The sequence below is a fragment of the Bombella sp. ESL0380 genome (assembly GCF_009725805.1).
GTDB lineage: Bacteria > Pseudomonadota > Alphaproteobacteria > Acetobacterales > Acetobacteraceae > Bombella > Bombella apis.
The window spans coordinates 115,343-173,013 of sequence record NZ_WNIH01000002.1 but is presented as its reverse complement, the minus strand read 5'-3'; the positions used below and the strand labels follow the sequence as shown (position 1 = coordinate 173,013).

Annotated in this window: 48 protein-coding genes and 1 tRNA gene (2 of these 49 running past the window's edge); 23 read left to right on the top strand and 26 right to left on the bottom strand. The window is 61.2% G+C overall.

What is annotated here, in order from left to right; all coding sequences use genetic code 11:
* Together GM608_RS01050 and GM608_RS01045 are read left to right on the top strand one after the other, a co-directional pair.
* A protein-coding gene (locus GM608_RS01050; protein ID WP_227449758.1) for a hypothetical protein crosses the window boundary here: on the top strand, window positions 1-112 show its 3' end. It extends 236 nt beyond the left edge of the window; 112 of the gene's 348 nt are visible here — the last part of the coding sequence; its start codon lies beyond the left edge, outside the window; the stop codon is at window positions 110-112.
* Window positions 109-909 carry an SIMPL domain-containing protein gene (locus GM608_RS01045; protein WP_156878796.1) on the top strand — a complete coding sequence of 267 codons (801 nt, stop codon included), beginning with the start codon at window positions 109-111 and terminating at the stop codon, window positions 907-909. Before GM608_RS01050 ends, GM608_RS01045 begins: the two co-directional genes overlap by 4 nt.
* 17 nt (window positions 910-926) lie before the next feature.
* On the opposite strand, the gene GM608_RS01040 is transcribed toward GM608_RS01045, so the two are convergent.
* Window positions 927-2,210: a S1C family serine protease gene (locus GM608_RS01040; protein WP_227656456.1), complete on the bottom strand. Its 1,284-nt coding sequence runs from the start codon at window positions 2,208-2,210 to the stop codon at window positions 927-929.
* A 345-nt stretch (window positions 2,211-2,555) separates the two neighbouring features.
* Here GM608_RS01040 and GM608_RS01035 point away from each other — a divergent pair, with 345 nt between their 5' ends.
* Window positions 2,556-3,623 (top strand): glycosyltransferase family 32 protein, encoded by a 1,068-nt coding sequence (locus tag GM608_RS01035; protein WP_249109204.1) that lies wholly within the window; start codon window positions 2,556-2,558, stop codon window positions 3,621-3,623.
* Window positions 3,624-3,691: 68 nt separating this feature from the next.
* On the opposite strand, the gene hrpB is transcribed toward GM608_RS01035, so the two are convergent.
* From hrpB to GM608_RS01010, 5 genes are all read right to left on the bottom strand, one after another.
* A complete protein-coding gene (gene hrpB, locus GM608_RS01030; RefSeq protein ID WP_333644840.1) occupies window positions 3,692-6,178 on the bottom strand; it encodes an ATP-dependent helicase HrpB in 2,487 nt (828 codons plus the stop codon).
* 30 nt (window positions 6,179-6,208) lie between these two features.
* Window positions 6,209-6,748, bottom strand: coding sequence for an adenine phosphoribosyltransferase (locus tag GM608_RS01025; protein WP_043558665.1), 540 nt, complete (start codon window positions 6,746-6,748; stop codon window positions 6,209-6,211).
* Window positions 6,749-6,843: 95 nt separating this feature from the next.
* Window positions 6,844-8,106, bottom strand: coding sequence for a multidrug effflux MFS transporter (locus GM608_RS01020; protein ID WP_081847659.1), 1,263 nt, complete (start codon window positions 8,104-8,106; stop codon window positions 6,844-6,846).
* Window positions 8,103-8,756 (bottom strand): TVP38/TMEM64 family protein, encoded by a 654-nt coding sequence (locus tag GM608_RS01015; RefSeq protein ID WP_086441433.1) that lies wholly within the window; start codon window positions 8,754-8,756, stop codon window positions 8,103-8,105. Before GM608_RS01015 ends, GM608_RS01020 begins: the two co-directional genes overlap by 4 nt.
* 14 nt (window positions 8,757-8,770) lie before the next feature.
* The gene (locus GM608_RS01010) at window positions 8,771-9,349 is read right to left on the bottom strand and encodes an NUDIX hydrolase (RefSeq protein ID WP_043558668.1); all 579 of its coding nucleotides are present in this window, start codon (window positions 9,347-9,349) and stop codon (window positions 8,771-8,773) included.
* Between the two features lie 274 nt (window positions 9,350-9,623).
* Here GM608_RS01010 and GM608_RS01005 point away from each other — a divergent pair, with 274 nt between their 5' ends.
* Together GM608_RS01005 and GM608_RS01000 are read left to right on the top strand one after the other, a co-directional pair.
* On the top strand, window positions 9,624-10,865 hold the full coding sequence (locus tag GM608_RS01005) for an MFS transporter (protein WP_154980919.1): 1,242 nt from the start codon (window positions 9,624-9,626) through the stop codon (window positions 10,863-10,865).
* A 122-nt stretch (window positions 10,866-10,987) separates the two neighbouring features.
* On the top strand, window positions 10,988-11,542 hold the full coding sequence (locus tag GM608_RS01000) for a TIGR00730 family Rossman fold protein (RefSeq protein WP_043558779.1): 555 nt from the start codon (window positions 10,988-10,990) through the stop codon (window positions 11,540-11,542).
* Here GM608_RS01000 and murA read toward each other — a convergent pair.
* The 6 genes from murA to GM608_RS00970 form a co-directional block, all read right to left on the bottom strand.
* Entirely contained in the window at window positions 11,508-12,782 is a 1,275-nt protein-coding gene (gene murA / locus GM608_RS00995; protein ID WP_043558672.1) for a UDP-N-acetylglucosamine 1-carboxyvinyltransferase, read from the bottom strand. The two genes, GM608_RS01000 and murA, sit on opposite strands and share 35 nt — an antisense overlap.
* Window positions 12,783-12,853: 71 nt before the next feature.
* Complete coding sequence (gene dcd, locus GM608_RS00990) at window positions 12,854-13,405, bottom strand: dCTP deaminase (RefSeq protein WP_043558674.1); 552 nt, start codon at window positions 13,403-13,405, stop codon at window positions 12,854-12,856.
* A gap of 159 nt (window positions 13,406-13,564) precedes the next feature.
* Window positions 13,565-14,554, bottom strand: coding sequence for a DMT family transporter (locus GM608_RS00985; protein ID WP_227431401.1), 990 nt, complete (start codon window positions 14,552-14,554; stop codon window positions 13,565-13,567).
* Window positions 14,555-14,731, bottom strand: a complete 177-nt coding sequence (locus GM608_RS00980; protein WP_166651588.1) for a hypothetical protein — start codon at window positions 14,729-14,731, stop codon at window positions 14,555-14,557.
* Window positions 14,728-15,927: a glycosyltransferase family 4 protein gene (locus GM608_RS00975; protein ID WP_081847666.1), complete on the bottom strand. Its 1,200-nt coding sequence runs from the start codon at window positions 15,925-15,927 to the stop codon at window positions 14,728-14,730. The genes GM608_RS00980 and GM608_RS00975 overlap by 4 nt, the downstream gene beginning before the upstream one ends.
* Before the next feature lie 40 nt (window positions 15,928-15,967).
* The gene (locus tag GM608_RS00970) at window positions 15,968-16,993 is read right to left on the bottom strand and encodes a hypothetical protein (RefSeq protein ID WP_043558785.1); all 1,026 of its coding nucleotides are present in this window, start codon (window positions 16,991-16,993) and stop codon (window positions 15,968-15,970) included.
* 484 nt (window positions 16,994-17,477) lie between these two features.
* Between GM608_RS00970 and dnaK the strand changes: the two genes are divergently transcribed.
* The 3 genes from dnaK to dapB all read left to right on the top strand — a co-directional run bounded on the left by dnaK (window position 17,478) and on the right by dapB (window position 21,477).
* Window positions 17,478-19,376, top strand: coding sequence for a molecular chaperone DnaK (gene dnaK / locus GM608_RS00965; protein WP_043558677.1), 1,899 nt, complete (start codon window positions 17,478-17,480; stop codon window positions 19,374-19,376).
* Between the two features lie 190 nt (window positions 19,377-19,566).
* The gene (gene dnaJ / locus GM608_RS00960) at window positions 19,567-20,712 is read left to right on the top strand and encodes a molecular chaperone DnaJ (protein WP_081562488.1); all 1,146 of its coding nucleotides are present in this window, start codon (window positions 19,567-19,569) and stop codon (window positions 20,710-20,712) included.
* Between the two features lie 12 nt (window positions 20,713-20,724).
* Window positions 20,725-21,477: a 4-hydroxy-tetrahydrodipicolinate reductase gene (gene dapB, locus GM608_RS00955; protein ID WP_043558682.1), complete on the top strand. Its 753-nt coding sequence runs from the start codon at window positions 20,725-20,727 to the stop codon at window positions 21,475-21,477.
* Window positions 21,478-21,550: 73 nt separating this feature from the next.
* Here the strand turns inward: dapB and GM608_RS00950 are convergent, their stop codons facing one another.
* On the bottom strand, window positions 21,551-22,678 hold the full coding sequence (locus tag GM608_RS00950; protein ID WP_219811872.1) for a DNA adenine methylase: 1,128 nt from the start codon (window positions 22,676-22,678) through the stop codon (window positions 21,551-21,553).
* 187 nt (window positions 22,679-22,865) lie between these two features.
* Here GM608_RS00950 and metK point away from each other — a divergent pair, with 187 nt between their 5' ends.
* The 7 genes from metK to GM608_RS00915 all read left to right on the top strand — a co-directional run bounded on the left by metK (window position 22,866) and on the right by GM608_RS00915 (window position 29,220).
* Window positions 22,866-24,050, top strand: a complete 1,185-nt coding sequence (gene metK, locus GM608_RS00945) for a methionine adenosyltransferase (protein ID WP_081562489.1) — start codon at window positions 22,866-22,868, stop codon at window positions 24,048-24,050.
* Between the two features lie 60 nt (window positions 24,051-24,110).
* Window positions 24,111-24,863: a tRNA (guanosine(46)-N(7))-methyltransferase TrmB gene (locus tag GM608_RS00940; protein WP_081562490.1), complete on the top strand. Its 753-nt coding sequence runs from the start codon at window positions 24,111-24,113 to the stop codon at window positions 24,861-24,863.
* 51 nt (window positions 24,864-24,914) lie between these two features.
* On the top strand, window positions 24,915-26,564 hold the full coding sequence (locus GM608_RS00935; protein ID WP_248630830.1) for an electron transfer flavoprotein-ubiquinone oxidoreductase: 1,650 nt from the start codon (window positions 24,915-24,917) through the stop codon (window positions 26,562-26,564).
* A gap of 69 nt (window positions 26,565-26,633) precedes the next feature.
* On the top strand, window positions 26,634-27,383 hold the full coding sequence (locus GM608_RS00930) for an electron transfer flavoprotein subunit beta/FixA family protein (RefSeq protein ID WP_043558796.1): 750 nt from the start codon (window positions 26,634-26,636) through the stop codon (window positions 27,381-27,383).
* Entirely contained in the window at window positions 27,383-28,297 is a 915-nt protein-coding gene (locus tag GM608_RS00925; protein WP_086431715.1) for an electron transfer flavoprotein subunit alpha/FixB family protein, read from the top strand. Before GM608_RS00930 ends, GM608_RS00925 begins: the two co-directional genes overlap by 1 nt.
* Window positions 28,298-28,487: 190 nt before the next feature.
* Window positions 28,488-28,564 (top strand) — tRNA-Pro (locus GM608_RS00920).
* A gap of 290 nt (window positions 28,565-28,854) precedes the next feature.
* Window positions 28,855-29,220 (top strand): hypothetical protein, encoded by a 366-nt coding sequence (locus GM608_RS00915; RefSeq protein ID WP_043558800.1) that lies wholly within the window; start codon window positions 28,855-28,857, stop codon window positions 29,218-29,220.
* A gap of 86 nt (window positions 29,221-29,306) precedes the next feature.
* Here the strand turns inward: GM608_RS00915 and hemH are convergent, their stop codons facing one another.
* From hemH to GM608_RS00900, 3 genes are all read right to left on the bottom strand, one after another.
* Complete coding sequence (gene hemH / locus GM608_RS00910) at window positions 29,307-30,338, bottom strand: ferrochelatase (protein ID WP_043558690.1); 1,032 nt, start codon at window positions 30,336-30,338, stop codon at window positions 29,307-29,309.
* A 125-nt stretch (window positions 30,339-30,463) separates the two neighbouring features.
* Window positions 30,464-31,528 carry an aspartate-semialdehyde dehydrogenase gene (locus GM608_RS00905; protein WP_043558693.1) on the bottom strand — a complete coding sequence of 355 codons (1,065 nt, stop codon included), beginning with the start codon at window positions 31,526-31,528 and terminating at the stop codon, window positions 30,464-30,466.
* An 82-nt stretch (window positions 31,529-31,610) separates the two neighbouring features.
* Window positions 31,611-32,249, bottom strand: coding sequence for a 2OG-Fe(II) oxygenase (locus GM608_RS00900; protein WP_081563348.1), 639 nt, complete (start codon window positions 32,247-32,249; stop codon window positions 31,611-31,613).
* Window positions 32,250-32,391: 142 nt separating this feature from the next.
* On the opposite strand from GM608_RS00900, the gene GM608_RS00895 reads away from it, so the two are divergent.
* From GM608_RS00895 to trpA, 3 genes are read left to right on the top strand one after another with little or no spacing between them, the layout of a single operon-like run.
* On the top strand, window positions 32,392-35,094 hold the full coding sequence (locus GM608_RS00895) for a 2-oxoglutarate dehydrogenase E1 component (protein ID WP_276825269.1): 2,703 nt from the start codon (window positions 32,392-32,394) through the stop codon (window positions 35,092-35,094).
* Window positions 35,095-35,124: 30 nt separating this feature from the next.
* Entirely contained in the window at window positions 35,125-36,357 is a 1,233-nt protein-coding gene (trpB, locus tag GM608_RS00890; RefSeq protein WP_081562493.1) for a tryptophan synthase subunit beta, read from the top strand.
* Window positions 36,358-36,368: 11 nt separating this feature from the next.
* Window positions 36,369-37,184, top strand: a complete 816-nt coding sequence (gene trpA, locus GM608_RS00885) for a tryptophan synthase subunit alpha (protein WP_333644830.1) — start codon at window positions 36,369-36,371, stop codon at window positions 37,182-37,184.
* 78 nt (window positions 37,185-37,262) lie between these two features.
* On the opposite strand, the gene GM608_RS00880 is transcribed toward trpA, so the two are convergent.
* A complete protein-coding gene (locus GM608_RS00880) occupies window positions 37,263-37,505 on the bottom strand; it encodes a hypothetical protein (RefSeq protein WP_043558707.1) in 243 nt (80 codons plus the stop codon).
* A 280-nt stretch (window positions 37,506-37,785) separates the two neighbouring features.
* Between GM608_RS00880 and GM608_RS00875 the strand changes: the two genes are divergently transcribed.
* On the top strand, window positions 37,786-40,260 hold the full coding sequence (locus GM608_RS00875; protein ID WP_333644829.1) for a heavy metal translocating P-type ATPase: 2,475 nt from the start codon (window positions 37,786-37,788) through the stop codon (window positions 40,258-40,260).
* 49 nt (window positions 40,261-40,309) lie between these two features.
* Here the strand turns inward: GM608_RS00875 and GM608_RS00870 are convergent, their stop codons facing one another.
* Together GM608_RS00870 and GM608_RS00865 are read right to left on the bottom strand one after the other, a co-directional pair.
* On the bottom strand, window positions 40,310-41,512 hold the full coding sequence (locus GM608_RS00870; protein WP_248630826.1) for an amino acid aminotransferase: 1,203 nt from the start codon (window positions 41,510-41,512) through the stop codon (window positions 40,310-40,312).
* Window positions 41,513-41,520: 8 nt separating this feature from the next.
* Window positions 41,521-43,224, bottom strand: coding sequence for a thiamine pyrophosphate-binding protein (locus GM608_RS00865; RefSeq protein ID WP_333644828.1), 1,704 nt, complete (start codon window positions 43,222-43,224; stop codon window positions 41,521-41,523).
* Between the two features lie 157 nt (window positions 43,225-43,381).
* Here GM608_RS00865 and GM608_RS00860 point away from each other — a divergent pair, with 157 nt between their 5' ends.
* The 4 genes from GM608_RS00860 to GM608_RS00845 all read left to right on the top strand — a co-directional run bounded on the left by GM608_RS00860 (window position 43,382) and on the right by GM608_RS00845 (window position 47,984).
* Window positions 43,382-43,858, top strand: a complete 477-nt coding sequence (locus GM608_RS00860; RefSeq protein ID WP_227431405.1) for an Lrp/AsnC family transcriptional regulator — start codon at window positions 43,382-43,384, stop codon at window positions 43,856-43,858.
* 208 nt (window positions 43,859-44,066) lie between these two features.
* Window positions 44,067-44,945 carry an acetyl-CoA carboxylase, carboxyltransferase subunit beta gene (accD, locus tag GM608_RS00855; protein ID WP_081563350.1) on the top strand — a complete coding sequence of 293 codons (879 nt, stop codon included), beginning with the start codon at window positions 44,067-44,069 and terminating at the stop codon, window positions 44,943-44,945.
* Window positions 44,946-45,039: 94 nt separating this feature from the next.
* Window positions 45,040-46,377, top strand: coding sequence for a folylpolyglutamate synthase/dihydrofolate synthase family protein (locus GM608_RS00850; protein ID WP_103765754.1), 1,338 nt, complete (start codon window positions 45,040-45,042; stop codon window positions 46,375-46,377).
* A 149-nt stretch (window positions 46,378-46,526) separates the two neighbouring features.
* On the top strand, window positions 46,527-47,984 hold the full coding sequence (locus GM608_RS00845; protein WP_227431429.1) for a replicative DNA helicase: 1,458 nt from the start codon (window positions 46,527-46,529) through the stop codon (window positions 47,982-47,984).
* Between the two features lie 39 nt (window positions 47,985-48,023).
* Here GM608_RS00845 and GM608_RS00840 read toward each other — a convergent pair whose 3' ends face one another.
* The 7 genes from GM608_RS00840 to GM608_RS00810 all read right to left on the bottom strand — a co-directional run.
* Window positions 48,024-49,001 carry a DMT family transporter gene (locus GM608_RS00840; protein ID WP_052348948.1) on the bottom strand — a complete coding sequence of 326 codons (978 nt, stop codon included), beginning with the start codon at window positions 48,999-49,001 and terminating at the stop codon, window positions 48,024-48,026.
* 124 nt (window positions 49,002-49,125) lie between these two features.
* The gene (locus GM608_RS00835; RefSeq protein WP_193699489.1) at window positions 49,126-51,375 is read right to left on the bottom strand and encodes a TonB-dependent receptor domain-containing protein; all 2,250 of its coding nucleotides are present in this window, start codon (window positions 51,373-51,375) and stop codon (window positions 49,126-49,128) included.
* Between the two features lie 131 nt (window positions 51,376-51,506).
* Window positions 51,507-52,271: a sulfite exporter TauE/SafE family protein gene (locus GM608_RS00830; protein ID WP_043558721.1), complete on the bottom strand. Its 765-nt coding sequence runs from the start codon at window positions 52,269-52,271 to the stop codon at window positions 51,507-51,509.
* A 160-nt stretch (window positions 52,272-52,431) separates the two neighbouring features.
* Complete coding sequence (gene cysC, locus GM608_RS00825) at window positions 52,432-54,303, bottom strand: adenylyl-sulfate kinase (protein WP_043558723.1); 1,872 nt, start codon at window positions 54,301-54,303, stop codon at window positions 52,432-52,434.
* A gap of 13 nt (window positions 54,304-54,316) precedes the next feature.
* On the bottom strand, window positions 54,317-55,111 hold the full coding sequence (gene cysD / locus GM608_RS00820) for a sulfate adenylyltransferase subunit CysD (RefSeq protein WP_043558821.1): 795 nt from the start codon (window positions 55,109-55,111) through the stop codon (window positions 54,317-54,319).
* A 65-nt stretch (window positions 55,112-55,176) separates the two neighbouring features.
* On the bottom strand, window positions 55,177-55,950 hold the full coding sequence (locus tag GM608_RS00815) for a phosphoadenylyl-sulfate reductase (protein ID WP_081847662.1): 774 nt from the start codon (window positions 55,948-55,950) through the stop codon (window positions 55,177-55,179).
* 223 nt (window positions 55,951-56,173) lie between these two features.
* Window positions 56,174-57,671: the 3' portion of an alginate export family protein gene (locus tag GM608_RS00810; RefSeq protein WP_333644827.1), read on the bottom strand. Its footprint extends 122 nt past the window's final position; only the last 1,498 of its 1,620 coding nucleotides appear in the window; its start codon lies off the right edge, out of view; the stop codon is at window positions 56,174-56,176.

Genomic DNA, 57,671 nt, shown 5'->3' with positions numbered 1-57,671 from the left:
TCTTCAGGAAGAAGGGCAGGAACTCTGCCAGCAGAACCACATACGGGCGGGCATAGGCCGCCTGCGGCGCGCACTTGTTCTGCTGAAAAATCAGGAAGGCTCCCACCAATGACCCTCCATCGTTCGCTGAAATTCACGGGCCTGACTGCACTGGCCACCGGATGTCTGCTAGGCAGCGTGGCCATGGCAGCTCCCCCAGCACCAACCATCCCCGATGGCGAACCCCCTGCCATGATCCCGCCAGAGCCGCCACACCCACATGGTACGCTGCTCGCCTTTGCCGTTTCTGATGAAGCACAGGCAAAGGCAGATACGCTCTCCATACGCTTTTCAGCCAGAACGGAGGGCAGTTCTCCCACCGGCACCCAGCAGCACCTCAACCAGCTTGTCAGCAGTGCCATGGCCATCCTGAAAGATCAGCCGGACGTGAAAAGTACGGCGGAGACTTACACGGTCGGGCAGGAATATGGTCCTCATGACAAACGCAGCTGGGTTGCCCGCCAGAGCCTGACCCTGAGCAGCCAGAACCGTGACGGCCTGCTTGCTCTGGCCGAAAAACTTCAGAAACTGGGGCTGGGCCTTGAGGACATGCAATGGACTCTCAACCCCGAGACCCGTGAAAAGCTGGAAAAGCAGGCCCGTCTGGGGGCCCTGAAAAAGCTCCGCCAGCAGGCCGAGGAAGATGCCGCCGCTCTGGGCCAGACCCTGATTGGTCTGGAACGTGTGCGTATCGGGAGCCACGGCGCAGATGGTTTTGAACCGCTCCACCCCGCAGGCCCAATGCTCATGATGGCCGAAGCCCGCAGCGCTGCCGCAGCACCGGAGAGCACGGCAGAAATGCAGACCGTCCGTGTCACCGTCAGCGCCCAGGCCCGTCTGGCAGACAGGGAACCCCCGACTGCACCCTGATGGAGGGGCAGCCAGCCCTAGAAAACCGTCGTGGGGCGCTTGCCCAGCGCAACCGGAAGGGTGATGATCTTGCCCTCCCGCCTTATGGTGAAATTGAAAACCGTCCCGGGATGGGCTGCCGCAACACTGCGCAACACCGTCCGGGCATCATGCACCGGGATGTTGCCAATCGCCAGGATGGCATCCTTCTTCCGCAGGCCTCCCCGCCATGCCGCTCCGTGAGGATCCACATCCTCCACCCACATGGGGAAACTGGAATCGTTGAGCGTCACACCCAGCCAGCCATGTTCCACATGGCCCGTCTGGCGGATGGCCTCCACGACAGGCGCCACGATTTCCGACGGAATGCCAAAGCCAATCCCCACGGAACCATCACTGGGGGACGCAATGGCGGCGTTCATCGCCACGACCTGCCCCTGGAGATTGAAAGCAGGCCCACCAGAATTGCCCGGATTGATGGGGGCATCCAGCTGCATGAAGTCATCCAGCGCCCCACTGCCCAGATCACGCCCGACAGCAGAAACAATGCCTGCCGTCACTGACGACCCGAACCCGAACGGATTGCCTGCCACAAGTATCCAGTCCCCGATTTCCACCTGCCGACTGTCCCCCCAGGAAACGCAGGGCAGCGGTGTCGGGCTATCCACCTTGATGACGGCAATATCCGTCATCGGGTCATCCCCCAGGCTGTGAGCGGGCAGGGAGCGGCCGTCAGACAGGGACACCATGATCCTCGTGGCGTGGCCGATGACATGCCGGTTCGTCACGATGATGCCAGAAGCATCCACCACGAAACCGGATCCCGCCCCTGTCAGCTCGTCATCAGCCGGATGCAGCATGTGATGCCCCTTGCCCGTCACATGATGCCGGAGACGATGCTTCTTCCGGGGGGCCGGTGAAGCGCGGCGCTGCTCCTGGCTGGCAGGCGGAGAGGCCGTATCAGGCTCTCCCTCATCATCCTCATCCGCCGAGGATGACGCATGAGAGATTGAAATATTCACCACCGCCGGAATGACCTGATGGACCAGCGGCGCAAAACTGGGCAGATTCAACGCCTCCCGCAAAGCGGGCGCTTCATGGTTCACACCCACGGGCAAGGCCCCCACCGGTGTGGCAGCAGGCGGCAGCACAAGCGGAGACGATACCGGGACAGGCGGATGACGGACCGCTTTATACAGGCTCGTGTTCTTTATCGGCTCGGGAACCTTTTCCCCACCAGGCACCCACCACAGGCATACGCCCGCAGCCACCATGCTCCCCACGGCCGCCGGCAGCAGGACAGACCAGACCAAGTGCCTCATAACCGGCTGCATTCACATGCGCTCCCCTCACTGCGGCACGGCTGCCGCAATGTCTCTTCAAGTCTTCCACTCCCTACCACACTCCATCCCGTTTGAAAGCACCTTCCTGACCTTCAGGCTGTACCACATATCAGCCCGCCCCAGCAGAAAACACCCCATCTCCACCTTGCAAAATACTTGCAGGGACCCGGTCTCCGTGGCAGTTTACTTTTCTTTCATTTTCAGGGCAGGCAGGGCAGGTCAGGAAAGACCCAGCATTCAGACAGCACGGGCTGAAAACAACCATGCCCCCTACCTCCTGAAGACCTGAAAAAGACATGCCGGATGCGCCAGAAGGACGGATACATGACAGCCCACAGCGAACGTAATGCAATTGCCCTGCATCACCCGATTTTCGTGACGTATTTCTTTACGGTTCTCATCATCCAGAATGATGAGTTCAGGCATGTCGATTTCTGCGACATCGAACATTACAGGGCCTGCCTCCCCACCCATGAACAGCTGACGGCACATGGCATCACCGTCCTGAACCCGAAGGATGATACGTTCGTCCTGCTGAAAGACGGCAATTTCCTGTCCGCCCGCCCCGAAGGCACCTTCGGCTTCGCCAACAAGGCCAACTGGTGGGAAGAGTTCAGACGCCTCTCGAGCATTCCATTCAAATTCGTTCAGGAAAAACCTTTTTCTCCCCATATACCGCACATCATCCACCAGACAGACAATGCCCTTCACCCGGAAACAGGCTATCTTGAAAACATAACGTCCCTGAAAACAATGAATAAGGACTGGGAGTACCGGTATTATTCAGAAAAAGACCGCATTGACTTCATCCATACCCATTATGGATGGGACGTGCTGAGTGTCTATCTGCGGCTGAACCGCCTCTATGGCGCAGCACAGGCGGATTTTTTCAGATATCTCTGCCTGTATCAGCATGGCGGCGTCTATCTGGACATGAAATCGGGCAGCAGCCGGCCATTATCCTCCATTATCCGTGATGACGACCAGTTCATCATTTCACAATGGGACTGGAGCCTGCCCCAATACTTCGAATGGGGCAAAAAAGCCGAACTGTCCCACATTGAAGGGGGTGAATTCCCCATATGGTGTCTCATCTGTGCGCCGGGCCATCCTCTTATGGCCAAGGTCATCAACCAGCTGATCGCCAACATCTTCCTTTACACGCCCAACCTGCACAGCACGGGCAGCGTGGCAACACTGAAAGTGACCGGCCCCATCCTGTTCACAAGAGTCGTCTTCAACAACCTGAACAAATTCGACATCAGGATGGAAAACATTCTGGCGAAGGGCCTCAATCCCCACATGGTGAAGAACATTTACCGCAAGGACCAATATCACGAGCAGGTCCTGCCCCTCGTCATACAATCCACCCGTGTGGGCGATACCATATGATGGCCTCTCCTCCCCGAAGCAGCACATACTCGAACCACCGGAGACAGAAAACCGGAGACTGAACGGCCTCAAGCCTCCTCGGCGGGATTTTCGGGCCATTTATGTCTGGGGTAGCGCCCCCGCATGTCCCGCCGCATGTCCAGCCAGCCTGACGTCCAGAACTGGGCAAGGTCCGCCGTCACGGCCTGTGGCCGTCCGGCAGGGGACAGCAGGGTAGCATGGAGCGGCACCCGGCCACCTGCCAGCTTCGGCAGGGCCGTGGTGCCATAAAAGTCCTGCGCCCGGGCAGAAAGGGATGGCACGACCGTCGTGTAATCAATGCGCCTGCGCCCGACCTTCAGAGCCACATGGGACGGAAGCTGGCGGTCCAGCTCCTGCCTGTCCTCGTAGGACAGACGGCTGGCCAGAATGGCCACAAGGTCCAGCTCCTGAATCTGTGTGAGCCGGTCCAGTCCCGCAAGCCACGGTTCCAGCCACTCCATGTCCTCGGCCAGAGCCTCGTCAGACAAATCAGACAGATGGGGCGCATAATGCGTCCGGGCCAGAGCAACACGGGCCTGAAACTGGCGGGCCGCCGCCGACCAGTCCAGATGCCGGGCCAGATCAGACCGCACCTTCGCCAGAAGGGCCACCGTGATGTCTTCCGCCTCGGGGGGGACGTTACGATCCTTCAGCACCAGATTGCCCAGCCGCAGCCTCTGCCGGACAATAACCTTGCCCGATGTACCATCAAGGGCCGGTTCCCGCTGTTCCTTCAGGCTGGCCTGTACGGAATCGGGCAGGGTCTCCAACGTGACCGGAGCCGCAAGGGTCATGTCCGTCCCCTTGCGGACATGGAAGGCCGCCCCAGCCAGAAGGTCCTCCTGCACCAGCGGGTCTGTCGCCCCCAAGCGGGCACTGCCACCTCCTGCCAGACGGTACCGTCCATCGGCACTGGTCCGCTGTGCCAGACGGTCAGGGAACCCCGCCGCCACCAGACGTCCCGCGACGTGACCCGTCAGCCCATCGCTCACGGGGTCCGCAAGACCATCCGGCCCTGTCCCCTGCCCGGCCCGGCGCAGGAACCGCCCCGCAGCATGGCGGAGCTGCCGCAACACATGCCTGGGAACACGGGCATCATCCTGCATGAAGAGTTTCAGACGCAGCCGGAGGTCAGCGGAGGCCTCTCCTCCCCGGCCCCCACGGCCGCCCAGCGGATCACGTTCTTCCAGAAGGGCCGCCAGACAGGCCGCCACGGCCATCTCCTCCACCGTCCGGGCAGCGCAGAGCATCGCAGCCAGCCGGGGATGCGTACCAAACCCGACCATCCGCTGCCCCAGAGCCGTCAGCTCCCGCTGACCATCCAGAGCCCCCAGAAACTGGAGAAGGGACTGCGCTGCGGCCAGTCCCCCCTCCGGGGCTGGCTCGATGAGCGGCAGAGCCGCCGGGGCCGTGCCCATCGCCTGCTGCCAGGCTGCCGTCACGAGGGCAAAATCACACAGGTCCGCCTCCCTTATGGCGGGGACTTCCTGCACGATCAGGCTACGCTGGGTCATTTCAGACCAGAGACGGATGGCAATACCGGGAGCCTGACGCCCCGCACGGCCTGCCCTCTGTTCCGCCGTTGCCCGGGAAATGCGCCGTGTATGAAGGCGGGGCAGGCCCGTACCGGCATCACGCTGGGGCAGACGCCGCCAGCCACCATCCACCACCACACGCACACCGGGAACCGTCACGGACGTTTCAGCAATGGATGTCGCCAGCACGATACGCCGCCCGGACTCCGGAGCCAGCGCACGGGCCTGATCCTCCACCGACTGCTCCCCGTACAGAGGATGGACAGGCACCCGGTCCCCAAGAAGTCCCTGAAGACTGGCCTGCGCCCTGCGGATTTCTCCCACCCCGGGCAGGAACGCCAGAATGGAGCCCTCTTCCTCCCGCCAGGCCTGCGCCACGGCCTGGGCACAGCTCTCCGGCAGATCACGCAGATGGGCAATGTCCCGCCGGTAGCGGACCTCCACCGGGTGCTGCCGTCCGTCACTCTCGATCAGCGGGGCCTGAAGGGCGGTCGTGAAAATGCCCGCATCCAGCGTGGCGGACATGGCCACGAGCCGCAGCTCCGGCCGCAGGCTCTGCTGCATGTCCCGGCAGAACCCCAGAGCCGTGTCGCCATCCAGTGACCGCTCATGCACTTCATCAAACAGGACGGCAGATACGCCATCCAGCAGGGGGTCTGCCAGCAGGCGGCGGACCAGCAGACCCTCCGTGACGACTTCAATGCGGGTCCGGGCCGAAACGGCACTGTCGATGCGGGTGCGATAGCCGATCACCCCGCCGGGGGCTTCACCCCGCAAGGCCGCCATGCGCTGGGCCGCTCCCCGTACGGCCACACGCCGTGGCTCCACAAGCAGGATACGGCCATCCCCCAGCCAGCCAGGCGCAGCCTCCAGCAGAAAAGGCGGCACGGCCGTGGTCTTCCCGGCACCCGGCGGGGCCACCAGCACGGCATTGGAGCCAGCAGCCAGTGCCTCCAGCAAAGCCGGCAGGACCGCCGTCACGGGCAGGGAATCCGACATCATGCTGCCTCCTGTAGGCCCTGTCCCGGCTCAGTCCTCGTATGTCAGAAGGGACGTAACCGGCACGTCAACCTTTCCACGGCCTCCCAGAGCCAGCAGCTCGATCATCACGGAAGCCCCGACAACCTCGGCCCCAGCCTTGCGCAGAAGGTCGATGGAAGCAGCCAGCGTACCGCCGGTTGCCAGAAGATCATCCAGCACCACCACACGCTGGCCGGGACGGACGGCATCCGCCTGGATGTGCAGCTCATCCTCACCATATTCGAGGCTGTATCTGTGGGAAATGGTCTTGCCCGGCAGCTTGCCCGGCTTGCGCAGCATGGTGAAACCACAGCCGAGGCGGGTTGCCAGCGGAGCTGCCGTGAGGAAGCCACGGCTCTCGATTCCTGCCAGAAGGTCTGGCTGAAAGCGGGCCACCGCCTGCGCCAGACGCCCCGTAGCCACCTGCCACGCTTCCGGATTCCGGATCAGGGTGGAAATGTCATAGAACAGGATGCCCGGTTTCGGAAAATCCGGAACTTCACGGATATACTGTTTCAAATCCAGCGGAGCAGGGTCTTCAAAGGACATGGCAGGCCTTCACATTGCAGGTCATGATATGCACGAAGCCCCCCTTATAGGCCCTTGTGCCGTCCTTTTGAAAGGGAAGGCTCTCCTTGCTGCCATCAGGGAGCCATGCGGGCAAACAGGATCATGAGGAGGAAAGCCGCCAGCAGCATTCCCCCCATTGGGATCGCCGTACCCACCGGCAGCCATGAGAACATGACACTGGCCAGAATACCGAACACATACTGCCCCGTCCCCGCCAGAGCGGTAGCGACACCGGCATTGCGCCCCTGTGTCAGCAGGGCACCGGCCATGGCATTGGGGCCAATGCATCCCCCCGGCCCCAGCGCACAGAGCATCGCCCCGAACAGTGGCCAGAGATAGATGTGCCTGAGATGCCCTGCCGCATCGACATCCAGTGCAGACCAGATGGCCAGCCCCAGCAGTACAACCGCCCCGACGCAGCTGATGGCAAGCCCGGCCCGAAGCAGGGTCCGGCTGTGATAGTAGTTCAGCAGCCAGGCATTGATCTGGGACGAACCGATCATGCACACCGCCATCACGCCAAACAGCACGCCATACTGGAACGGCGTGAACGCATACACGCTCTCGAAGAGGAAGGGTGCAGCCGTCAGATAGGTGAAAATGACGAATCCCTGCACCATCCAGATGAGCGCATTGAAGCGGTAGTTCCTGTCCTTCAGGGTCTGCCCATACCGGACGATAATGGGCCAGAGACGCATGGGGTGACGGTCTTCGCCATCCAGTGTTTCTGGCAGGAAAAGGAAGACCGCCAGCAGCCCCACTACACCATAAAGGGACGTTGCCCAGAAAATGTCCCGCCAGCTGATGAACTGGAGAGCAAAACCACCCAGAGCCGGCGCCAGAATGGGCACGACACCCTGTATGAGAATAAGGCGGGACATCATCTTCGCCGTGGCGTCACCGACTGTCAGGTCCCTGACGCAGGCATTGGGCACCACGAGGCTGGCAGCCCCCATCAGGGCGGCAAAAGCCCGGAAGAAACAGAGCATGGGCATGGAGGTCGAAAGGGCACAGCCTGCTGCGGCCAGAGCATAGAACAGGGTACCCACAAGCAGCGGACGACGACGACCAAAGCGGTCCGTCACCGGCCCGACAATGATCTGCCCGATGGCCAGCCCCGCCACCCAGGCCGCCATCGTCAGGCTGCCCGTTCCCGGTGCGGAACCAAGCTGCTGCTCCATCTCTGGCAGGGCCGGCAGATAGATATCTGTCGAGACAGGGCCAACCGCCGTCAGCGTTCCCAGAAGGATCGGCAGCCAGAAAGGCATCTTCCCACCCTTGATAAGCGGTTTGCCAATCAGGGCATGTTCAAAAAAGCCATGCTGTGACGTCTTCATGCTCCGCTATCCTGCCTTTCCCATCTCATCTCTTTGTGAAACCCGCGTAATACCCAGCCTCCCAACACGGCGGAAAGAAGTGCCAGCACGGCGGCGGTAACCAGTGCCCAGCCATGGCGTAGTTCTACACCCCTGCCAGCCAGAAGAAAAACCAGATTCTGGGGCAACCCTCCCAGCATGGTCGCCAGCAGGAACCGGCCAACTGCAAGCCCCGCCATGCCAGACGAGACTGATACCAGGAGGGCAGACCCGACCGGCAGCAGCCGGGCACAGGCCACCATGCGGAATGGAGCCCGCTGTCCAGCCCGGATGAACCACGGCACGTAAACCGCCCTGACCGGGCATTTCCACCGCCAGAGCCGCCCCCAGCCATAGCCCAGCAGGGCACCGGCCCCATAGGCCAGGCTGGCCTCCACCACCCCGATGCCAATGCCAAACCCCGCTCCCAGCACGAAACAGAGTGCCTGCCGGGGCAGACCAAAAGCACAATACAGCACGGCCAGCGGCAGGACCCGCAGGGCCGCATAAGGCTGCCCGGCCCACTCCCGCATCAGTCCCAGCCCATGCTGGATGGCCGGAATCCGCCACAAAAGCAGCGGCCCTCCCACCAGAAGCAGGACCAGAAGAGCGGGGCGGACTGCCGCCCGCAACGGAACGGGACTCCTCAGAGCAAACCCCGGGCCCGTATCTGGGCATAGGCGGCCAGCGTAACCATGCAAGTCATCTCCCCTTCCACGATCATGCGCTCAAACTCGGCAAGCGGGATGTCTTTCACCTTCATGTCGGCTTCCGTCGCTTCCCGCTCGGCCTCACCACGGACAAGATTCCGGGCCAGAAAAACATGCCCCATCTGCGTGGAGTATCCAGCTCCCTGATACAGTGTCCCTGCATGGATCAACTCACCGGCACGCAGGCCCGTTTCCTCCCGCAGCTCACCAAGGGCAAGCTCCGTGGCATCTGCATCCGGCCGTGTCTCCCACATGCCCATGGGAAACTCCCAGAGCCGCTTTCCCACCGGGTAGCGGAACTGCTGGACCAGTGTCAGGCGACCATCAGCATGCATGGGCATGATGACGGCAAACGTCCCCCGTTCGACAACGCCGTACAGGCCCTTCCTGCCACCAGGATGGATGATCCTGTCTTCCCGCACCGCAGTCCATGGGTTTTCATAAACCATCTCGGAAGAAAGAATCTGGTAGCCTGCATCCTCACAGGCTTTCTTTACCGCATCATCAATCATCATCGGCTCCTTCGCAGCAATGGCCGGTCGCTCATCATCGTGATCAGGCCGCCCTGTATCATGGTGAAGAAGAAAAAGTGAAACGCTTTACCCCAACCAGCCAGATATCATCCTACTGATATCCCTGCATGGCAGCCATTCATAACTATGCAAGCTGGGCAAATCATTGCCCCGTGACGCAAAAGGCTTTCTCACCTATGGTCGATAACCAAGAAAGGCTGTGCCGGTTACAGTTACCAGGTGGGCACGGCTTGCGGAAACTGCAAAGGGGACGCCCATGTCTGATGAAGACGCAACCTATACGTGCTCGCCGACCATGCGGGTCATGCCCGTAGTCCTGTTCAACCTCCTTGTCTATTTTGTCATCGGGCTGCCCAATGCCATCATTGGTGCCCAGTTCGTGCACAACACGCTGGGTTTCAGCACAGCCATTGCCGCCAGCACCATCTCCCTGCAGTACATCGGTACCGCCATGGGGCGTGTGATCGTCGGTCATCGCATTGACGTGCATGGCCCCAAGGCCATTCTGCGGTATGGTCTCATCTTCTGCACCATCTCCGGCCTGCTGATGTGCCTTGCGGCTCTGATCCCCAGCTTCATGGGCCTGAATGACACGTCCCGCTATGTGGCCCTGGGCATTGCCCTCATCAGCCGTCTCTTCATCGGCTGGTCCGAGAGCTGCACCTCCACCTCCGTCACGACATGGAACCTGCGCCGCGTCGGCCCTGCGCACTCCTCCGTCGCCATTTCCTGGAACGGTGTCACCTCCTACGGTGGTATCGCTGTTGGCGTGACCGTCGGCCAGTTCCTCAGCGGCATCCTGCCGAACATCCGGCTGCTGCCCGTCGGCATTTTTGCCACCCTGCTGGGTATTGGCGGCATCATCCTGCTGACCTTCTACAAAGCCATCAAGCCGCTGCCGAGCAAAGGCAAGCCGATGTCCTTCGCCCTCGCCGTCAAGAAAGTGCTGCCGTATGGTGCCGCTCTGGCTGCCGGGTCTGTCGGCTTTGGTACGGTCAACAGCTTCCTGGCCCTGTATTACACGGATAACCACTGGGCTGGCCTGGGTGTGGCCTTCGGCGTTTTCGCTGCCTGCTTCATCTTCATGCGTATTTTCGTCTCCGGCCAGATCGACAAGCATGGCGGTGTGCCGATCGCTTACATGTCCCTGGTGACGGAAGCCATTGCCATGGCCGTCTTCTGCCTGGTGCACAACCCCACGGGTGGCCTGATCGGTGCTGCACTGACGGGTGCGGGCTTCTCCCTGCTCTTCCCCGCCATGGGCACCATGGCCGTCCGTACCGATGGGCCGGAGTTCCACGGTATCCTGATCGCCGCCTACTCCATCTTCACCGACCTGACCATCGTGATTTCCAGCTGGTTCATGGGCGGTCTGCGTGACCACATGGGCTGGGGTGTCATGTTTGCCGTGGCTGGTGTGCTCTGCATCAGTGGTATCGCCTTCAGTGCCATCTTCTCCCGTATTCCGGGATGTGGTGTGCCGAAAAACGCTGCCTGACCAACAGCCGCCTGCTGGGTGGGGCCTTTCCCGGTTCCTCCCCAGCGGGGCTGCCAGTTGCCAGAATGCCGGGTACAGTCTTCTCTGCCCGGCATTTTTCTGTTCGGAGGAAACAGTCCATCATGACCATCCGCTCCTGCTCCGTCTTCTGCGGGTCACGCCCCGGGCACGATCCGGCTCACATGCAGGTAGCCCGTGCCCTCGGAACAGCCCTGGGGGAAGCGGGTCTCACTCTCGTCTATGGGGGCGGGACTGCTGGCCTGATGGGCGCCGTGGCCGATGCTACCCTGCTGGCCGGCGGTACCGTAAAAGGCATCATTCCCCGCTTTCTGGAAGCGCAGGAAATCCTGCATGAAGGCGTCACAGACCTGGAAGTGACAGAAGACATGCCCAGCCGGAAAGCCCGGCTATTCGAAGAAGCTGACGCTTATGTCATCCTCCCCGGAGGGTTTGGCACATTCGACGAATTCATGGAGGTTCTCGTGAACCGCCAGCTGGGGCTGAGCCAGCGGCCCATCATCATTCTCAACACCAACGGCTGGGCCGACCCGCTCATCGCCCTGCTGCAGGCCACGCAGGCACAGGGTTTCGCCGATGCAGGGGCAGAAACCCTCTACGAGGTCGTAACGGACGTGCCCAGCGTCATGCGGCGTCTGAAGAAACCTTCACACGCCTGATCTTGGCCCCGCAGGCGGAGAGCTTCTTCTCCACATGCTCATACCCACGGTCGAGATGATAGACACGGCTCAGTTCCGTCTCACCCTCGGCCACGAGGCCAGCCAGGATCAGTGAAAAAGATGCCCTCAGATCCGTGGCCATCACCTTGGCACCAGAGAGGCGTTCCACCCCACGGATCACGGCTGACCGCCCCTGGATGGTGATGTTGGCCCCCATGCGGTTCAGTTCCGGCACATGCATGAAACGGTTCTCGAAGATCGTTTCCGTGATCATGGACGCTCCCTCCGCTACAGAGAGCATGGCCATGAACTGCGCCTGCATGTCGGTCGGAAAACCGGGGTAAGGTTCGGTTGTCAGGTCCAGCCCCCGCAGCTTTCCCTCACTCCGTATCCGCAAGCCATCAGCCTCTTCCGTAACATCCACGCCAACCTGCTGGAGCGCATAGACAACCGCTTCCTGATCTACCATGCGGCCACCTTCCAGCAGGACATCCCCACCCGTCATGCCCACGGCGCAGGCATAGGTGCCACACTCGATGCGGTCTGGCATGACGGAGTAACGAGCACCATGAAGCTGCTCCACCCCCTCTACCATGATGGTGCCGGAATGTGCCCCGGTGATCTTCGCCCCCATGGCATTGAGGCAGTTGGCAAGGTCCAGAATTTCCGGCTCCCGGGCAGCATTGACGATCTCCGTCGTGCCACGGGCCAGCGTGGCTGCCATGAGAACATTCTCCGTCGCCCCCACACTGGGGAATGGCAGCACGACACGCCCGCCCTTCAGGCCATTGGGCGCTCTGGCATTGATGTAACCCCCCTCCAGCGTGATCTCGGCGCCCAGGGCCTCCAGTCCTTTGAGATGAAGGTCCACCGGGCGTGTCCCGATGGCACACCCACCCGGCAGGGAGACACGGGCTTCTCCCATACGGGTCAGCAGAGGTCCCAGAACAAGAATGGAGGCCCGCATCCGGGACACGATGTCGTAAGGAGCCTCTACCGACTGGATGGTTCCACCAAGGCTGAGCTGCCGGGGACCATCAATCTCCACCACGTCATAACCCAGCTGCCCCAGCAGGGTCCGCATGGTACGGATATCCGCAATATCGGGAATATTGGAAAGAATGAGAGGCCCTTCGGAAAGCAGGGCGGCCACCATCAGTTTCAGGCCCGAATTCTTGGCCCCACCAACAGAAATGCGCCCCTCAAGACGGTGGCCACCTTCGATCAGGAAATAATCCATCTGTCTCTCTCCATACCTCATCCCATCACCGTGCCTCACAGGCTGGATGAGGTTCTCTGCTTGTCTGAATTTTAAAGCCGCGGGGGCGTTACACCGGACTGGCGCATATACTTTCCGGCACGGTCAGCATAGCTGACTTCACAAGGACTGGCTCCCTGAAAAAACAGAAACTGGCAGATGCCCTCATTGGCATAGATACGGGCTGGCAGGGGGGTGGTATTGCTGATCTCGATGGTCACCTGCCCCTCCCATTCCGGCTCCAGCGGTGTGACGTTGACGATGATCCCACAGCGGGCATAGGTGGACTTGCCAAGGCACACGACCAGCGTATCACGGGGGATGCGGAAATATTCCACCGTATGGGCCAATGCAAAACTGTTGGGCGGGATGATGATGTCCCCGCGGCGTGTCACGAAACTGTCAGCAGAGAAATTCTTGGGGTCCACCACGGCACTGTCAACATCTGTGAAGATGTGAAATTCATCAGCGACACGAGCATCATACCCATAGGAGGACAACCCGTAGGAAATGACCTTCTCACGCTTCTGCGCCTCGACAAACGGCTCTATCATGCCGTGTTCCTGCGCCATGTGGCGTATCCAGTGGTCAGGCATGATCGACATGGCCGTTCTCCCTTGTGGATGGTGATGTCTTACTGAAAATCGACAAAAACCTGACAGGGACAGACCGCCCCCGGACAGAGACAGACCCGACCAGCCGGGCCTGCCCTGTCATATCATCTGTCTGCCCCGGCGCAAAGCGGAGGAACGGCCCGGAGGGGGTCAATCCCCCGATGAACCACGGATCACCAGCTCAGACATGCTGAGCCGACGGCGACGCTTCCTCTCCGAAGGCAGTTCACGCACAGCACCACCACGCAACGTCCGACGGAAGCGGGGCCAGCGGGGTTTTACCTCACTGGCCAGCACACCAGCCACAATGAAACCAGCCCCAATGAGCGTGGTCATCGTCAACACGTCACCCGTCACCCAGCCAACCAGCCCCCCCCAGATCGGCTCACTGGAATAGATGAGGGTCGCCTTGGTGGGAGAGACCGTTTTCTGCGCCCAGTTGAGCACCAGCTGGGTAGCCGCACTCACAATGCCCATCACCAGCGCACACCCCATCCAGCCCCAGCTGAAGGCGGGCACATGCTCTCCCATTACCGGCATGGCACAGAAAGCAAAAAGTCCACCCGCCACAAGCTGGACAAACGCCATGCGGCGGCTATCCGTGTGAAGAGCGAACAGCCCGACGCAGATGATCTCAAAAGCGTAAGAAAAAGTCCCCAGCAGGGTCAGGCCGTCACCCGTGCTCATGGTCAGGCCGGTCTTCCACGGCTCGGCCAGCAGAACCAGCCCAACGAAGGCAAGAAAAATGCCGGCAATCCCACTCCTGCTCGGAGCCTTGCGCAGGATGATCCACTGAAGCAGCGGCACCAACGGCACATAGAGAGCTGTCAGAAAGGCAGAACGGCTGCTGGTGATGCTCATCAGCCCGATCGTCTGACAGATGTAACCGAAAGCCAGCACGATACCGATCAGCCCGCCACGCCATATCTCCGAACGTGGAATCCCCTGCATGATATGCTTGCGCCCAACAAAACAGACCACAAACAGGGCAGCGATGAGGAACCGGACCCCGATGAAAAACAGAGGACCGCTAGTCTTCAGCGCCATCTGGATGATGTAGTAGGTCCCCCCCCACAACACCGTGATGATACCGAGGGCAACCTCCTGCCGCGATGGCAGTGGCAGACGCGGGCTGGTCACTCAGCGATCCCCCTGGCTGGCAGAGGCTGTTACACGCCCAGACACGGCCGGACGGCTGCGCTGCTGCTGTTTGCGACGCAGAAGGTTGGCCCGCAGGGCCTGGGCTTCCCGCAGCTGGCGCTCCTGCCGTGCTGTCATGGGGGCTTCGCCGGTCTTTCTCTCCTGTTCAGGCTTCATGAACCTGCATCCCTCTCCTCATGAAAGCGCACAAACGCTTCCCGCAAGCCAGCAGGAAGCAGCTCATCATACACGCCCAGCGTCGCCCGCTGCATGTGCTGCTTGGTATAATGGGCAAGAGCATGGGCACGGATCTCGTCCTGCCGCTCTGCCATAAGTTCTGGTGGCACGTCCAGCACTTCCCTCAGGGCACCGGCCAGCGCCCGATGGTCCCCCGCCGGAACAAGCGTCCCGCTTTCACCATGCTGTATGGTTTCCTTCAGGCCGCCACGGGCCGAGCCGATCACCCAGCAGCCCATCATCTGTGCTTCCACCGGCACCCGCCCGAAGGGCTCAGGCCGGAGAGAAGGCACCGTCACAACATGCGCCAGCCGGTAGGCCGCTGCCATGTCCCGGCAGGGACCAGCAAAACGCAGACGAGTCGCTATGCCCCGCTCCTCGGCCATCCTGTGCAGCATCCGGGCATAGCTGCTGTCCTCCCCTGGCCCGACCATGACGCAGACCCAGTCCAGCCCCGGATGATGGGTGGCCAGATAGCCAAGAGCCTCGATCAGACATTCCTGTCCTTTCCAGCGGGTCATGCGGCCGGGCATGAGAATGATGCGGCTTTCCTCACCAATTCGCCAGCGCTCCAGCAGCGTCTGCATCTGGAGGCCTTTCACCGCCCCCGGGGAAAAAATCTCCGGATCACTGCCACGGGGGATGATGCGCAGCCTGTCCTCCCCAACCCTGTAATCATGCCGCAGTCTCTCGCCAATATGCTCGGAAACGGCAATGACACGCTGCCCCCGTACCAGAGCGGAATTATAGAACTTCTTGAGCCAGAAATTCGTCTGGTGGTCACCGTGCCAGGTCGTCACCAACGGCACTTTCTCCCGGCGGCAGGCCACAACCGCCACAAGAGCCGGATACCGGGACCGGGCATGGACAAGATCGACCCCCTCCTGCCGGATCAGCATCTGCAAGGCCTTCACCCGGCTGAAAAAATACCGCAGGGACATCCTCTTGCGAAACGCCAGCTCCACATGCTCACCACCGACATACCGCAGACGGGACAGCAGAGCTCCACCCTCCGCCGCCACGAGCGCCCGGCCACCGGCCTGACTTATGGCTTCGGCCATGTCGATGGCGCCACGCTCAAGGCCGCCAATACCCAATGCCGGCAGAATCTGAAGGATCACCGGTTTCTGCTTCATGACCATTTTTCCGCTATGTCCACACCCATCCCGTGCCCGGTCACCCTGCCGGAATCGTCACGACGGCACCGCCGCCATGACTGGTTGCCGCAAGGGTACTGAGGACCTGCACCATGGTGAATGCCTCCTTGCTACGGAAATCCGTATCGGAAATCCAGTACCAGCACTTTTTATAGAAAACGGAAACATAGCTTTCCCCAGGTTCATTCCTGCCGGAATGAATGGCAACCTCAGGGCGGCTCTCGATGCCAACCTGCCCGATGGTCGGCAGGGTCCTGCCGGAGCGGACATCCTTCTCCGGCACTTCCATCTCGTAGGAAAGCTGGGTCAGCATGGCGAGCATGGACCGTGTGAGAATGGCGATCTGCCCCTGTTTCTTCGGATATGGCCCATAGACGATCTCCGCCTCCGCCGTATTGGGCTCCAGATGCAGCAGGCGGCGTACCTCCCCCTGTATGGCCTGAAGATTGCTGTCCGCCGTGGTTGTCAGCACAAGATAGATATGCTCGCCAGACGTATTGCCTGATCCCCCGCCACCATTGCCGGACCCGGCATTGCCATTCCCCTGACCGGTTGCACTGCTGGCACCCGATTTCCCCCCCTTGCCGGAGGCAGCCGGGTCATCGGTAGAAATACGTACCGTCATCGCCCCGGCCAGCTGAAGCTGGCGCAGGTCATGCAGAAGCAGGTAGAACCGCACGGACCCACCCCCGAATGGCCCGACACCCCGCACATTGGACAATCCATCAATGGACTGTGCCGTCAGCCGCAGGAGAGTGTCGATGGCCATGCCACCAAGACTGAGCGGCATGATGGCCGTGGGCGAAATGGGACGCACCACATTTTCCGCATACTGCTCACCTGTCAGAGGCTGATAGGTGATGGTCGGATTTTCCGCCTGGGAAAGTGTCCCCGTTCCAAACAGGTAATTGCTGACAGCAGAAGCCGGATAGCCATAGTACCCCCCCGAAACACTGCGGGAGAAGTTGTAACCGGCAATCACCTGTGTCGTGTCAAGAAACGCAGGCGGCTCGCCATAACGCAGCCGCACGATATTGAGCAGCATCTCACGTTTCTGCACTTCCCCCAGTGCCCGGGAATAAGCCAGCTGATCATTCTGGAGATGTTCCGGCCCTATGGGCTGGCAGGCACACAGCAGCAGAAAAGCAGCAGACGGCAGAAAAAGAACCGAACACCAGGTCGGGCCCCGCCCCGGCTCGGAAAACAGGGGCAGAAGACGGCCCGCCTTGCGGAACAGGGAAAACAGACAGGACAGAAGACAGGCTCCCACGGATGAAACCGGTTGCAGGGTAAAGGTGGGACCTTACCCGAAAAAGAAGACCTTGACCAAAAAGAAACTCCTCACACCTCCAGCAGGACACTGTAAATCTTTTCCATTCCTGCTCTTGAAACACAAGACACCCCTCCCCAGATCGAACAGCAAGGGTGTTGCAGGCCTTGGCCTGCCCCCAGACCTGATAACGTCGCAATAGGGCTTCTCCCAATGCCTTGAGGGGTTGTGGGAAGCCGCTGAAAAGGGACAGATATCCATGGGCAAGATTATTGGTATTGACCTCGGGACCACCAACTCCTGCGTTGCAGTCCGCGAGGGTAACGAGAACAGGGTGATCGAGAACAGCGAAGGTGCCCGCACCACGCCGTCTGTCGTTGCCTTTACAGATAGCGGTGAGCGTCTGGTCGGTCAGGCCGCCAAGCGTCAGGCCGTCACCAACCCCACCAACACGCTTTATGCCGTCAAGCGTCTGATCGGTCGCCGCTACGATGACCCGACCGTCGCCAAGGACCAGAAGACCGTTCCCTACGAAATCGTGAAGGGTGACAACGGCGATGCATGGGTGCGTGCCCGTGGTGAGAACTACGCTCCGTCCCAGATTTCCGCCTTCGTTCTCGGCAAGATGAAAGAGACGGCAGAGGCCTATCTGGGCGAGAAGGTGACCGAAGCCGTCATCACCGTTCCGGCCTACTTCAACGATGCACAGCGTCAGGCCACCCGTGATGCTGGCCGCATCGCTGGTCTGGACGTCAAGCGCATCATCAACGAGCCGACCGCCGCCGCTCTCGCTTACGGGCTCGAGAAAGGCGATTCCGGCAACGTGGCCGTATATGACCTTGGTGGTGGTACGTTCGACATCTCCATCCTCGAAATCTCCGATGGCGTGATCGAGGTGAAGTCCACTAATGGTGATACCTTCCTCGGCGGTGAAGACTTCGACAACAAGCTGATCGACTATCTGGCTGACGAGTTCAAGCGTGAGCAGGGTCTGGACCTGCGCACGGACAAGATGGCCCTCCAGCGCCTGAAGGAAGCCGCCGAGAAGGCCAAGATCGAGCTGTCCTCCGCCAAGGAAACGGAAGTCAACCTGCCCTTCATCACGGCAGATGCCTCCGGTCCGAAGCATCTGGTCGTCAAGGTGACCCGTGCGAAGCTGGAAAGCCTCGTTGAAGACCTCATTAAGCGCTCTCTGGAGCCCTGCCGCAAGGCCCTCAAGGATGCTGATCTGACACCGGCTGACATCAAGGAAGTCATCCTTGTCGGTGGCCAGACCCGTATGCCGAAGGTCGTGGAAAGCGTGAAGGAGTTCTTCGGCAAGGAACCCGCCCGCAACGTGAACCCGGACGAAGTGGTTGCCATCGGTGCCGCCGTGCAGGGTGGCGTGCTCCAGGGTGACGTGAAGGACGTGCTGCTGCTGGACGTGACCCCGCTGTCCCTCGGTATCGAGACGCTGGGTGGTGTCTTCACCCGTCTGATCGACCGCAACACGACGATCCCGACCAAGAAGAGCCAGACCTTCTCCACAGCCGAAGACAACCAGCCTGCCGTGACCATCAAGGTCTTCCAGGGTGAGCGCGAAATGGCTGCGGACAACAAGCTGCTCGGCAACTTCGACCTGACAGGCATCGCTCCGGCTCCCCGTGGTGTGCCGCAGATTGAAGTGACCTTCGACATTGACGCCAACGGTATCGTGAATGTCTCCGCCAAGGACAAGGCCACAGGCAAGGAGCAGAACATCTCCATCAAAAGCGATGGTGGTCTCTCCGATGCCGACATTGATCGCATGGTCAAGGAAGCTGAGGAGAACGCCTCTGCTGACAAGGCCCGCCGTGAGCTGGTGGACCTGCGTAACAGCACCGAAGCCATGATCCATCAGACGGAGAAGACCCTCTCCGAAAATGGTGACAAGGTTCCGGCCGCTGACAAGACCGAAGCCGAGGAAGCCATCAAGAAGGCCCGCGAGGCTCTGGAAGGCGACAATGCCGAGACCATCAAGAGCGCCAGCGAGCATCTGACACAGGTTGCCATGAAGGTTGGTCAGGCCGTCCATCAGGCCGGTGCCTCCGCCGGTGAGGAACATCAGGCCGGTGGCAAGACTGACGAAGATGTCGTCGATGCTGAATTCGAAGATGTTGACGACAAGAAAAAGAAATAATCGCTGAAAAGGGACGGAGTCCGTGCCGACAGGCCGGGCTCCCTTCCTGCGGTTGGCGTCTTGTTTCCCTCTCTCTGCGGGGAACAGGCGCCCTTTTTACATTGAGGGCCTTGCACCTGTCCGGCTCCGGCAGGCCACACCCCGCACGCCTTGTCCGGGTGTCCGCTCTCCTGCGTGACTGAGGATCACTATGGCTACACAGATGGATTATTACGAGACACTCAGTGTCTCCCGCTCCGCAAGCGGTGAAGAGATCAAAAAGGCCTATCGCAAGCTGGCCATGCGCTACCATCCCGACCGCAATCCGGGGGACGAAAAGGCCGAGCTGAAATTCAAGGAAGTCAATGCCGCTTACGAAGTGCTGAAAGACGACCAGAAACGGGCCGCCTATGACCGTTTCGGCCATGATGCCTTCCAGAACGGTATGGGCGGCAGCGGTGGAGCCGGTGGTTTTGGTGGCGGCTTCGGCGGTTTTGATGCTGGCGGTCTGGGCGACATTTTCGAGCAGATGTTCAATATGGGCGGACGTCGTGGCCGCCAGCAGCGTCAGGCCGAGGATGTACAGGTCCAGGTCGACATTTCCCTGACGGAAGCCTTCTCAGGCATCAGCAGGGAGATCGAGATCGCCACACGCAAGGCATGTTCCAGCTGTCATGGTTCAGGTTCGGCCGATCCCAACGCCAGCCGGCAGACCTGCCAGACCTGTCACGGGCAGGGTGCCGTGCGGGTACAGCAGGGCTTCTTCGTGGTGGAGCGCCCCTGCCCCACCTGTAACGGCGCAGGCCAGACTGTCAGCAATCCATGCCACAGCTGCCACGGCAGCGGTACGGAAGCCGCCAGAGAGACCGTAAAAATCGACATCCCGGCTGGGATCGAAGATGGCACCCGCATCCGTGTGGCAGGCAAGGGCGAAGCCGGAGGTGAAGGTGTCCAGCCCGGGGACCTTTATGTTCTGGTCACAGTGGACAGTCACAGCATCTTCGAGCGTGAAGGAGCCAATATCCACTGCCGTGTGCCCCTGCGCATGACACAGGCCGCTCTGGGCGACGAGATCGAAGTGCCGCTGATTGATGGTGGCCGGACAATGGTGAAAATCCCTGCCGGGACACAGACAGGCGACAATTTCCGCCTTCGTGGCAAGGGCTTCTCCGTCCTGCACTCCAAGGCACGAGGTGACATGTATATCCGCATCACCGTGGAAACACCCAGCCATCTGACCAAGCGCCAGCGTGAGCTGCTGGAGGAGTTTGAGGCCGAAAGCGGTGACCACAGCAAAGGCAGCCCAGAACATACCGGCTTCTTTGCCCGTGTCAAAAAGCTCATTGACCACCGGTAAAGGACACCAACGATGAGCAACACCTCCCCCCGCATCGGCATTGCTGGCATCACGGGGCGTCTTGGCCATCTCTGCGCCGAGGAGGCCGGGGCCCTTCTGGCTGGCGGCCTGTCCCGCACGGCAGACCCTGCCCGCAACATCGTCTCCAGCGCATCAGAACTGGCCAGCCGATGCGATGTCATCATTGATGTCAGCCATGCCAGTCTTGTCCCCGCCCATGCCAAAGCCTTCGCTGCGGCAGGCTGTGCCTGGGTTCTGGGCACAACAGGGCTGGACGGAGCAGCCCAGCAGGCCGTGCATGAAGCCGCCGGACAGGTAGCCGTTCTACAGGCGGCCAATTTCTCCCCGGCCCTGACGATGCTGCTTTCCCTGGCCCGTCAGCTCGGCGCCGCCCTGCCGGACTACGATGCTGAAATTCTGGAAGTCCATCACCGCCAGAAGCTGGATGCACCTTCTGGCACGGCACTGGCCATCGGTCGAGCCGTAGCCGCAGGCCGGGATGATGACTTCGAGGCTGTCAGGCGGCTGGATCAGAACGGGAAACGGCCTGATGGTGCCATCGGCTTTGCCTCCCTGCGAGGCGGGCAGGTTGTTGGCGAGCATGATCTGCGCTTCTTTGCCGCTGATGAGGAAATCTCCCTCTCCCACCGGGCGCTGGACCGCCGTGTCTTCGCCCGTGGGGCACTGAAAGCCGCCCTCTGGCTGGCTGATCCCCGCCGCACCCCCGGCCTTTACGGGATGCAGGACGTACTGAACACACCCTGAGCCCCCTGCATCATGTGGGAGCTGCCAACAGGCAGGTCCCGCATGCCATCCCGTCCTTTCTGGTCGTGTATCCTTACCTTTTGTCCACCAGATACAGATTCTCTGTTACATATCTGTCCCTGTCAGACAGATTCCGGCAGCCACGGAACGTGTTGTAACACGTATCCATGACACTCACCTCCCCCAAGGACCAGAGTTCCGATATGAAACGGTCACGCTTGATGAACCCTTCGGAATTATAGGAAATAAGCACGAAATCGGCTTTCACATTGTCAATGGCATCAAAGAGACGTGTCTCTGCATGTCGTGCCTTGTTGTAGAAAGATCTGTTCCACTCCTTCGGGATGCCGGAAACCCGACTGATATCAAGCGGTCTCCTGTAATCACATAAGATATTCAGCATGAAATAGTTCGATCCATAAGGATGCTGATTGTAAGGGGGATCAAAATAGGCAATGTCCACCTTCCCAACATCCCTTACAACGTCATTCGCATCGCCCTTATGAATGAACGACTCACAGGAAAAATGGCTCAGAACCGGCGCAACCACCTCAATATTCCGCATGATGCGGGACAAGGCATTGCGGGAATCTCCTCCAAACTGACCAAATCCGGCCCGATTCTTGTAAAATCCCTTGAAAACACCAGATGTATTCGTGTGCACGGAAGCTTGGGCAATGACCGGAGCAAGAACATACGGTTTCAGATGATCCGGTGTCTGGGCAAGAGCTCTACAAAAACTGTCCAGAAAAATGGCATTCCGTCTCGTGTAAAAAACTCTTTCTCCGTATTTTATGGTGCGATCATCCTGCGGAGCATATAATTCCGCAATGAAGCCCGGCTCGAAATTCGTTTCAACATCCCGTCTGATCCGCCGGATTTCATGATCCAGCTCATGAATATCAAGAGCCCCCCTGTTCGTCTGGTAGCAGGTATTCGTAACGAAGCTGTACTCTTCAAGATCATTGCAGTGGATACATCTGGCATGGCGTCTGGCCATGCGGGCCACGACGCCTGTTCCTGAAAAAAGGTCAAGAAAATCAATGTGATCCTTGCCAAGCCTTGTTTTCACATCGACGATGGCTGCCTCGATGAAATCCAGAAGCGCCCTTTTATTTCCCAGATAGGTAATCAGCTGGGTTCTGAGAAAATCCTCTTCTTCCCGAAACAGGATTTCATTTTCCCCTGCACATCCAGTCACTCTGAAACCTATCCTCTCATATTCGCCATCCCCCTCCCATACAGCACATTCCGGTCATGCAGTAAGCCCGCTCTTGACCTCGAGGGTATTTTCAGCCAAGCGGTAGAACTCTTACTTCCTGTCACTTGTGCCTTTCGGGGGGCAGGGGCAGCCTCTTTTCACCACTCATTCCCTGTGAGGTCCCTGAGTGCGCAATCACGGCGATTTTCTCTTTACGTCTGAATCCGTTTCCGAAGGTCATCCCGACAAGGTGGCAGACCGTATCTCCGATACCGTCCTCGATGCTTACCTTGAGGCCGACCCGGAAGCCCGTGTAGCCTGTGAAACGCTGGTTACCACCAACCGTGTCATCCTTGCCGGTGAAGTCCGTGGCCCCAAGGCCGTGGAGGACACCCTGATCGACCGTGCCCGTCAGGCCATCAAGGACATCGGCTACGACCAGGAAGGCTTCTCCTGGAAAAAGGCCGAGATCACCTCCTTCCTCCATGCCCAGTCCGCTGACATTGCCGTCGGCGTGGACAGCGCAGGCGACAAGGATGAAGGGGCCGGTGACCAGGGCATCATGTTCGGTTTCGCTACACGTGAAACAGAAGAGCTGATGCCTGCTCCCCTGTTCTATGCCCAGAACATCCTCGAGCGCATCCGGGACTACCGCAAGCAGGGTGATGCCCGTGGCGTCGGCCTGCTGCCAGATGCCAAGAGCCAGGTCACGCTGCGCTATGTGGATGGCAAGCCGGTCGGCGCAACTTCCGTCGTCGTTTCCACGCAGCATGTCGAAGGAATGCGGCAGAACACCATCCGTGAGATGGTGCGTGAGACCGTGCGTGAAGTCCTGCCGGAAGGCTGGATGTGCCCGGAACACGAATTCTACGTCAACCCGACGGGCAACTTCGTCATCGGTGGGCCGGATGGTGATGCCGGTCTGACAGGCCGCAAGATCATCGTGGACACCTATGGCGGTGCCGCCCCTCACGGTGGCGGGGCTTTCTCCGGCAAGGACCCCACCAAGGTGGACCGTTCCGCCGCCTATGCCGCCCGCTACCTCGCCAAGAACGTGGTAGCTGCCGGTCTGGCCGACCGCTGCACCATCCAGCTCAGCTACGCCATCGGCGTCTCCCGTCCGCTTTCCGTCTATGTCGATCTCGACGGCTCCGGCAAGGATGTGGATGAGGTCCGCCTCGGCTCCCTGCTGAACGAGATGGTGGACCTTTCTCCCCGTGGCATCCGTGAGCGCCTGCGCCTGAACCGCCCCATCTACGCCAAGACGGCCGCCTACGGGCATTTTGGCCGTATTCCAGACCCCGCTCTGGACAACTTCACATGGGAGAACACCGACCTGGCCGAGCAGCTCAAGAGCGCGCTCAACCGCTGAGTCTGTCTCCATGGAGGGGGCTGTCCCCCTCCACCCTTCAGGCCCCTTCTCCCGACCCGCATGGACCATGCGTTGAGGGTGGGGGCTTTTTGCCATTTTCAGACTGTGTATCGACCGTTGCCTGACGACATCAAACCCCAGCCCGAACGTCTCTATGGCCGCCAGCGTGGCCATCCTCTCCGCCCCCGCCAGCAGCGCCTGCTGGATGAGGCCCTGCCCCGTGTGCATTTCCGCAACATGGCCGACCCGCTGAAGGGCTTCGGGAAGCCGGTTTCAAAGCTCTATCTGGAAATCGGATTCGGTGGCGGTGAACATGCCTTCGATCAGGCGGCCCGGAACCCCGAGACAGGCTACATCGCCTCGGAAGTGTTCGATAACGGCGTCTGCTCCCTCCTCTCCCGCATCATTCCCGAAGGCGAAGAGGCCACGGCCACCGGTCCTGACAACCTGCGCCTCTGGGCGGAAGATGGCCGCCAGCTGCTGAAGGGCCTGCCCGATGGCTGCCTGGACCGGGCCTACCTCATGTTCCCGGACCCGTGGCCGAAAGCACGCCATGCCAAACGGCGTTTCATCCATCCCGAAAACATCCGGCAGATGGCCAGACTCCTCAAGCCCGGTGCCCACTGGCGAGTGGCCAGCGACCATCCCGTCTATCAGGAGTGGGTCACAGAAGTGATGGGCCAGCAGGACCTCTTCGAGGCTCCAGCCCCTGCACTGGAACGGCCTGAGGGCTGGTCCCCCACCCGTTATGAGGCCAAGGCCTTCCGTGAAGGACGGCAGCCTTTTTACTGGACCTTCACACGGAAAGGGTGAGATACGTCCCCCGTACAGCTTCATGTTTCAGGCAGCCAGCAGGAGTACGCCATGACGCAGCCACAGAGCGATAACACCGCCATTGAACGGGAAGAAATGGCTTTTGATGTTGTCATCGTGGGTGGGGGGCCTGCCGGACTGACGGCGGCCATCCGGCTGAAACAGGAAAATCCGGACCTCTCCGTCTGTCTGCTGGAAAAGGGAAGCGAAGTCGGCGCCCATATCGTCTCTGGCGCCGTACTGGAACCCACAACGCTGGCCGAACTCTTCCCGGACTGGAAAGAACGGGGGGCCCCGCTGGATACACCCGTCAGCAGTGAAAAGCTGCTGTTCCTGACCAGAAAGGCCGCTCTCCCCGTCCCGGCCCTGCATCTGCTCATGCCGCAGATGGACAACCGGGGAAATTACGTCATCTCTCTCGGAGCCTTCTGCCGCTGGCTGGGAGAACAGGCCGAGGCTCTGGGAGTCGAAATCTATCCCGGTTTCGCCGGAGCTGACCTCTTCATCGAGAATGGCAGGGTCTGCGGTATCATCACCGGGGACATGGGCGTGAACCGGAAGGGAGAAGAAAAACCGGACTACATGCCGGGCATGATCCTGCGGGCCAGCCAGACCATTCTGGCCGAAGGTGCCCGTGGCTCCCTGAGCAAGAAGGCCATGAACACCTTCGACCTCCGCAAGGGGGCCGACCCGCAGACCTTCGGCCTTGGCATCAAGGAAGTCTGGGAAATTCCGGCAGAAAAACACCGCCCCGGCTTCGTGCAGCACAGCTTCGGCTGGCCGCTGGACACACACACCTACGGCGGGGCCTTCCTCTACCATTTCGGGAAAAATCTCGTCTCCTACGGCTTCATCACGGCCCTGGATTACCGCAACCCGTGGCTGTCACCGTTCGAGGAAATGCAGCGCACCAAGCAGCACCCGGCCTTCCGGGAGCATTTCGAGGGTGGCCGGCGCATCATCTACGGGGCACGGGCCATCTCTGAGGGAGGCGTGCAGTCCCTGCCCCATCCGGTCTTCCCCGGAGGGGTGCTGACAGGCGATTGTGCCGGCTTCCTCAACATGCCCAAGATCAAGGGCATCCATACCTCCATGAAATCTGGCATCATCGCTGCCGAGGCGGTGATGGACGCCATCCAGAATGAGCGGGCCGAAGCGTCTTCCTACATGGACCGCCTCAAAAGCTCGTGGCTGTGGAAGGAACTGCACGCCGCCCGCAACATCCGTCCGGCCTTCTCGCACTGGGGGATGCTGGGCGGGGCCCTCTATAGCGGAATCGACAGCATGATCTTCCGCGGGCAGGCCCCGTGGACGCTGCGCCATCGCCATGCCGACAACGAGACGATGATCCCGGCAGAAAAGGCCCCAAAAATCAGCTACCCCAAGGCGGACGGGACACTGACCTTCAACCGGGCCGAGTCCGTCTTCCTCAGCAATCTGAGCCATGATGAGGACCAGCCCGTACACCTGAAAGTGCAGGACATGGCCACATGGAAAGAGGTCAACCTGACCCGCTTCGCCGCACCGGAGAGCCGCTACTGCCCGGCTGGTGTCTATGAGACCAGCGAAACGGACGAGCTGGTCATCAATGCCCAGAACTGTGTGCACTGCAAGAGCTGCGACATCAAAGACCCGGACCAGAACATCACCTGGTGCACGCCAGAGGGCAGCAGCGGGCCCAACTATCCTTCCGGGATGTGACTTTTGAGACAAAAGGGGATAATCTGAAGACAGTTTCACTTTGAGCCGCGACAGCAACAAAGGATGACCATGAAGGTTCTTGTCCCCGTCAAAAGGGTTGTTGATTACAACATCAAGCCGCGTGTCGCGGCTGATGGTAGTGGTGTCGAAACGCAGGGCGTGAAAATGTCCATGAATCCGTTCGACGAAATTGCACTGGAGGAGGCCCTCCGCCTTCGTGAGAAAGGCCAGGCTGACGAGGTGGTTGCTGTTACCATCGGGGCACAGGTCGCTCAGGATGTTCTGCGCACGGCCATGGCCATGGGTGCCGACAGGGCCATCCTCATCCAGACCGATGCCGAAGTCGAACCCCGTGCCGTCTCCAGCCTTCTCAAGGCCGTTGTGGAGAAAGAACAGCCGGGTCTTGTCTCCATGGGCAAACAGGCCATTGATGACGACATGAACGCCACAGGCCAGATGCTGGCCGCCCGTCTGGGCTGGCCACAGGGGACCTTCGCCAGCAAGGTGGAAATTGCCGATGGCAGGGTCGAGGTCGCCCGTGAGGTCGATGGCGGAACGGAAACCGTCTCCCTGAGCCTGCCAGCCGTCATCACGGCGGACCTGCGCCTCAACGAGCCACGCTATGCTTCCCTGCCCAACATCATGAAGGCCCGCAAGAAACCGCTGGAAACGATCGAGGCCGGCTCCCTCGGCGTGGACCTGACGCCGCACCTGAAGATCGTCAGCGTGGCGGAGCCGCCGGAACGCAAGGCCGGTGTCATTGTGGAAACGGTGGAAGAGCTGGTCGAAAAGCTCAAGACGGAAGCGAAGGTGATCTGATGACCGCACTTGTTCTGATTGAAGCCGAAAACGGCAGGATCCGTCAGGGCTCCCGCTCCGCCGTTGCCGCTGCCTCCCGCTTTGGCGATGTCGATGCCCTGCTTCTGGGCAAGGCAGGAACAGAGGCCGCCAGCAAACTGCCGGGCATCCGCAAGGTCCTGCATGTCCCCGCACTGGACCATGCTCTGGCCGAACCTGCGGCTGCCCTGCTGGCCAGCCTGGCAGAGTCTTACAGCCATATCCTCTCCGCAGCGTCCTCCACTGGCAAAAACATCCTGCCCCGCCTCGCTGGTCTGCTGGACGCCCAGCCGATCTCCGACGTCGTGGCCATCAAGGATGATGCCACCTTCGTGCGGCCCATCTATGCGGGCAATGCACTGGCTACCGTGCAGTCCAGCGACAGCATCAAAATCATGACTGTCCGCTCCTCCAGCTTCGACCCCGTGGAAGAAGAAGGTGGCAGTGCCCCCATCGACGTGCTGGACGCTCCGGCAGATGATGGCAAAAGCAGCTTCGTAAAACTGGAGCAGAGCCAGTCTGACCGGCCGGAGCTGGAAGTGGCCCGTGTGGTCATCTCTGGCGGCAAAGGCCTCAAGGATGCCAGCAACTTCCATACCCTGCTGGAACCAGTGGCCGACAAGCTGGGCGCTGCCATCGGGGCCTCCCGTGCGGCTGTTGATTCCGGCTTTGCGCCCAATGAGATGCAGGTCGGACAGACCGGCAAGGTAGTGGCCCCCGAACTCTATATCGCCACCGGCCTCTCTGGGGCCATCCAGCATCTCGCCGGGATGAAGGACAGCCGTGTGATCGTTGCCATCAACATCGACCCTGAAGCACCGATCTTCAAAGTGGCCGATTATGGCATGGTCGGGGATCTCTTCGAGCTTCTCCCCGCTCTGGAAAAAGCCCTCTGAGGCACCCGGCAGGCGAGGCAGACACGCCCCTTTGCCCGGTTCTTTGCAAAAAACCCGCTCTTCCTTCTGGGAGGCGGGTTTTTTGCGTGTCATGCCCATTTCTGTAAAGAAGGCTTCATTTTTCTATAAAAACAGTCCGTTTGCCCCTTGCGCCTTTCCCTGATGAAGGGTAGGAATAGCCCCACAAAGTCGGAGTGTAGCTCAGCCTGGTAGAGCACTGTGTTCGGGACGCAGGGGCCGGAGGTTCGAATCCTCTCACTCCGACCATTTCATCCCCTGACAATTCCATTTTCTTTCGTTGGCCAGGCAGGTTGTCTTTCCCGGCGTGGTCCCTTTGTCATGTTGGCGCTCCCCATAGTGTGATCGTGTCATTAAAGTAAAAATTAACCTTTAGCATCCTTTCCAGCCCTGTCCCTCTCCCCATATCATGAAGGGGCAATGGACGCTCTCTCCATTATGAGCAATAAGAGGGCGTGCCTTTCATCATGATGGCCGAAACCGGACGCCACTCATCCATGACCAACAGGCCAGTCTCATTTTTCTGCAAGGATCAGATCATGACCCGCAAGATTTACTCTCTCATCGCTGCTGCCGTGCTGGCCGGTTCTGCTGCTCCAGCCATGGCCGAGCCGGGTGGTTGCCTGAAATATGGTGCCGCCGGGGCCGTAGCTGGCCATGTTGCCCATAAGCATGGCGTAGTCGGTGCTGTAGGCGGCTGCGCCGTCGGCATGTATCAGCGCCACAAATACCGCAAGAGCATCGCCGAGAAAGCTGCCCTGTGGGAGAAGGAACATCCTGTCGACAGCAAGCAGAATGGTTCCGGCTGGTGGCAGAACAACCATTCTGCTGCTGCGACAAACCAGAAGGCCCAGTGGTACGATGCCGAACATCCGGAAAGTGACGCACAGCCTGCGGCTCACTGATGCCTGACCGTTCCTGTGTGAACAGAAAAACCCGGCCAGAAATGGCCGGGTTTTTTCATGCCTGAACGGAATGTTCCTTCACCCAGTCAGAACTGGAACCCTTTCATGGCCTGCCGGGAGAGGGTCTCCAGCAACGTGACAGCCTCTGGCGCATCATTCAGGCAGGGAATGAAAGCAAATTCCTCACCACCTGCTTCCATGAATTCCTCACGCACCTCACGACCAATTTCATCCAGCGTTTCGATGCAGTCCGCCATGAAACCGGGCATGATGACGGCAATCTTCGTGATCCCCTGTTTCGGCAGGGCCGAGATGTAAGGGGCCGTATAAGGCTGCAACCATTCCATGGGGCCGAAGCGTGACTGGAAGGTCAGCGGAACCTCCTCCTCGCTCAGACCCAGAGCCGCCGCCAGAGCTTTCGTCGTGCGGACACATTCATCCCGGTAGGAGTCGCCCTTCTCCACGAACTCTTTCGGCAGGCCATGATAGGAGGCCACCAGACGCTGCGGCGTGAAAGACAGTCCCTCATAAACCCGGCGCACGGAAGCCACCAGGGCCTCAATGAACTGTGGATGATCCGGGAAGGAAGGAACCGTCAGCACGGAAGGCTGACGCCGCAGGCGCATCAGGGCACGGAACAGCTGGTCATTGGCCGTTGCGGTCGTCGTGGCGGAATATTGCGGATAGAGAGGAATGCTGACGATACGGTCACAACCCTGGTCCATCAGCTCCGCCACGGCCTGCTTCACAGAGGGCTGGCCATAGCGCATCCCCCAGGCCACCGGGATTCCATCCGGGGCCAGACGCTCGGCCAGCCCTTCCGCCTGCTTGCGGGTGAAGACACGCAGAGGGGAGGCATTCTCCTCCCTGTCCCAGATGCGGGCATAGTTGGCCCCACTGGCCGAGGGCCGACGGGCCAGCACCAGCGTGTTGAGGATCGGCTGCCAGATGAGGGGATGGGCCTCAATCACCCGCCTGTCTGAAAGAAACTCCCTCAGATAGCGGCGGACGGAGAAATACCCCGTATCATCCGGCGTGCCGAGATTGACGAGAAGAACACCAACCCGCCCCCCGGAGGGAACAGGCGTGCGAGGAGGCGTGTAAGTGAAATAAGACATAGCCCATCCACTATGGAGACAGCACCACCTTTTGGGAAGAGGATTTCACTTACACTCTTTTACAGGCGTAACTTATGAAAAGGTTCCACCAGAAAGACAGAACCTTTTCCAGAAAGTAACGCCTTTTACGCCGGCTCTTCCGGGCGGGGAACCGGCTGCCAGAGCGGCGAGTCCTTGCCGATCAGATGCTGCTCATGCAGGCTTTCGGCAATCTGCACGGCATTGAGGGCTGCTCCCTTGCGGAGATTGTCCGACACGCACCAGAAGGCCAGACCATTCTCCACGGTCGGGTCAATGCGCAGGCGGGACACATAGGTGTCATCCTCACCCACACATTCGATCGGAGTGACGTAACCGCCATCTTCCCGCTCGTCCCGCAGCACGACGCCCGGAGCCTTCCGCAGGGCGGCACGGGCCTTCTCCAGATCGACCGGCTTCTCACACTCGATGCTGATGGCCTCGGAATGACCGATGAAGACCGGCACACGCACGCAGGTGGCCAGAACCTTGATGTCCGGGTCCAGAATCTTGCGGGTCTCGACCGCCATCTTCCATTCTTCCTTGGTGGAACCATCCTCCATGAAGCGGTCGATATGCGGGATCAGGTTGAAGGCAATCTGCTTGGTGAACTGGGCAATGGTCGGTGCGTCATTCACGAAGCTGCCCTTCGTCTGGCTGAACAGCTCATCCATGCCTGACTTCCCGGCTCCCGACACGGCCTGATAGGTGGACACCACCACACGCCTGATGCGGAACAGGTCATGCAGCGGCTTCAGGGCCACCATCATCTGGGCGGTGGAGCAGTTGGGGTTGGCGATGATGCCCTTGCGGGCCTTCTTCAGGGCAGCTGCATTGACCTCCGGCACCACGAGCGGCACGCCCGGCTCCATGCGGAAATGGGACGTGTTGTCCACGACCAGACATTTCGCTGCCGCAGCCTTGGGGGCATACTTTGCAGATACCGCCCCACCGGGAGAAAACAGGGCGATATCCCAGCCCGTGAAATCGAACGTCTCCAGATTCTGGACCTTCAGGACCTTCTTCTCACCAAAGGACACCTCACGCCCGGCAGACCGGGCGGAGGCCAGTGCCACGATGTCATCCACCGGGAACTGACGCTCCGCCAGTGTCTTCAGAATCTCACGCCCAACAGCCCCTGTCGCTCCAACGACGGCAACCCTGTAACCCATTCTCTCATTCTCCCTCGGGCAGGGCCCAACCCCGCCCCGTTTCATTCAGAAACCCATCCGGGCCTCATTATAAGAGCTGTCTCTACCCGAAAAAAGGCAACCGCTTGCAGAAGGCGGACACATGATGGCGCACCAGCTCATACCGGGCACGGCCATCCCGCGCCATGTAATTGAGCTGGACCGTGTGGCGTGCCCCCACATAGGGGCGGTGGCCGTGCCATGTGTCCGGCCCATTGGGGAAAATGACCAGCGTGCCACCAACAGGCGGAATCTCGCTGGCATAATCCTCCACATCGTCAGGCCCGTTGAGAAAACGCAGGCACCCCCCCTTGTGATCCCAATCCTTTTCCGGGTCATTGAGATAGAGCAGGATGGTCACACGCTTGGAGGCACTGTCCCTGTGTATGCGGCCATCCTTGGCCCGTGTCTGGCCCCGCATGGTCACCATGCTGGGCGCAGAACGGACATCCAGCCCGAATTTCTCAGAGACGATCTCTTTCAGCCGGGGCCCGGCAAAGTCTTCCATCATGGCCTTGAGCTCGGGATGGAGCTCAAGCGCCCCGATGGGGAAAGACCCGCCCGCCCGTATCTCCGGCAGCAGGGACACGGCCCGGGCCAGCGACGGCCCCGCAAGGAAATCCGGCACCACAATGTGCGGACATGGCACCCGGCTGACCACGGCCCGCCTGACAGCCTCGTAATTGATAGAAATCGTACTCATGGTGACAGTCACGCTACCGCCCTCCGGCAGGGCAGGCAAGCCGTCCCGGCCCCTCTGACGACAAGGTGAGGGAAGATTTTGCCTTCCCGGCACGATCGGTTAAAAATACCCTCCCAGCGAGGCAAGAAGGAAAGATGCCATCATGACGGGCTCACCGAACCACCAGAATGCGATCAATGGCGAAAACATCGCCTATCTCGGTGAGCTGTACACCCAGTGGCTGGAGGACCCGGCCTCCGTCCCTTCCGACTATGACACGCTGTTCGCCACCATGGGCGACCCTGCCAGACATGAGACAGGCCCGCACGCCACGGTCCCGGACGTCAGCCTGCGGGATGAACGGCTGAAGGAGGCCTTCCGCCTCTGCGGGCATCTCCAGGCAGAGCTGGACCCGCTGGGCCTGCGCCCTGCCCGCCAGATCGATGCCCTCACCCCCGACAGCCAGACCGACCCCACCCTGCTGGCCCGCCTGAAACGGACCTATTGCGGGCCGATCGGGGCGGAGTTCATGCATCTTCAGGACAGCCAGCAGCGGCAGTGGTGGATCGACCATCTGGAAGAAAAACCGGCCACCGCCCTGCCCCTCTCGCAGGAGCGCATCCTGAGCCTGCTCACCCGTGCCGAAGGCTTCGAGACCTTCTGCCAGCAGCGTTTCACCGGGATGCGCCGTTTCGGCCTTGAAGGCGGAGAAAGCCTCATCGTCGCCCTTCAGGCCCTGCTGAATGAGGCGGCACGGGACGGCGTGCGCTCCATCTCGCTCGGCATGCCCCATCGGGGGCGGCTGAATGTCATGGCCAACATCCTGCGCAAGCCTTATGCCGCCATCTTCAGCGAATTCGCAGGCAAGGCCTTCTACCCGGAAGGCATCCGGGTCTCCGGGGACGTGAAGTACCATCTGGGCACCACGACCACCATCCGGCAGGGCCGCCACGAGATCCGCATCTCCCTCCTCCCCAACCCGTCCCATCTGGAGGCGGTGGACCCGGTCGTGCTGGGCCGTGTCCGGGCCGACCAGGACAGGGACAGGGATGAGGACCGCCAGAAGCATCTGGGAATTCTCGTCCACGGGGACGCCGCCTTCGCCGGGCAGGGCGTGGTGTATGAAACACTCCAGCTGTCCCGGCTGGAAGGATACCGTACCGGCGGCACGGTGCATCTCATCATCAACAATCAGGTGGGCTTCACCACCAGCCCGGACTCGGCCCATTCCGGCATCTGGAACACCGACATCGCCAAGACCGTGCAGGCCCCCATCCTGCACGTGAATGGCGACAACCCCGAGGCCGTGGCCCGCTGTGCCGCCCTTGCCCATGAATGGCGGAAGACCTTTGCCAGCGACATCGTGGTGGACATCATCAGCTACCGCCGCCACGGCCATAACGAGACGGACGACCCCGCCTTCACGCAGCCTGCGATGGTGCAGACCATCAGCCAGCACCCGACACTCCGCCGCCTCTATGCCGAGAAGGTTCTGGCCGAGACGGACATCCACCCTGCCGAGGTGGAGGCCCTGTGGGATGATGTGCAGGCCCAGCTCCATCAGGCCTTCGAGGATGCCGACACCTACCAGCCGGACCCGACCGACTGGCTGGATTACAGCCCGCAGGACCCCACCCGCCTGCTGGACACGCCCGAACGCATCCAGCCCATGACGGGCGTGCCCCTGCCCCGGCTCCAGCAGGTTGGGGAAGCGATGACAGCCATTCCGGCGGATTTTACCGTCCATCCCCGTCTGGCCCGGCAGCTTCGGGCGAAGCAGGCCACGCTGGCCGAGGGCGGCCCGGTGGACTGGGCCACGGCAGAGGCCCTTGCCTTTGGCACGCTGGCCCTTGATGGCCACGCCATACGCCTCTCCGGGCAGGATTGCGGCCGGGGAACCTTCAGCCAGCGCCATGCCGTGCTGACGGACCAGCATACGGGCCATCACTACACGCCGCTGGCCCATATCGCCCCCCGGCAGGCTCCCGTGAACGTGTGGAACTCCCCCCTCTCCGAATATGGCGTGATGGGGTTCGAGTATGGCTATTCTCTGGGCAACCCGGATGCGCTGGTGCTGTGGGAAGGCCAGTTTGGCGACTTCGCCAACGGGGCGCAGATCATCATCGACCAGTTCCTTGCAGCCGGAGAGACAAAATGGCTGCGGACATCCGGCCTGACCCTGCTCCTGCCCCACGGCTATGAGGGAGCCGGGCCGGAACATTCCTCCGCCCGACCGGAGCGCTTCCTCCAGCTCTGTGCCGAGAACAACATGCGGGTCTGCATGCCCTCCAGCCCGGCGAGCTTCTTCCATCTGCTCCGGCGGCAGATCGCCCGCCGCTGCCGCAAGCCGCTGGTCGTGTTCAGCCCCAAGTCGCTCCTGCGGCACAAGCAGGCCGTCTCCCTGCTCAGCGAGATGGGACCGCAGACACGCTTTGCGCCCGTCATTGCCGATGCCACCTGCGCCGGTGGCGCACGGCGGGTCATCCTGTGCAGTGGCAAGGTCTATTACGACCTCCTCCAACAAAGGGAAGACGCCGGACTGAAACACTGCGCCATCATCCGGCTGGAGCAGCTCTATCCTTTCCCCCATCATGCCCTGGCCGAAGAGCTGGGTCATCACCCCCAGGCAGAAGACGTCATCTGGTGTCAGGAAGAGCCGGAAAATGGCGGGGCCTGGCAGTTCGTGGACCGGCGCATCGAAGCCTGCCTGCGGGAGATCGGCCATGCCTGCACCCGCCCGCATTATGCCGGGCGCAAGGCCTCCGCCTCACCCGCCACCGGGCTGCCCGGCATCCACCAGGCCGAGCAGGAAACGCTCATCCGGCAGGCCCTGGGGCTGGAGGCCGCCTCCCCATCCATCGACTGATCCTTCATTCAAGACGTAAAGACACACATCATGCCAGTAGACAAACCCATCACCAGCCAGCTCAATTCCCTTCGCACCGGACCGGATGAACGGGGGCATTTCGGAATCCACGGCGGGCGTTTCGTGGCCGAAACCCTCATGCCCCTGATGCTGGAACTGGAAAAAGCCTACAACCACGCCAAGACTGACCCGCAGTTTCAGGAAGAGCTGGATTATTACCTCCGCCACTATGTGGGCCGTCCCAGCCCGCTCTGGCACGCCAGACGGCTGAGCGAGACGCTCGGCGGAGCGCAGATCTACCTCAAGCGGGAAGAGCTGAACCACACGGGCTCCCACAAGCTGAACAACGTGATGGGCCAGATTCTTCTGGCCCGCCGCATGGGCAAGACCCGCATCGTGGCCGAGACCGGGGCCGGACAGCACGGCGTGGCCACGGCCACCGTCTGTGCCCTCTTCGGGCTGGACTGCGAAATCTACATGGGGGCCACCGATGTGGAGCGGCAGAAGCCCAATGTCTTCCGCATGCACCTGCTGGGAGCCAAGGTCCATCCCGTCACGGCGGGAGCCGGCACGCTGAAGGATGCCATGAACGAGGCCATGCGGGACTGGGTGGCCAATGTGGAGAACACCTACTTCCTTGTCGGCACGGTGGCAGGGCCACATCCCTACCCGGCCATGGTGCGGGACTTCCAGTCCGTCATCGGGACGGAAGCCCGTGAGCAGATACAGGAACAGACAGGCCGCCTGCCGGATGCCGTCATCGCCGCCATCGGGGGCGGGTCCAACGCCATGGGGATTTTTCACCCCTTCCTCGATGATGCCGATGTCCCGCTTTACGGCGTGGAGGCCGCCGGGCTGGGGCTGGACAGCGGCAAGACGGCAGCGTCCATCGCCCGTGGCAGGCCCGGCGTCCTGCATGGCAACCGCACCTACCTGCTACAGGACGAACACGGGCAGATCACGGAAGCCCACTCCATCAGTGCAGGGCTGGACTATCCCGGCATCGGGCCGGAACATTCATGGCTCAAGGATATTGGCCGGGTGAACTACGTCAGCGCCACGGACGATCAGGCCCTCGACGCCTTCCAGACCCTCACGAGGCTGGAGGGCATCATCCCGGCGCTGGAAAGTGCCCATGCCGTGGCCCATGCCATCGTCATGGCCCCGACCATGACCAGAGACCAGACCATCATCGTCAACCTGTCCGGCCGGGGTGACAAGGACGTACCCACCGTTGCGGCCCATCTGGGCGTGAAACTGTAAGGAGAGCCACCATGAGCCGCATCAAGACCTGTTTCGACCGCCTGAAAAAAGAGGGCCGTGGTGCCCTGCTGCCCTATCTGGAAGCCTTCGACCCGGACAGGGAGACATCCCTGGCCCTGCTGCGCCAGATGCCCGAGGCCGGGGCCGATCTCATCGAGGTCGGCGTGCCCTTCTCCGACCCCTCCGCCGATGGCCCGACCATCCAGCTAGCCGCACGGCGTGGCCTGAAGGCCGGGGCCACCCTGAAGGGAACGCTGGAGCTCATCCGGGACTTCCGCAAGGAGAATGACCATACGCCGATCATCCTGATGGGCTATTACAACCCGATCGACAGTTACGGTGTGGAGCGATTCTGCAAGGATGCCCGCTCCGCCGGTGTGGACGGGCTGATCGTTGTGGACCTGCCACCTGAGGAATCCGAGGAGCTGGCCCCCCACGCCAGAGCGGAAGGGCTGGACATGATCACCCTGACCGCCCCCACCACCCCGGATGACCGGCTGAAGACCATCCTCAGGAAGGCCAGCGGGTTCGTCTATCATGTGAGCATCACGGGCATCACAGGCACACGCAGCGCCACGGAAGAGCAGCTGAAAGCCGCCATGACCCGCCTTCGGGCCGCCACGGACCTTCCCGTCGTGGCCGGTTTTGGCATCAGCACGCCGGAGCAGGCCCGCACGGCCTCCCGCATCAGCGACGGGGCCGTCGTGGCCTCCGCCATCATCAAGGAGATGGCCGCCACCTATGATGAACACGGCCACGCCACGGCCAGAAGCATCCCCACGGCACTGGAGAAAATCCGCTCTCTGGCCAAGGCGGTGCGCAGCTGAAACCGGACACGAAAAACCCCCAGCCACAGGGCTGGGGGTTTTCCGATTGCATCTTTTTGCAGAACTGGCTCTGAAGGCTTACTTCTTCAGCCAGCGGCCAATGGCACACAGGCCAGCCAGAGCGGCCACAATGGCACCACTCCACAGCAGCGTCTGACCAACACACTGGCAACGGCTCTTGGGCTTCAGGTCCTTGCTGATGGACTGGAATGCCTCCTGGGCACGGCTGGCATATTCCTCAGCCTTGGCTTTCAGTTCATCGGGGTTGACGATTTCCTCAGCCTTGGACTTGAGCTCATCAACATTGATAGCGTCCGCCATGGATATTCCTCCCTGAATCCGCCACTGTACCGGAATAACCGGTCTGGCGGATCAAATCTTGCATTTGCGCCAGAAAATTACTGACTGCCGGTAAACATACCACTGATCATTTTACCATTCAGCAAATTTCTCTCATGGGAGCCTCGTCTTTTCTGCATATGTCTGTCTAACTCCCATGCAGAAAAACGTTTTTTCTTCACCAATGCCCAGCAAATGCTACTTTTGTTCCACATGCTACTGCACGATATACCAGCCTGACACCACCATACAGGGGAGCCCCATGCCTGCTTCACCATCATCCCAGACGCTTCCCATAGAAGGGATGAGCTGCGCCTCCTGCTCCGCACGGGTGGAGAAAGCCCTCCGGGCCGTTCCAGGCGTTGAACAGGCCAGCGTCAATCTGGCAACTGCCACGGCCCATGTCACAGGCACGGCCTCCCGCACGGCTCTCATCCAGGCTGTCGAACAGGCCGGGTATGATGTCCCGTCCCCGCCCATCACATTACGCATTGAAGGGATGAGCTGCGCTGCCTGTTCCACACGGGTGGAGAAGAGCCTTCAGGACGTCATTGGCGTCAGGATGGCCAGCGTCAATCTGGCAACCGCCACCGCACAGGTAACCGGGACAGCCACACATCAGGCGCTCATCAGCGCCATCCAGAAAATGGGATTCGCCGCCTCGCTGCTGGAGGGAGAGACAGGGCTGGAAAATGCCCTGACACAGAAACAACGCATGAAGCAGGCCATGAAAACCCAGTGGCGGGACCTGATGATGTCTGCCCTGCTGTGGCTGGCCATCCTGTTCATGACAATGGGACACGGGTTTGGTCTCATTCCACCTGCCATACAGCCCCTGCTGCAATGGGCACTGGCCAGTGTCGCCCTGCTGGGGCCGGGCCGGCGCTTCTACCAGGCCGGGATACCGGCCCTGCTGCGCCGGGCACCAAACATGAACTCACTGGTCGCACTGGGGACCGGAGCCGCCTATCTGTACTCCAGCCTCGTGGTGTTCTGCCCCACCCTGATGCCAGCCGGTACACAGCATCTCTACTTTGACACCATCCTGGCCATCCTGACGCTCGTTCTTCTGGGACGCATGATGGAGGCCAGAGCAAAAGGCCGCACATCCGCAGCGCTGGAAAAACTGACCCATCTGCAACCGCAGCATGCCCATCTGCTGACTGAAGGAACATGCCGCATTGTCCCTGTCGCCCAGATACAGACGGGCGACAGGCTTCTTGTCCGCCCCGGCGAGCGGGTTCCACTGGATGGAATCGTACTGGAAGGGGAAAGCCATCTGGATGAATCCCTGCTGACAGGCGAGCCCATGCCAGCCCTCCGGCAGGTCGGCGATACCGTCATCGGCGGGACCATCAACCAGGAAGGAACACTGACGGTCCAGGCCACGGCCACCGGAGCCGACACCATGCTGGCCCGCATCATCAGCATGGTCGCACAGGCCCAGGGTGGCAAACTGCCCATCCAGTCCCTCGTGGACAAAGTGACCCTGTGGTTTGTCCCAGCCATCATTCTGCTGGCCGTGCTGACATTCCTCATCTGGCTGTTTCTGGGCCCTGCCCCGGCGCTGGGCCATGCTCTCGTCAATGCCATTGCCGTACTGATCGCCGCCTGTCCCTGTGCCATGGGCCTCGCCACGCCAACAGCCATCATGGTCGGTACGGGCAAAGCGGCGGAAATGGGCATCCTCTTCCGCAAGGGCGAAGCCCTCCAGACGCTGGAATCCACCACTCTGGTTGCCTTCGACAAGACCGGCACCCTGACGGCCGGCCAGCCCCGGATGACAGAATTCTACCTGCTGGACAAGAACACCTCCGACCATCCTGAGCAGGCCGAGAACACCCTGCTGGCCCTTGCCGCCTCGGTCGAAACGCAGTCCGATCACCCTGTCAGCCGGGCCATCGTCACAGCTGCGCAGGAACGGGACCTGCCTTCCGTAAAGACCCGTCATGCCCGCATCATGCCCGGACTGGGCATAGAAGCGCAGGATGAAGACGGGCAGAGCATCCATCTTGGCAGCCAGGCCTGCATGAGGGCTCTGGGCTTCCATAATGCAGAAGCCAACCGGCTTGCTGCAGAGCTGAGCCAGAAAGGCACGTCCCCCCTCTTCATGGCCCATGGGGGGCAGATCGTGGCCCTCATGGGCGTGGCGGACCCCATCCGCCCCTCCGCCATGAAAGCCGTTGCAGCCCTGCGGGCCCAGAATATACGGACAGCCATGATTACCGGGGACATCGAACCTACAGCCCGGCATATCGCCCGCCTGGCCGGAATCGAGGACGTCATCGCCCAGGTCCTGCCGCATGAAAAAGGTGAGGCCATACGGACCCTTCAGAAGACACACGGTTCCGTGGCCTTCGTGGGCGATGGCATCAATGACGCCCCGGCATTGGCACAGGCTGACACCGGGCTTGCCATCAGCCATGGAACAGATATCGCCATAGAGGCCGCAGACCTCGTCCTGACGGGCGAGAGCCTGATGACCGTGCCCAATGCCCTTGCCCTGTCCCGGGCAACGATGACCATCATACGGCAGAATCTCTTCTGGGCTTTCGCCTACAACATCGTGCTGCTGCCGATTGCCGCAGGGGTGCTCTACCCGTTCACTGGCACGCTGCTGTCCCCCCCTTTCGCCGCAGGGGCCATGGCGCTCTCCAGCATCTTCGTGCTCTGCAACACGTTACGGCTGCGACGCCTCCGCACGGTCGTGGAAACCGAGACCAGCACGGAAGTCTGAGACCCTGGCCGGGGACGGGCCTTCATGCCCTGCCCCCGGCCTCTCCTCCTCACACACCAGCCAGAACGGCGGCCAGAGCCTCCACAACAGGCGGCAGGTTGTGCTCATTCAGCCCCGCCATGCAGACACGGCCACTGCGAAGAACATAGACACCATGCTCCTCCCGCAGACGGTCCACCTGAGCGGGTGACAGCTTCATCATGCTGAACATGCCACGCTGCTTCAGCAGGTACCGGAAATCCTGCCCCGGCAAACGGGCGGAAAGCTGCTCATGAAGCCTCTGGCGCATCACACGGATGCGGGCCCCCATGGCTGCCACTTCCTCCCGCCAGAGCTGCGCCAAGGCCTGATCTCCCAGAACGGCATCCACAAGCTGCGCCCCACGGACGGGCGGACTGGAATAGTTCCGCCGCACCGTGACCTTGAGCTGGCTCAGCACCCGCTCTGCCGCATCACCATCCCGACAGACGACCGACAGGGCCCCGATGCGGTCCCCATACAGGGAAAATATCTTGGAGAACGAATTGCTGAGCAGGAACTCCAGCCCCGCATCCACCATGGCCCGCACGGCATACACGTCTGCCTCCAGCCCATGACCCAGCCCCTGATAGGCAAGGTCCAGAAACGGGATCAGCTTCCGGTCCTTCAGGACAGGGATCAGCTCATCCCACTGGTCAGCCGTCAGATCGGCCCCTGTCGGATTATGGCAGCAGGGATGAAGCAGGACGACATGATGTTCCGGAATCTGGCGGATGCAGGCCATCATGGCCTCAAAATTCACACCGCCCGTTGCCGGGTCAAAATAGGGATAGGCCTGTGTCCTGAAACCGGCTCCGGCAAAAATGGAAATGTGATTTTCCCATGTCGGATCACTGACCCACAGTTCGGCCTGCGGAAAATAGCGGTGCAGGAAATCTGCCCCGACCTTCAGTGCGCCAGACCCACCAAGACTCTGGACCGTGGCGATGCGGCCAGTCTGCACCGGCTCGCTGCCACAGCCAAACAGCAGGTGCTGGACAGCCTGCCTGTAGGAAGCCAGACCTTCCATCGGCAGGTAGAGGTCCGGCCTGTCCTGCTGGGTGGCCAGCCTTTCATGCGCCTTGCGGATGCAGGCCAGCTGCGGGACATGACCTGCCTCATCATAATACAGGCCAATGCTGAGATTGACCTTCTTCGCCCGGTCATCCCGCTTGAAGTCCTCCACCAGCGACAGGATGGGATCCCCCGGAGACAGTTCAACAGACTGGAACATGGACTGCTTCATCCTTTTTTCGCACTGGTCTTCATACTGGCATTACGCGGGCCCTGCGGGCCGTAATCATAATCCGCCACGACCATGCCAAATCTCTTCAGGGCATCCGGAGCATCCATCTCCGGCAGAAGGACCTCGATGAACACGGCACGGTCGGCCTGTTCTGCCTGTTTCAGGGCCTGCTCCAGATCGCTGACCGTTTCCACCACGAGGGACAGGGCCCTGTCCTCCCGGTCGAACGCCCGGGGCAGGTCAGCATAACGCCAGTTGGCAATGTCGTTGTACCGGGAATGTTCCCCCAGAATCAGGCGCTCGATCGTATAGCCCCTGTTGTTGAGCAGGAAGATGATGGGCTTCTGGTCATGCCGCAGGATGGTGGAGAGCTCCTGCGCTGTCAGCTGGAAGGAACCATCACCGATGAAGAGCAGGTGCCGCCGGTCCGGGCTGCCAAGCTGGGAGCCGAACAGGGCTGGCAGGGTATAGCCGATGGCCCCCCAGATGGGCTGGGAAATGTAATGGCTGTTCCGGGGGAAAGGCGTGCCCAGCAGGGCGGTGTTGCTCGTCCCCGCCTCACCGACCACGACATCCCCTTCCTTCAGGAAACGGGCCACACGGGGCCAGAGGGTCGCATGGGTCAGCCGGTCCGCCGCCTCACCGGGCAGGGACGCAGCAGAATCCGCCGGACGGGCAGGCAGCGTACGGGAAGACGGCGTCACTTGCGCCAGCAGGGCCTCCAACACCGCCCCGACAGGGGCAGCCGGAATGGACCGGCCTGCAAGGCTCACATCATGGGCCTGAAGATTGATGAACACCTCCGGGCGGATCTCATGCGTGAAGAAGCCCGTGTTGAGCTCCGTGAAACGCAGGCCGACCCCGATCACGCAGTCTGACTGGCTGACCAGCTCCCTGATGTCCGGGCGGCTGGCCCCACCCACATAGCCACCCAGATAGTAGGGGGCTGTCTCATCCAGCACGGCCTTGGCCGGAGCCGCCGCCACACAGGGGATTGCACAGCGTTCCGCCAGCACGGCAATCTGCCCGGCCACGCCGAAGCGGTCGGCATCGGAATCGAGAATCATCACCGGCGAGCGGGCCGCAGCCAGACGTGTGGCGATGTGCCCGGCCGCCAGGGCCACCTGTTCCGCATCACCCTGCGGAAGGGCAAAACGGAACGGTTCTTCGGGCACCTCGATGTTCAGATGGGTGATGTCGGCTGGCAGCTGGAGATGGACAGGCCGCCGCTCCCGCCAGCAGGTCTGGAGGACACGGTCGATTTCTTCCACGGCATTTTCCGGCGTCAGGCGGGCCTGGGCGACCGTATATTCCGCCATGCACCGCCCGATGTTGCCATACCCGCCATCACCCAGCGTATGATGCAGCAGGGCACGCCCCTCGACCGCATGAAGCGGTGGAATCCCGGTGATGTGCACGAACGGAACACGCTCGGCATAGGCCCCGGCAATGCCACTGATGGCCCCGAGGTCACCCACGCCAAAGGTCGTCACCAGGCCGCACAGGCCGGAGGTGCGGGCATAGCCATCGGCGGCATAGGCGGCATTCAGCTCGTTGCAGTTTCCCACGAAGGTCAGGGACGCATCAGCCTCCACCTGCTCCAGAAAAGAAAGGTTGAAATCCCCCGGAACACCGAAAAGATGGCTGATTCCTGCCTCGACGAGGCGGCGGGCCAGATAGGCCCCGATCTGCATGCGCATGAACAAATTCCTAAAACCTGTGAAGAGGGCGTACTCCCGTACAGGCAGAATACCCGCCTCGCACGAAACCCCGTTCGGCCCTCGATCATACTGCAATATATATGCAATCTGTGTGCAAATATGATCTATCATTCCCCCTTCTCCGCACGGATCACGCATGAAAGCGCACATCATGGACCATCTTGACTGGAAGCTCCTGTCCGCCCTGCACCGCAACGGGCGTCTGACCAACCGGGAGCTGGGCGAGGCCATCGGCCTCTCACCGTCCCAGTGTTCCCGCCGCCGACTCCTGCTGGAGAAGGCCGGTGTCATCCGGGGGTACAGTGTCACGCTGGACCAGCAGGCCATGGGGCTGGGCGTGATGGCCTTCGTCCAGGTCATCATGAAGGGCCATGCTGCCGGGGCCTTCGAACGCTTCCAGGCCCTCATAAACAGTACCTCCATGATCCAGGAAGCCCATGCCGTCAGCGGTGATGCCGATTACATCCTCAAGGTCGTGACGAAAGACCTGCCGAGCCTCTCCACTTTCGTTACAGACCAGTTGCTGGCGCATGACACGATCGGCCACGTGAAATCCTACATCGCCCTCCGCCCCCTGAAGACAGACAGCCCTCTACCGCCATTCCAGCCCTGAAAACCCTCCCGCTGGGCAGGAAGTCACACAGCCGGTGAAGAGAAAGCTGGCATCTTCAGGCAAGCCCGGATAAAGTCGCCCGACCATGAAGCCCCCCTTCCGGCCAGTGCCATGGTGCCCCCGTACCGGGATGCACCACTCCGATGGCCCTCCGGCAGGCCCGGGTCCGCCTGATGATGCACCACTGCTGGAGAGTGAACAGAACACCATGAGCTGGCTGACCGAACATGTCCGTCCCAAACTGCGGAGCCTGTTACAGAGGGATGTGCCAGACAATCTCTGGACCAACTGTGAATCATGCTCGCAGATGATGCTCACCAAGGAGCTGGTCCGCAAGAAGAAGGTCTGCCCCCATTGCGGGCACCATATGCGTGCCACAGCCCATGAGCGGATGAAATGGACCTTCGATGATGGCCAGTATACCACCATCGACCTGCCCGCCGTCCCGGCCGACCCGCTGCATTTCCGGGACTCCAAACGCTATACGGACCGCCTGAAAACTGCCCGCTCCAAGGCGGGTCTTGATGATTCCCTGCTTGTCGCCCATGGCAGGATCGACGGGCGGGAAGCCGTCGTGGCCGTCATGGCCTTCGAGTTCATGGCAGGGACGATGGGCAGCGCCCTTGGGGAGGCTTTCCTGACAGCCTGCCGGGAGGCCATCCAGCGCAAGGCACCGCTCATCATCTTCACGGCCTCCGGTGGGGCCCGGATGCAGGAGGGGGTTGTCAGCCTGATGCAGATGCCCCGTACCACCATCGGCGTGGAAATGCTGCGTGAGGCCGGGCTGCCCTATCTGGTAGTCCTCACCAACCCGACGACGGGTGGCGTGTCCGCCTCCTTCGCCATGCTGGGCGACATCCACATCGCTGAACCCAATGCCCTGATCGCCTTCGCCGGCCCCCGTGTCATCCGTGACACGGTGCGTGAGGAACTGCCGGAAGGCTTCCAGCGTTCCGAATATCTGAAAGACCACGGCATGGTGGACATCATTGCCAGCCGTGCCGAACTCCCCGCCCTTCTGGGGCGTCTGATCGGGATGCTGTCCCCCGCCGCCAACGGGGACGCCAAGGCTGCCCGGGCCTCCTGAACGTGTCCCTGCCCTGCTGCCCTGCGGCTGACAGCAGGGCGGGACGATGCCTCTCTCCTGCCGTCCCCCCCTGAGACAACCGGATTACGCAATCATGGCAACAGGCCAGCAGACCAGCACCCCGCAAAGTGAATTCCACGGGCGGACCGGGGCGGTAGTACGCCGCCTCCAGGAACTGCACCCCAAGCTGATCGACCTCTCTCTGGACCGGCTGGAAGTCCTGCTCGCCCGCCTCGGCCATCCTGAACGGTCCCTGCCACCGACCATCCATGTTGCCGGGACCAACGGCAAAGGCAGCACCTGTGCCAATCTGCGAGCCATTGGAGAAGCTGCGGGACTGAAGGTCCATGTCATGACCAGCCCGCACCTGCTGGACGTGACGGAGCGCTTCCGTCTGGCCGGACAGCTTGTCAGTGAAGATCAGCTTGTGGCCACTCTGGAAGAAATTGAACAGGTCAATGATGGAGCCCCCATCACCGTCTTCGAGGTACTGACAGCCGCCGGGTTCCTCCTCTTTTCCCGTGTTCCGGCTGACCTTCTGGTTCTGGAGGTCGGGCTTGGTGGCCGGTTTGATGCCACGAACGTGATCCCCACGGCCCGGGCCTGCATCATTACCTCCATCAGCCTGGACCATCAGGCCTTTCTGGGCGATGATCTGGCAGGCATTGCCCGGGAAAAGGCCGGAATCATCAAGCGGGGCGTGCCGGTCTTCGTGGCTCCACAGCCGGATGATGTCATGGCAGCCATCGCAGAGATTGCCAGAACCCACGAAGCCCCACTTTACCGGCTGGGCCATGAATTCACCATCACGCCGCGACAGGACGGCCTGCTCTATCAGGACGAGGCCGGAAAGCTGACACTGCCTGCTCCAGCCCTGCATGGTCCCCATCAGGCACAGAATTCGGCCCTGGCCGTGGCAGCTCTCCGCCATGCCGGCCTGAACCTGCCAGACACGGCCTTTGCCGGCATTGCCAGCACATGCTGGCCTGCCCGCCTCCAGACGCTGCATGGCACCCTTACCCATGACATGCCCCCAGGCTGGGAACTGCTGCTGGATGGTGGCCACAACCCCGGGGCCGGTACCGTTCTGGCCGATGTTCTCAAAACATGGCAGGACCGGCCCCTGCATCTCATCGTCGGGCTGAAGGACAGCAAGGACGTGCAGGGGTTCCTGCGCCCCCTGATCCCCCATGTCACCTCCATACAGGCCGTGGCGGAAGACGGACAGCACCTGGCCATGCCTGTCCAGACCATTCTGGAAGCCGCAGCGGCGGCAGGCGGCACAGCCCTGCCCGGGCCGGACATACGCACCGCCCTGAAACGCCTGCGTGACAGCGCCAGCCCCACGGACAGACCAGCCCGAGTCCTGATCTGCGGCAGCCTCTATCTGGCAGGCTGCGCCCTGGCGCTGGATGGCGCCTCCCCACACTGAAAGGGGATCACACTTTTCCCCTTCCCCGTCCGCACCCTGCCACTGTGTGGACACACCCCAATGACAGAGCGAAACGGACCAGCATGAGCGACCAGTCCCCTGCCCCCCAGCCCAGCCCCGCAGCGGAACCCGGCGGAAGCCTCCATGAAATGCTCCAGCGTGTTCCACCTGCCAACCTGCCAGCGGAGCAGGCCCTTCTGGGGGCCATCCTGACCAACAACAAGGCTTATGAGAGCGTCTCGGACTTCCTGCACCCCTCCCATTTTGCCGATGCCGTCAATGCCCACATCTATGAGATGATCACGCAACGCATCGAGCGTAATGGCGGCAAGGGAGGCGTCGACATCATCACGATGCGGGGCGACTTCGAGGCCAGCCCCATTCTGGCTGCGGCCGGAGGGGCTGACTATGTGGCCAAACTGCTCAATGCCATGGTGGGCATCGTCAATGCCCGTGATTATGGCAAGGTCATCCATGACTGCTGGGTCCGCCGCCAGCTGATCGGCATCGGCACGGACATCGTCAATAACGCTCACGGTGCCCGACCTGATCTGGACGGGCCGGAACAGATTTCCGCTTCGGAAGAAGCCCTCTTCAACCTGGCAACGGACAAGGGACAGGAAGGCGGCTTTCTCGTATTTTCCCAGGCCCTGAAGAAGGCTCTCGACATTGCCGACCAGGCCTACCAGCATACGGGCGACATTGTCGGGCTGACCTCTGGCCTGCGGGATTTCGACAAGAAAACCGGTGGCCTGCACCCGTCCGACCTGCTGATACTCGCTGGCCGTCCTGCCATGGGCAAGACCGCCCTTGCTACGAAAATCGCCTTCTCCGCAGCGCAGTCCCTCTTGCGGGAGGCAGAAGAAAAAGGTGAGCCACCCCGTGGCAGTGTGGCCATTTTCTCACTGGAAATGTCCTCCGAACAGCTGGCCGCCCGTATCCTCTCCGAACAGGCCGAGGTCTCAGGCGAGCGCATCCGCCGTGGCGATGTGGGGCCGAAGGAGTTCGACCGGTTCGTCCGTGTTGCCACGGAGCTGCAACGCCTGCCCCTGCATATTGACGACACACCAGCCATCTCCCTCTCCGCCATGCGGACACGCTGCCGCCGGCTGGCCCGCACACATGGGCTGAACCTCGTGGTGGTGGACTATCTCCAGCTCATGCGCCCGGCCATTGGCACAAGACCGGACAGTCGCGTGCTGGAAATCTCGATGATCACGCAGGGCCTCAAAGCCATCGCCAAAGAGCTGGAAGTGCCCGTCATTGCGCTCTCCCAGCTCTCCCGTCAGGTCGAATCCCGTGACGACAAGCGCCCGATGCTCTCCGACCTGCGTGAATCCGGCTCCATCGAGCAGGATGCCGATGCTGTCATGTTCGTCTATCGTGACGAATATTACCTGCAACAGCGCAAACCCAAGGAAGCCTCCTTCCCCAGTCCGGACAAATACCAGATCGCCCTGGAAGAATGGCAGCGGAAGATGTCGCTCGTCCACAACAAGGCCGAGCTGATTCTGGAGAAGCAGCGCCACGGGCCGACCGGCACTGTCCATCTCTACTTTGAAGGTGAATTCACCCGCTTTGGAGACCTGGATACCTTCCACGAGTAATCCCGGTCACCGGGGCCTGTCACAAGGCCCCGCTTCCCCTCACTCGTGGGGCTTGTCCTCAAGCGGCGGGGTGATGACGGCAGCAGGAGTGGCGGCAATGACCTCCGGTGTAGGCTTGCGCCGCCACCACCAGCCACGATGCAGCATCTTCTCGAAACGGATCTTCTGCCGCAGCCAGTTCAACATTCCGGACAGAGTGACGACGGCAATGCCTATGCCATCCCACATGTCCACGGGCTGGTTGAAAATGAAGTAGCTGAAAGCCACGATCCAGGCCATCTGGCTGTATTGCGGCAGGGCCACACGATTGGCCGGGGCAATGGAGGCGGCCAGCATGAGCAGCAGCTGCCCGGCTGCGGCCAGAAACCCATAGCCAAACAGCAGCAGCCATTCATTCACCCCATGTGGCACGACAAAATGCTGCACCATCAGGATGCCATCTCCCACCAGCGGCCCGCACAGGCTGGAGCCGTACAGCGTCAGGCGGGATGTTTCCTTGCCCGCAAAACGGTAGGCAATCACGCTGACAGCCGAAGCCATGGCCACCACAATGGCACAGAGATGCCCGAACTGAAGCGCCTTCACACCGGGGCGCAGCACGATCATCACACCTGCAAAACCCAGCAGGACAGACAGCCACGCCCATCCCGTCACCTGTTCCTTGAGGAACAGCACGGAGACGATGGTGACGAAAAACGGCATCAGGAACATCAGGGAGAGGGCTTCTGGCATGGGCAGAAGCATGAAGGCCTCCACACTTCCTGCCGTGGCCACGAAGACCGCCGCCGCCCGCACAAGCCAGAGCCACGGATGACTGGACAACACCAGCGCCCGATAAGACTCATTCGGGCGCTTCAGCAGCGGAACGATCAACAGGCCGAACACACCGCCGAAAAACGCTACCTCGAACGGGTCCAGCCGCCCGGCCAACCCCTTGGAACAGGCATCACTGATGGAAAAAAACGCATACCCCAGAAAGGCCAGTACGATGCCCGATGTAAAAAGTATCTTCCTCATGCAATCCCTGTCCCTGACACTCCGGCCGCTATGGCGTCATGCCAAGGGTAAGGGCTAACCCACCAAAAAGAAACCACCCAACCATATCTCTACAGGATGGCAGCCCTGTGATGATGTTCCATCGTCACAGGGACAAGGCAACGCCCCCCATCACGCTGCGCCGCAGACCATATTGCGGGGCACCAACACCGACCCCACTGCCATCACGCAACATGTATCGCCGGTCGAACAGGTTGATGACATCCAGCCGCAGCTGCATGGTGTGTCCGCCCAGCCAGGGCATATGCCGTAACGCCTGCACCAGCCCCAGATTGAAGGTGACATATTGCGGCACATGCGCCCCATTGGGGATGGTACCTTCGGCTGTTTCCCTGTCCTTCCGCAGGCCGCTGCCATAAATCATGGTGCCCGAAAACTGGAGGGGATGATTCGTCCCGTGGAAAAAAGCATAGGAGCCACCGGCAGAGGCCGTGATCAGCTGGTCATGATCCAGATGGACCCAGTGATTCCTCATGTAGTGGAGGTCGTCACTGTCAAAATTCCACTGGGCTGACGTAATCTCCTTGCCCGTGGCCCGTGACACCGCCAGATTGCCGTAGAGGGTCAGGGGGCCTGTGCTGTAATCAGTCGTCAGCTCCACACCACGGACACGGCCCCGGTGATAATTGAACGCTGTCAGAATGACAGGGGCGCCGAACTGCCCTTCATCAATCAGGTTTTTCGCCTGCTTCCAGTACGCATCCAGCCCGACATGCCAATGGCGTGTCAGCTGCTGCATGAAGCCGACATCATAATAATTGGCCCGCTCCGCCTTCACACGATCATTCTGATAGTTGGCCGGTGCGGCGGATGTCCCCTCAAAACGGTCCAGAGATGTCGTGCCAATCGTCTCGAAAGGCGGAGGTGTCAGATAACGTGCATATCCCACATGGAACCGCCCGCCATGCCATGGTGTCCAGACCAGCGACACACGGGGGCTGAGCTGGTGGGCATGAACATATTCCTCCACACCATCAAACCGTACCCCTCCATTGAAGACAAGAGACCGTGCAAGGTGCCATTCATCCTGGAGATAGACCCCGTACAAAGCACCCGTCTTGCCCGATGAATCATGCACTTTCACGGTCTGGGGGCTGACAGTCCCTTCTTCATCAACTGGGTAGACCAGTGAGCTGCTCTTGCTCACAGCACGCTCGCCATAAGCCTGCACACCTCCCCGCACGGTATGCGTGCGATTGACGTGCCATGTCACATCACTCTGCACACCGCTGGAAAACACCGACCGGGCTGCCTGCTGGGCAAGACCGTTATAGACAAGGTCCCCCACCCAGTCGGGTGAGTAGCGCATGGAACTGTACCGCAGGATGGCGGATGTCTGTGCACTGACCTTCTCATGGTCTTCCTGCCAGGAGAGGATGGCGAAATCCGTGATCTGCTGCTGGTGTTCATCCAGATGGCTGCTGTCTGGCGCATCCTCCTGCACAGGCCGATTGTCCGCCTTGAAAAGCGGCGTGGCAAACTGGTGCTGCTGGCCGGGATTGTTGGGCAGCTGGTACCAGGCATTGGAAAGCCCCGCCGTCAGGCTGAAGCGTGTTTCCGGCCGGAGAGTATACCGCAGATGCCCCAGAACATGATACTGGTTGGAGAGGTCGTGAATGGCATTGTAACTGGGGGTCGTGTTCTCGATCCCCACCCGATTGTGAACGGCATCTGCCGTGATGAAGCCATCCCACTGCCCCCAATGCCCGCCATACTGGATGGCAGGCTGCACATAGTCCCGCACGCCACCATAACCGGAGAGGGTTCCGCCTTCATCCGACACGCCGTTCTTCGTCTGGATGTCGATCACACCGGCCTGCCGGAAGCCGTACTCCGCTGGCAGGACACCGGTCGTCAGGCTCATGGAATGGGCAAAGCGGGTCATCAGAGCCTGCCCGAAAACGCTCACACCTTCCGGCAGGGCCACACCATCCAGCCGAAACTGGACATCATTATGATCTCCCCGGATGTGAATCTGCCCGTAACTGTCCTGCGCCACGCCGGGAGCCTGCAACAGGATGCTGTTCAGCGGGGCATTGTCGGCACCGGGATTGGCCTCGATGGCCTTGCGGGAAAAATTCGTCTGCGTGGCCCCGATGGCAGGCTGAAGAGCCGCACGGGCCTGATCCAGCCGCCGGGCCGTGACGTGAATATGCTCCTCCCTGCTGTCCGCCTTACGGACAGACCCATCCCCCCCATTCTGGGGCTGGTCTCCCGTGGATGTGACTGACGGCTTCCCGCCCGTCTCCACATCACCAGCCTGGGCTGCCTGAGACAGCGTGCCAGACGCCACCAGGGCCAACACCGCATAAATGGCTCCACCCCGTCCCATCATCACCATGATGTTCTCCAGTCCTCGTCATGCTGGTCTGATTGTTCATCGCAAGTTATGTTATAACATAACATATGTGAAGCCATTCTTTTCCGGTGCCCATAAAAAAGGCCGGGACATGTCCCGGCCTTTCCTCAGATCATCTTCACGCCAATCAGCAACAACAGAGTTCCCAGAATGAGCCGCTGCCAGCGTTCCGGGCATCGCCCGGCGCAGTGGGTACCAAGCCAGATGCCCGGCAGGGAGCCACTCAGCAGGAGCAGCAGGGTCGGCACCATGACGTCCCCTTCCACCCAGTGGCCTGCCCCGGCAATCAGTGTCAGGGGGATGGCATGGGCAATGTCGATGGCCACGAGTTCACGCAGGGGCAGGGTCGGATACAGCATCACCAGCACGGCCATGCCGATGGCCCCGGCCCCGACGGAGGACAGGCTGACCATGCAGCCCAGCACGAAACCCAGCACGACCGTCAGAACCCGTGACTGTACCGGTCCCCCCAGCTGATGCCGCAGCACCCACGCTTTAAGCGTCGGACGGAACAGGATGGCCGGGGCCGTCACCAGCAGGCAGATGCCCAGCGACAGGCGGATGACATGCGCCATCTCCTGCGGCGACCCCAGATGCCGCAGCCAGAGCAGAGCCACCGCCACACCGGGGAGGCTGCCTGCCATCATCCACAGCACGATGGACCAGCGTACCGGCCCGCACCGCCTGTGCAGGACTGTCCCGAACAGTTTCGTCACGGCGGCATAGACGAGGTCCGTCCCCACGGCAGCCTTGGGGTGGATCCCACACAGCAGGATGAGCAGCGGCGTCATCAGCGATCCGCCACCCACGCCTGTCATGCCGACCAGAAACCCGACCAATGCGCCGGAGATGACATAAGCCAGATGCCCCATCACCTTATCCTTCTCCCAGAACGGAAAGAGCCTTTTTCAGACAAAGCCTCCCCCACCGGCATTTTCCTGCTGGAAAAACCGGGTTCCTGTTCCATGTTCTTTCAGAAACCGGGACCCGCCGGGCCTCACCTCATGGAGGAAGGCCCGGCAGAACCGTCTGTCAGCGCACGACCTTATGAACGGCGTCCGTCAGGTGCCGTACGCTCCGGGCCACGTCACCATCACCGGGGACGACAACATCCGGCTTTTCCGGTGCTTCATAAGCCGAAGACACACCCGTAAACTCGGCAATCCGGCCTTCTTCCGCCTGAGCATACAGGCCCTTCGGGTCACGGCGGCGGCACAGTTCGGGGGCCGTATCCACAAAGACCTCGTGCCAGTCTTCCCCGATGATCGCCTTGGCCATCGCCCGGTCCCGGATGAGCGGAGAGACCAGAGCCACCAGCACGATCTGCCCGGCATCCGCCAGAATACGGGCCACATGGGCCACACGGCGGATATTCTCCCGCCGGTCTTCCGGCGAGAAGCCAAGATCGCTGCACAGGCCGGAGCGAACCGTATCGCCATCCAGCACGGTGACATGCAGCCCCTCACGGCTGAGGGCCTCCTCGGCATGGCGGGCGATGGTGCTCTTTCCGGCACCGGGCAGACCGGTCATCCAGAACACGGCCCGACCATGCCCCCGCAGACCAGCCCGGACGGCATCACTCACGCCGCTGGCTGTCGGATGGATGGCCTTGGCTCCCTCCGGCAGGGCCGCCGGACCGATCAGCGGGGCACCGCCAACGATCTTCTGATGGCGGTCCACCAGAACACCACGCCCGTCCGGCATTCCCGGCGCAAAGGGATCGAAGAGGATGTTGCGGGCCACGGCGAGGGTGATCTCGGCAAAGCCATCCGGTGGCACCTCATCCGCCGGACTCAGGCTGAGATCATCAAGGTCCACCACGGCATCAATGGAAGCCACGGTGACATCATGTTCTGCCGTGGCCAGACGCAGCCGGAAACTCTCCCCCACACGCAGCGGCTCACCACGCAGCCAGAACAGCCGTGTCCTGAGACGGGCGGCCTTCAGCGGGGCTGCGGCTTCATCACCGGCAGGGAACAGCAGGTCCCCACGATCCGGCACCAGATCAGGCTCCAGCCGCAGGGCGATGGATTCACCAGCTCCGGCCACAGGATGATGCGGAGCATGCCAGCGGCAGACCTCGGCCACGGTGGCCTCCTGCCCCTGCCCGCCAATTTCCAGCCGGTCTCCTTCCCGCACCGTGCCACGCTCGATGCGTCCCGCCACATAGCGGATGCCCTCGAAACGATACACGTCCTGCACCGGCATACGGAATGGCAGGGCATGACGGGATGCCGGAGGCTGGATAAGAGACAGGGCCTCCAGCAGGGTCGGCCCCCTGTACCAGTCGGCCTTTTCAGAACGTGTGGCGATATTGTCGCCATCCCGTGCCGAGGCCGGAATGACCTGGTTGACGTTGATCTCCAGCCGCCCCAGCAGCTGACGGATGTCACCTTCCACCTGCTTCAGTCTGGCTTCATCAAACCCGATGCTGTCGGCCTTGTTCAGCAGGACGATCACATGATTGATGCCGATGAGCCGCAGCAGCATGGCGTGGCGGCGTGTCTGCTCCCGCACACCCTCGGCGGCATCCACCACCAGCACGGCGGCCTCGGCGTCGGCAGCACCGGTAATCATGTTGCGCAGGAACTGCCGATGGCCCGGCGCATCCACGATGACGAAATCCCGGCCATCCAGCTGGAACGGAATGCGGGTGGAATCCACCGTCACACCCTGATCCCGCTCGATCTGGAGGGAATCGAGCAGGAAGCTCCACTCCACGGCCAGACCACGCTTCCGGCTGCTTTCCACGATCTGGACGAGGCGGCCATCCGGCAGGCTGTCCGTATCATACAGAAGGCGGCCAATCAGGGTGGATTTGCCGTGATCCACATGGCCCACGATCACGATCGGCGTGCTGACACCGTGACGGACCTGCGATGATGGTGAATGAGTCTGTGTCATCGAAAAAGTCCCCTCACAGATAACCGGCAACACGGAGACGCTCGAAGGCATCTTCCGATTCATGATCCATGGCACGGCCCGCACGCTCGGAGGTACGGCTTGTCTCCAGCTCGGCAATCACTTCCGCCACGGTGGAGGCATTGCTCTCGATCGGGCTGGTGATGTCCTGATCGCCCAGTGAGCGATAACGCTTGCCATCCTTTGCAAAATAGAGGTCCACGAGCGGAATCTTCTCACGCTCGATGTACCGCCAGATGTCCAGCTCCCGCCACGCCAGCAGCGGATGGACACGGACATGCATCCCCTCCTCGTAAGGCGTGGCGTACTGGTCCCAGAATTCCGGTGGCTGGTTGCGGACATCCCACTGGTGACCGGCACCACGGGGACTGAAGACACGCTCCTTGGCACGGGTGGCCTGCTCATCACGCCGGATGCCCGCAACAACACCCCGGAATTTGTGCTGGTCGATCAGGTTTGCCAGACCAGCCGTCTTGCGGGCCGCAGACCGGGCCGCCGGTGGCAGGGAGGGGTCCATGTCCTCGACCGGGGGACACTCCCCGAGAACAAGGTCCAGATTCCACTTTTTGACGTACTCATCCCGGAAGGCATACATCTCCGGAAATTTCTTGCCCGTATCCACATGCATGACAGGAAAAGGCACATGCCCCATGAAGGCCTTGCGGGCCAGCCAGACCATCACGTTGCTGTCCTTGCCCAGTGACCAGAGCAGGGCCAGGGGCTTCAGCTTGCGGTAGGCCTCCCGCAGGATGAAGATGCTCTGGGCCTCAAGCTGGTCCAGACCATCCATGATATGTGCGTCTTCCAGAGCCATGACTGCTCCCTTTCCTTCCTGATGGGCCATGCGGCCCGGTCTTATCGTGCGGGCCGCTCTGCAATCAGGGCAGCAGCTGAGATTTCTTCCACATTGGCGTCGGGCGGTGTGGAAACAGGCCGATGCAGGCCACATTCCGTCTTGGCCAGTCCGGCCCAACGTCCGGCACGGCTGTCCTCTCCCGCTCCCACGGGCCTCGTACAGGGTTCACAGCCGATGGAGCGGTAACCCTGCGCCACCAGCGGATGCGGCGGGAGGGCTTTCTCCTCCATGAAACGGGCGATCTGCGCCTCGCTCCAGCCAGCCAGAGGATTCAGCTTCACACTGCCATCCTCCTGCCGTTCCGCCACGGGCAGGGCCGCCCGGGTGGCCGCCTGCATCCGCTTGCGGCCTGTCACCCAGATGTCGAACTCCGGCAGAACCACCTCCAGCGGTTCCACCTTCCGCAGGGCGCAGCAGGCATCGGGGTCGAAAGCCACAAGCTGACCCTCCGGGTCCCGATACTCCACCTCGGCACGGGCAGGGCGCAGGGTGCGGACATCCTCCAGCCCCAGATGACGGGTCAGCTCATCCCGATAGGCCAGCGTTTCCGGGAAATGCCGCTCCGTATCGAGAAAAAAGACAGGCACGGCTCTGTCCTGTGCCGCCACCTGCGCCAGCAGCACGGCAGACTCGGCACCGAAGGAAGAAATCACCGCCACACGGCCCGGAAAACGGGCCAGAACGGAGGACAGTACACGGCCCGTTTCCTCCTCCGAGGCAGCCACGTCTTCCTGCCGGGGCAGGGCCTGGAACTCATCGTCCGATATTGCCATGTGATCTGCTCCCTTCGGAAAATACGATAAGAAAGAAACTAATTACATATTTAACGTGCTTCAATGATGATTTTTGATAAATCATCAATTTTTCAGGATATAAGAATGTCATTATGAGCTTTCCAGAGAATCAGGAAGCCTGATATCCGGCAGGAAACGGCGGAAAATCGCCTCTGAGACCGCCATTCTTTTTCACAATACAAAATCGTATTTATCAGAAGGCTCAGAAACGCAGCGTGAGGGTCGAGAGCATGTAGGTCCCGTTCTTCCCCCCGGCCTGCCTCATGCGATGTGTCAGCAGAATCGCTCCCCCATCAATCTGCCAGTTGACGTGCTGCTGAAGCTGGAACTGCACCTGCCCCTGCGGCTGCAACCCCACGGCCCGCCCGGCCTGCCGCAGCTTCGGCCCTGAAAGGAAAGAAAAGGGCGATGATGAATTATACAGCCCGTCATTCATGCTCTCCCTCCAGAGGTAAGGCACCCGGATACGGATGTTCATGAAAGGCCGGGGTGCGATGCTGGCCAGCGGGCCGGCACTCACGATGTTGGCCCTCGCAATGGTGCGTGTCAGGTCGAACGTTCCATTACGGGGTGAGAACGGGGCCGAGAACGTGCCCACGGTTCCCTCTTTCCGGCGATTGTCTCCTCCGCTGTAAGCCTCCGCCTGCACGCCCAGAAAGGGATGCAGAAAGGATGAGGAATGACGCCAGCCCAGCACGCCCCGCACGGCCCAGGCACTCACGGGACGGCTGGCAATGGATGACGTGCCGGGATGGAACCGTCCCCCCTGATACACGCCCCCCAGCTCATACTCGAAGGACGGTGCCGAACCATACCAGCGGAAGCCACCATTCTGTCGTGTCTGCGTTCCCGCCTCCGACCCTTTGTAACGGGCCACGGCTGCCGTTTTCCCCTCATCACGGAAACCCATCCAGAAAAGGTCCAGAAAGGAATGGACCTGCTCCCCCCCAATGGCAAAGGGCCGCAGGGCGATCCCGACATTCCCCCCATAAAGGCGGGTGCCATCATCAAACCCGCCCCCCATGATGGTATCCCTCGTCACCTGTGTAGCGACAAAATTGTAAAGGTCCAGCCTGATCCGGTTCCACAGCGCATAGCCACGGACACCATTCCACGAAAGCGGGACGTTGGGAGTTTCCCGCATGTAGACGAGCCATGAAGGGGCATCGAGAAACTGCTGCCGCCCGACCATCACGCCGGTCTTTGCACCGAACAGTTTACGCTCATACCCGACAAAGAGCTGCTGCACTCCCAGCCTGCGCCGCCATGTCGCATTATAGCCGTAATAGTTCCATCCGGCCGCCTCACCATTGTTCAGCTGCCCGAATATCCGCCAGTGCGGGCCAAGATGAAGGTCCGCCCCCAGCAGGTTGCGTACCGTGAACCGGCCGGAATGACGCCTGTTCACCGTCCCCAGCATGGGGTTCGACTCATACCAGTTGCGTATCCGGGATTCACCGGAAAGCGACAGCCAGATGCTGCCCGACTCATTGAGGCGGATGGCCTTCAGGGGATCAAGAAAATCCGTGTAATTCCTGGGGTCCTTCTTGCTGCTCCAGTCCTCGGCCCAGGGGGCGACCCCGTAGACACCAACCGGCCCGAACCCGGCAAATTCACCATTCCCCCAGTTGAAGGCTCCCCAGTCTCCCTGATGCCGCTTGCGGGACCGGTTCTCCTCCAGCGTGACACGGCGTGGCTGG

What these genes read in the sequence shown, in the direction of transcription:
- GM608_RS00915 (WP_043558800.1), top strand. Translation starts at nt 28,855, where the DNA reads ATGACCCGCAAGATTTACTCTCTCATCGCTGCTGCCGTGCTGGCCGGT.
- GM608_RS00980 (WP_166651588.1), bottom strand. Translation starts at nt 14,731, where the DNA reads ATGAAGCCTGAACAGGAGAGAAAGACCGGCGAAGCCCCCATGACAGCA.
- GM608_RS01040 (WP_227656456.1), bottom strand. Translation starts at nt 2,210, where the DNA reads ATGAGGCACTTGGTCTGGTCTGTCCTGCTGCCGGCGGCCGTGGGGAGC.
- cysC (WP_043558723.1), bottom strand. Translation starts at nt 54,303, where the DNA reads ATGACACAGACTCATTCACCATCATCGCAGGTCCGTCACGGTGTCAGC.
- GM608_RS00900 (WP_081563348.1), bottom strand. Translation starts at nt 32,249, where the DNA reads ATGAGTACGATTTCTATCAATTACGAGGCTGTCAGGCGGGCCGTGGTC.
- dnaK (WP_043558677.1), top strand. Translation starts at nt 17,478, where the DNA reads ATGGGCAAGATTATTGGTATTGACCTCGGGACCACCAACTCCTGCGTT.
- GM608_RS00815 (WP_081847662.1), bottom strand. Translation starts at nt 55,950, where the DNA reads ATGGCAATATCGGACGATGAGTTCCAGGCCCTGCCCCGGCAGGAAGAC.
- GM608_RS01020 (WP_081847659.1), bottom strand. Translation starts at nt 8,106, where the DNA reads ATGAAGACGTCACAGCATGGCTTTTTTGAACATGCCCTGATTGGCAAA.
- trpA (WP_333644830.1), top strand. Translation starts at nt 36,369, where the DNA reads ATGAGCCGCATCAAGACCTGTTTCGACCGCCTGAAAAAAGAGGGCCGT.
- GM608_RS00850 (WP_103765754.1), top strand. Translation starts at nt 45,040, where the DNA reads ATGGCAACAGGCCAGCAGACCAGCACCCCGCAAAGTGAATTCCACGGG.
- GM608_RS00875 (WP_333644829.1), top strand. Translation starts at nt 37,786, where the DNA reads ATGCCTGCTTCACCATCATCCCAGACGCTTCCCATAGAAGGGATGAGC.
- GM608_RS01000 (WP_043558779.1), top strand. Translation starts at nt 10,988, where the DNA reads ATGACCATCCGCTCCTGCTCCGTCTTCTGCGGGTCACGCCCCGGGCAC.
- dnaJ (WP_081562488.1), top strand. Translation starts at nt 19,567, where the DNA reads ATGGCTACACAGATGGATTATTACGAGACACTCAGTGTCTCCCGCTCC.
- dapB (WP_043558682.1), top strand. Translation starts at nt 20,725, where the DNA reads ATGAGCAACACCTCCCCCCGCATCGGCATTGCTGGCATCACGGGGCGT.
- GM608_RS00940 (WP_081562490.1), top strand. Translation starts at nt 24,111, where the DNA reads ATGGACCATGCGTTGAGGGTGGGGGCTTTTTGCCATTTTCAGACTGTG.
- GM608_RS00835 (WP_193699489.1), bottom strand. Translation starts at nt 51,375, where the DNA reads ATGATGGGACGGGGTGGAGCCATTTATGCGGTGTTGGCCCTGGTGGCG.
- GM608_RS00975 (WP_081847666.1), bottom strand. Translation starts at nt 15,927, where the DNA reads ATGAAGCAGAAACCGGTGATCCTTCAGATTCTGCCGGCATTGGGTATT.
- GM608_RS00840 (WP_052348948.1), bottom strand. Translation starts at nt 49,001, where the DNA reads ATGAGGAAGATACTTTTTACATCGGGCATCGTACTGGCCTTTCTGGGG.
- accD (WP_081563350.1), top strand. Translation starts at nt 44,067, where the DNA reads ATGAGCTGGCTGACCGAACATGTCCGTCCCAAACTGCGGAGCCTGTTA.
- trpB (WP_081562493.1), top strand. Translation starts at nt 35,125, where the DNA reads ATGCCAGTAGACAAACCCATCACCAGCCAGCTCAATTCCCTTCGCACC.
- GM608_RS01025 (WP_043558665.1), bottom strand. Translation starts at nt 6,748, where the DNA reads ATGTCCTTTGAAGACCCTGCTCCGCTGGATTTGAAACAGTATATCCGT.
- GM608_RS00905 (WP_043558693.1), bottom strand. Translation starts at nt 31,528, where the DNA reads ATGGGTTACAGGGTTGCCGTCGTTGGAGCGACAGGGGCTGTTGGGCGT.
- GM608_RS01045 (WP_156878796.1), top strand. Translation starts at nt 109, where the DNA reads ATGACCCTCCATCGTTCGCTGAAATTCACGGGCCTGACTGCACTGGCC.
- GM608_RS00970 (WP_043558785.1), bottom strand. Translation starts at nt 16,993, where the DNA reads ATGCTGCTCAATATCGTGCGGCTGCGTTATGGCGAGCCGCCTGCGTTT.
- GM608_RS00830 (WP_043558721.1), bottom strand. Translation starts at nt 52,271, where the DNA reads ATGGGGCATCTGGCTTATGTCATCTCCGGCGCATTGGTCGGGTTTCTG.
- GM608_RS00865 (WP_333644828.1), bottom strand. Translation starts at nt 43,224, where the DNA reads ATGCGCATGCAGATCGGGGCCTATCTGGCCCGCCGCCTCGTCGAGGCA.
- cysD (WP_043558821.1), bottom strand. Translation starts at nt 55,111, where the DNA reads ATGGATGGTCTGGACCAGCTTGAGGCCCAGAGCATCTTCATCCTGCGG.
- GM608_RS00895 (WP_276825269.1), top strand. Translation starts at nt 32,392, where the DNA reads ATGACGGGCTCACCGAACCACCAGAATGCGATCAATGGCGAAAACATC.
- hemH (WP_043558690.1), bottom strand. Translation starts at nt 30,338, where the DNA reads ATGTCTTATTTCACTTACACGCCTCCTCGCACGCCTGTTCCCTCCGGG.
- GM608_RS00880 (WP_043558707.1), bottom strand. Translation starts at nt 37,505, where the DNA reads ATGGCGGACGCTATCAATGTTGATGAGCTCAAGTCCAAGGCTGAGGAA.
- GM608_RS01035 (WP_249109204.1), top strand. Translation starts at nt 2,556, where the DNA reads ATGACAGCCCACAGCGAACGTAATGCAATTGCCCTGCATCACCCGATT.
- dcd (WP_043558674.1), bottom strand. Translation starts at nt 13,405, where the DNA reads ATGTCGATCATGCCTGACCACTGGATACGCCACATGGCGCAGGAACAC.
- GM608_RS00930 (WP_043558796.1), top strand. Translation starts at nt 26,634, where the DNA reads ATGAAGGTTCTTGTCCCCGTCAAAAGGGTTGTTGATTACAACATCAAG.
- GM608_RS00870 (WP_248630826.1), bottom strand. Translation starts at nt 41,512, where the DNA reads ATGTTCCAGTCTGTTGAACTGTCTCCGGGGGATCCCATCCTGTCGCTG.
- hrpB (WP_333644840.1), bottom strand. Translation starts at nt 6,178, where the DNA reads ATGTCGGATTCCCTGCCCGTGACGGCGGTCCTGCCGGCTTTGCTGGAG.
- GM608_RS00925 (WP_086431715.1), top strand. Translation starts at nt 27,383, where the DNA reads ATGACCGCACTTGTTCTGATTGAAGCCGAAAACGGCAGGATCCGTCAG.
- GM608_RS01010 (WP_043558668.1), bottom strand. Translation starts at nt 9,349, where the DNA reads ATGATGATTGATGATGCGGTAAAGAAAGCCTGTGAGGATGCAGGCTAC.
- GM608_RS00845 (WP_227431429.1), top strand. Translation starts at nt 46,527, where the DNA reads ATGCTCCAGCGTGTTCCACCTGCCAACCTGCCAGCGGAGCAGGCCCTT.
- GM608_RS00935 (WP_248630830.1), top strand. Translation starts at nt 24,915, where the DNA reads ATGACGCAGCCACAGAGCGATAACACCGCCATTGAACGGGAAGAAATG.
- GM608_RS01005 (WP_154980919.1), top strand. Translation starts at nt 9,624, where the DNA reads ATGTCTGATGAAGACGCAACCTATACGTGCTCGCCGACCATGCGGGTC.
- murA (WP_043558672.1), bottom strand. Translation starts at nt 12,782, where the DNA reads ATGGATTATTTCCTGATCGAAGGTGGCCACCGTCTTGAGGGGCGCATT.
- GM608_RS00860 (WP_227431405.1), top strand. Translation starts at nt 43,382, where the DNA reads ATGAAAGCGCACATCATGGACCATCTTGACTGGAAGCTCCTGTCCGCC.